This window comes from Mycobacterium hippophais, assembly GCF_027529605.1.
Lineage (GTDB): Bacteria > Actinomycetota > Actinomycetes > Mycobacteriales > Mycobacteriaceae > Mycobacterium > Mycobacterium arseniciresistens.
The window spans coordinates 57,672-115,342 of the sequence record NZ_JAPZPY010000016.1; the positions used below are offsets into that span (position 1 = coordinate 57,672).

Genomic DNA, 57,671 nt, shown 5'->3' on the forward strand with positions numbered 1-57,671 from the left:
GGTTATGCGGGGCGATGACCGGCAGGATTTCAGCAGCGCCGCTCTGAGTCTCGCCGATGCGAAAGCGTGGATCCGTCATGGACTCGAACATGCCTTCTTCCCTGACGATTCCGACTCATCTCCGGGCTGTCGCCCACTGCTGGTGTGGCTTGTCGGTCACCTCCCCGACGGCGGTGAAGCCTATCGCCGTCCATCCTGGGATTGGCAGGAGGCCGAAGCAGTGATCGACGAGTTCTTCGCGTCGACGGTGGGAAGGCGGTTCGCCGGCTCCGGCTACCGGGAGGTGCTGGATGCAGTTCTGGAAACGGGGACCGGGGATCCGCTGCGCTGGAGTGCGGCGCGGATCCGGCATGCGCTGGCCGGTGCATCGTATGACGACGACGGCATTCCGCTCGAGGTTCAGATCAACGCGCCGGAATTGTTGAGGGCGTACGTGCCGTTCGCCCACGCACGGAGCGGGATTCGCGAGGAGCTGACCGACGAAGCTCTTGCGGCGATCGACAACTTGGCTCCGGCTTATCACGAAGAGTTGATCGACTCGGCGAGAGACCATGGCGACCTCTTCGGCGAGGAAGTCGTGGCGCAGTGACGTCGGGCCACTTAGAGGCGCGAGCCGTGAGTGCTACACAAGTGCTACGATCGTAGCATGAGCGAAGTGGCCTCCCGGGAACTGCGCAACGAGACGGCGGGGTTGCTCCGCCGCGTTCAGGCGGGCGAGGACATCACCGTGACGGTCAATGGCCGGCCCGTCGCCCGCCTCGTCCCCTTCGAGCCCGCGCGGCGACGCTGGCTCAGCAGAGAAGAGTTCGTCAGCCGGATGCGTCGTGCACAGGCTGACCCCGGCCTGCGCGACGACCTCGCCGCCCTCGCCGGGGAAACCACCGACGACCTCGAGCCGCTACGGTGACCGCGGCCGGTGTGCTCGACACGTCGGTGTTCATCGCCCACGAAAGCGGTCGGTCGCTCGATGCTTCGCGCATTCCGGACGAAGTCGCGACGACCGTGATCACCGTGGCCGAACTCAACACCGGAGTCCTCGCTGCCGCAGACGCCGACACCCGAGCGCAGCGATTGACAACGCTCGACGCCGTCTCCGACCTGGCTGCGTTGCCCGTTGACGAAGATGCTGCGCGAATGTGGGCACGAATGCGTGTCCATCTCGCCGAGGCCGGTCGTCGCGTGCGCATCAACGATCTGTGGATCGCGGCCATTGCGGCATCGCGCGGCCTCGCCGTCGTCACCCAGGACGGGGACTTCGACGCACTCGACGGTGTCGCCGGGCTGACCGTCATCCGCGTGTGAATTCCCGCCTTCACGAAAGCGCCTTGGGCCCAACTCACTTCCTGTCGCGCACCGCCAGATAGTGCTCGGACACCGCTGGGCCGTCGAGGTAGCGCTCGACGGCCTCCTCGATCAGCCGGTCCTGGCCGGTGAGGCGGACATAGTGCTGATGCATGTGCTCGCCCCACGACCGCACGACGAACGACTCTACGAACGTCGACTCGTGCTCCACGCTCCGGAAGAGGCGCCACTCCGCCGCCCCGGTGCGCTGACGTGACCGACCCAGCACGGCCATCGCGGACAGGAAGCCCTCCTCGTCCGATGCCGCGACGCGATACGCGGTCAACACCAGGACCGGCCCGTCCAACGGTTCGGGCTCGAAGGTCAGCGTCGGTTCGGGCCAGTGCGCGGACGGCGTCAGGTCGAGATTGCCGGTGCCGGCGTGCAGCGGCCACCACAACGACGACAGTCCGCACACCACCAGCAGCGCGGCGCTCACCAGCAGGCTGATCGAACTGGTGGTGGTCCCCGCGAGCACTCCCCACACCACCGAACCCAACGCCTGCCCACCCATGAAGATCAGCTGATACACCGACAATCCGCGGGCCCGTACCCATGCGGGCAGGTTCAACTGCATCGACGCATTGAGAGTCGACAGCGACAGCAGCCATGACGCGCCACCGACAACCAGGGCCAGGAACACGACCGTGAAGTTCGGCACCAGCGCCAGCACCGCGGTGGCCACCGCGAAGCCCGCCGCACCGAGCGTCAGCATGGTGTTCTGGCCGAACCGCGCCCGCAGCCGGGACAGCATGAACGCGCCGAGCACCGCACCCGCGCCGAGCGCCCCCAGCAGCAACCCGTACCCCGCCGACGACAACCCCAGCCGGTCGCTCGCGATCACCGGCAGCAGACCCCAGATGGCGCTGCCCGGTGCGATGAAGAGCGCCGCCCGTAACAGGATTCGCCGCACGATGGGGGAGCTGCGGATGAACCGTCCGCCCGCGCTCAGCGCGGCCAGCGCCCGCTCGGGGGGATAGCCGTTGTCGACGGCGGGGCGGCGCCACGCGATGAGGACGAACACGATGCCCACGAACGAGACGGCGTTCAGCGCGAACACCAGGGTCGGTCCGGACAACGACACCAGCACCCCGGCGATCGCAGGTCCGATCGCCCGGGCACCGTTGATGCTCATGCTGCCCAACGCGGCCGCGGCCGGAATCTGCTCGGCGGGAACAAGATCAGGCTGGATCGCCTGCCACGCCGGCGCGGTCAAGGCCTGCCCGCAGCCGATGACGAACAAGAGCGTCAGCAGCACCGCCGGCGTTGTCAACCCGAAACCGGTCAGCGTGGCGAGCAGGCCCACTCCCGCGGCCATCGCCCCCTGGGTGGCGATGAGGAGCCGGCGCCGGTCGATCAGATCGGCGAGGACACCCGACGGCAGCGCCAGCAGCATCACCGGCAGCGTCGTGGCGGTCTGTACCAGCGGGACCAGGACGGCCGCCCGCGGATCGCCCACGAGCATCCACTGCGCGCCCACCGTCTGCATCCAGGTGCCGAGATTGGAGACGAGCTGCGCGATCCACAGCGCGCGGTAGACCGGCGAGCGCAGCGGAGCCCACGTCGACGTCGCCGCTGTGCTCACCGATGTCATCCCGCCCCCTGTCTGGACCTCTGGTCACTGTAGGGGTGGGTGCCCGCTCCCGCGTGGTTCAGTCGGCAAGCTTCAGAACAGCGAGAGCTGGCGGGTGTCCTCGTCGCCGAACTTCTGCGGCACCGGCCGTTGGCGCACCTTCACCGGCCACCAGAACCACCGCCCGAGCAACGCGGCGATCGACGGCGTCATGAACGACCGCACGATGAGCGTGTCGAACAGCAGTCCCAGGGCGATCGTCGTACCGATCTGCCCCAGCACCAGCAGATCGCTGAAGATGAACGACGCCATCGTGAACGCGAACACCAGGCCGGCCGCCGTCACCACCGAGCCGCTGCCCGCCATCGACCGGATAATGCCTGTGTTGATGCCGGCGTGGATCTCCTCCTTGAACCGCGACACCAGCAGCAGGTTGTAGTCCGACCCCACCGCCAGCAGCAGGATCACCGCCAATGGCAGAATCACCCAGTACATCTGGATGCCGAGGATGTGTTGCCACACCAGCACCGACACCCCGAACGACGCCCCCAGTGACAGCGCCACCGTGCCGACGATCACCAGCGCTGCGACGATGCTGCGGGTGATGAACATCATGATCAGTAGGATCAGGGTCAGCGACGCGATGCCGGCGATGATCAGGTCGTAGTGCGCCATCTCCTGGATGTCCTGGTACGTGGACGCCGTCCCGCCGATGTAGATGCTCGACCCCGCCAACGGTGTGCCCTTGACCGCCGCCTTTGCGGCGTCGCGCATCTCGTTGATGTGCGAGATGCCCTCGGGTGTCGCCGGATCGCCCTCGTGCGTCACGATCATTCGCGCCGCCTTGCCGTCCGGTGACAGGAACAGCTTCAGCCCGCGGATGAATTCCGAGTTGCTGAACACCTCCGGCGGCAGATAGAAGGAATCGTCGGTCTTCGACGCGTCGTACGCCTTGCCCAGCGCCGTCGAGTTTTCCAGCGCCTTCTGCGTCTGATCGTAGATCCCTGACGTCGTCGCGTAATTCGTCATCGTCAGGTCGCGATTGGTCTCCTGCACCGCGATCTGCGGCGGTATCAACGCCAGCAGCTTCGGCTGCAGCTCATCGAGCTTGGCGATACTCCCCGACACGCTGGCGAGTTGATCGGTCAGCTCGCCGATGCCGTCCAGCGCGTCGAACAGCGACCGGAACGCCCAGCAGATCGGGATGTCGTAGCAGTGCGGTTCCCAGTAGAAGTAGTTGCGGATGGGCCGGAAGAAGTCGTCGAAGTTGGCGATCTTGTCCCGCAGCTCCGCGGCGATCGCCACCGTGTTCTGAAACGCCTCACTCTGCTCGTGGGTGATCTCGCCGGATTGCTGCTGCAGCGCATACTGCTGCCGCAGTGTGTCGATCGACGTGTTGATCTCGCTGACCTGCTTGAGCAGATCCTGCGCCCTGGCCTTTTGATACGGCAGGTTGTTGATCTGCGCGGCGCTGTTGGCGCTGATCTGGAACGGGATCGACGTGTGGTCCAGCGGTGTGCCCAGCGGCCGCGTGATCGACTGCACCTGCGCGATGCCCTCCGTGTGGAACACGGCCTTGGCCACCCGTTCCAGCAGGATCATGTCCGTCGGATTGCGCAGGTCGTGATCGGTCTCGATCATCAGCAGTTCGGGATTGAGCCGTGCCTTCGAGAAGTGCCGCTCCGCCGCCGCATACCCGACGTTGGACGGGGCGTCGTCGGGCATGTACGGGCTCACGTCGTAGCTGACCTTGTACCCGCCCAGCGCCCCGAGTCCGACGAGCGCCAGCGCCATCGTCGCGATCAGGATCGGCCCCGGCCACCGCACGATCGCGGTGCCGATCCGCCGCCAACCATGTTTGGCCGTCTTGCGTTTGGGGTCGAGCAGGCCGAAGCGGCTGCCGATCACCAGCACGGCGGGCGCCAGCGTCAGCGAGGCCGCCAGCGCCACGAGCACGCCGATGGCCGCCGGGATGCCGAGGCTCTGGAAGTAGGGCAAACGGGTGAAGTGCAGGCACGCAACGGCGCCCGCGATGGTCAGCCCCGAGCCGAGGACGACGTGCGCGGTCCCGCGGTACGCGTCGATGTAGGCGGCCGCGCGGTCCATGCCCTCGTTGCGCCGCTCCTGATAGCGGCCGAGCCAGAAGATCATGTAGTCCGTGCCGGCGGCGATCACCAGCAATGTGAGGATGTTCGTCGAATACGTCGACAGGCCGATGAATCCGGAATCGGCCAGGAACGCGACGATTCCGCGGGCCGCCGACATCATGATGAGCACCGTGACGAGGGCGAGGATCATCGTCACCGGTGAGCGGTAGACGATCAGCAGCATCACCGCGATCACGCCGACGGTCAGCAGCGTGACGAGCACCGTGCTCTCATTACCGACCTCGAACTGGTCGGCGATCTGCGCCGCCGAGCCTGCGACATAGGCGTTGATGCCTGGTGGCGCAGGCGTATTGGCGATGATCTGCCGCAGCGCGTCGACCGACTCCAGCGACAGCGCCTCGCCCTGATTGCCGGCGAGGAACACCTGGACGTAGGCGGCCTTACCGTCCGGGCTCTGCGAACCCGCGGCGGTCAGCGGGTCGCCCCAGAAGTCCTGGACATGCTGGACGTGCGTGGTGTCGTCCTCGAACCGCTTGACGAGTTCGTCGTAGTAGGTGTGCGCTTCGGCACCGAGGGGTTGTTCGCCTTCGAGCACCACCATCGCGGCGCTGTCAGAGTCGAACTCGTCGAACTTCTCGCCGATCCGCTGAAAGGCTTGCAGCGACGGTGAATCGGGTGAGCTCAACGCCACGTTCTGTGCTTCGCCGACGACCTCGAGCTGTGGCACCAGCACGTTCGTCAGCGCGGCGATCGCCACCCACGCGAGTACGATCGGCAGGGCCAGCCGGCGGATCCACGTGGCGACGCGGTCGGTCTTCGCCGGGCGCTCGGCGAGGTGCTGGCTCATCCGGACTTGTCCAGGCAGAAGGTGTAGGCGTTCAACTGGGTGACCGTTCTCTCGTCCTTGACGACGTCGTCGATCGTGATCCGGCAGCCGAGGGAATCGCTGTCACCCTGGGCGGAGACGTTGACGAAGACCGCGGGCTGGGTGGTGGTGGTGTCGTACGTCCACGGCAGCGTCGCGCCGTCGACCCGGTGCGGCTGGGCGTCGATGTCGGTGTAGGTGATGGTCGCGACGGTGCCCGGTGGTCCGAACACCTCCATGAGGACGCGCTTGGGGTTGAACGGGACGATCTCGTTCGCTGCGCCGCTGGGGGTGGACGTCACGTCCTTGGATCCGAAGATGCCGTTCAGCCGGTACACCGCGAAGCCTGCTATGGCGATGACGACGATCGCCACCAGGATCATCCACTGCCGCAGAAGGCGGCCACCGAGTGAAACCCGCTGCATACGTGACCCTTTCGACGGGCGGCGGCACGTTGGCAGGGCTCGGCGACCGGCGACCCGCCGGCTCGAGTCATATCAACTTCGTTGACAGTACGGTACGGGACCGTACTGCTCAACCCTTCGCTCGCGTCAAGATCATCGATTGTTGTGACGGGTGAGGCTGGGGATGAGCACGTTGTCCACGAGGTCGGTGACGGTGCGACGGGACGGGGCTCGGCCGTTCAGGAGGGTGCGGAAGATGAGGTAGCCCGGCAGCACGTCCCAGAGGTCCTCGGTGACGGCGGTCGAGGCGATCTCGCCGCGGTCGACGGCCCGGGCGAGAACGTGCGACATGAGCGCTTTGCGCTGGTCGAGGAACTGCTCCTGCATCGTGGCGGCGAGATCGGAGCTGCGGGAGACCTCCACGAGCACCGCACGGATGGTGCCCGCGTGGGTGCCGACGTGCTGGCGGATCGTCTCACCCAGCTTGAGCAGGTCGCCGCGCAACGTCCCGGTGTCCGGGTCGACGCCGACGTGCCGGGTGCCCTCCACGAAGGCGGCCAGCACGAGTTCGGCCTTCGTCGGCCACCGCTTGTAGAGCGTTGCCTTGCTCGCGCGTGCGGTCGTGGCGACCGCGTCCAAGGACAGCCGGTCGTAGCCGTGCTCCTGGAGCAACTCCAGGGTGACCGCCAGCAGCTCGCACTCCCGCGGCGACCACGGGGAGTCCACGTCTTCGAGGCTTCGGGTCACGCGGCTCCAATCGGCATGTGCGGACGAGTATCCGGCATTGTGCTCCACAGCGGACAAGATCGCACCAGTGTGGCCATCGGCGATGCCGGCGGGCCGATGCGTGAACCGAGCGCGTGCACTTGATGCCGATCTGGCGGCCGGCCCAGCACGAGCTCACTAGTCATCCGCTCTCGTCAACATATGTTGACGAGAGCGGGGAAGGCCGACGTCTCCGCAATTCAGGTGTTCGTCGGCCGGATCGGAATCCACAGCTCTTCTTCGGAGTCCGGACTGTCGGGTATGTACCGTTCACCCATGACGGCCAGGTGCGGACGGTCGTCAACGGTGTGGCCGGACTTCGGAATCCAGTCGCCGAAAATGTACCGATACGTCCCAGGGCCATCGGCAGCGGGACCTCGGTGCAGGAAGACCGCGTAGCGGCCGGCGGGCGAAAGCAACTGGTCCATGCCCGGCGGAGCTCCGACATCGTCGCTCACCGCGACCGCCGCCCACTTGACGAACGATGTGGCGGGGTCGAAGACGTCGAAGAAGCGCGGTGGATATTGCTCGATCGAATAGAGCTCGTCCCCATGACATGCGCGATCTCGCGGCGTCGGGGCATGAACGACCGCCACAGCGAGACCGTGACGTCGGTGTCGAACGACATCGTCGCGCTCACCCCGACGTAGGTCATCGGTGCGGCGTCTTCGAACCGCGGCTCGAGGCGCACTCCACTCCCATCTGGGCGCACGACAAGTAGGGGGCGCGGGGAAAAACGCCGAAAAAGAGAGACCGAAAGCCGCAACCTCTGTGGTCTCTCGGGATGACCGCACACGTGCGGGATCCGCGCCATCCTCAAGCTAGCCGCACGCCGCGACGTCCCGCAAGGTCACCGCGCATTGCGCAGAGCCACCAGCGACACCAGACCCAGCTCGCGGTACAGCAACTCCGGCGGAAGCTGCCGGAAGCCGCGGACGCCCGGGATGCCCGTCGCGGCCTGCGCGATCTTGCGGGCGATCCGGTAGTCGACGTCCTTGAGCGAGCCCCGGTCGGTGACCGCGTCGAGCAGCGCGGACAACCCGGCCACCGCGAACGGGCTCGTCGTGTCCAGCATGACGTTGGTGGCCGCGACGAGGTGGCGGGCCCGCTCACGCGCCGTCATCTGCGCCAGCGTCGGCGCCGCAGCATCGATCCGCGCCGCGATGCGAGCGACGAAGCGGCGCAACCGATGCGGGCCCAGCGTGACCGTGCCGGCTGACGTCACCGACATGCCGAGGCAGTCGATCCGGTCCCGGCCGCTATACGCCGGGTCGACCGGGCACGGACGGCCGTTCGCGCTCAGCGCTGTGCGGATCTCCTTGCTCAGCTTCCGCTTCACTCCCAAGTCCGCGACCAGCGTGTCGATGCGGGCGTCCGCCTCCTGGATCACCGCCAGGTCGGGATGGGCGATCATGAAGTCGTCGTTGTAGCGGGCGTAGAACACGCCGTCGAGGTCGCTGAGCGCCCGGTCCATCGGCACGACGGCGAGGTTCCCCAGGAGGGGAACCAGGGGAGTGCCCATCGCGACTCCGTTCAGGCGGGTGAATTCTGAGCCGTCCTCGTCGCGCACCACCGGACGCACCAGCGTGGTGATCAGATCCCAGGCGGCAGCGCCGATCTCACCGCCGGCGCTGCCCAGCGACGCCACCTCCCGCAACGTGTGCCACAGCGCGGCGTCCGGACCGACCGGCAGGTTGTCGCCGTACTTCTCGAAGTCGGACTGCAGCACGTACAGCGGCCCACCCCTCGGTCCGACCCGCTCGCGGTGAGCACGGATGAACGCGGCGAACGCCCGCATCGCCCCGACGTTCGTCAGGCCCGGCAGGTAGGACCAGACACCCGGCAGCCCGTAGCAACGGGCGTTGTTCGACAACACCTTGAACAGCGCCGAACCGACGACGTGGTCGACAAAGCCCGCCAGGTGGGCGGTGCGGCGCTTGCCGCCGGTTTCGAGGAACCACAGGTCGACGGGCTGGGGCCGGTAGGTTCCGTCGGCGATGCTGGTGGCGATGGCCCGGGACAGCTTCTTGCGGTCTGTCGCCGCGTCGAAATAGCTGACGTTAGAGCACACCTCGTTGAAGCCGAGGCCCTGTTCGTTGCGCTTGGCGTAGATGCGCAGGATCGTGGACTCGTACGTCGCGGGGTCGACCAGGCAGCGGTCGATGTCGACGGGTTCAAGCGCCATGGCCGGCGCCGTCCCACTGGCCGAGTCGCCACGCCCGCAGTGTCCGCAGCCAGCGCTGGAACGGCGCCGGCTCGGGGTCCGGCGGCAGCAGGAAGATCATCCGCACCTTGTTCTCGTGGAAGATCGGCGACAGCCAGCGGCCCGCCACCGACACCACCAACGCGTCGTCGTCGAGGCTCTTCATGGCCGACGGCAGGATCGCCGGGACCAGGTCCTCGTCGAGCGTCCGCATGACCCGGGCGCCCGCGCGGGTGTCCAGATCGGCGACCGTCCCGTCGGGGAAGATGTCGAGGAACTCCGGCCCGAGGTGGTCTGGGCTCTGCGGTGCTCGCGGCACTCCCGCAATGGGTTTGATCCACTGGGCGGTGACGATGCGGTCGAGCGCGTCACTGCCGTCAGCCGCCGGGTCCTGCCAGTACCGGCCCCTGTTCGCGGCGCCGCCTGTGACGGTCTGCACCTCGAGGTGGGGTTGCCGGTCCGGGTCGATCGCCGACTCGCGCTGGTAGAAGACCAGAGACGTCGCCGAGTAGAACGCGAGACATCCACTGCCCGTCAATGTGTTTCGCATCGTATCGACGGCGGCTGATCGCTGCCGCTGCGGGATCCACTCCGGAACGGTGATGGTTCCGGCGCGCACGGGTTCCGACTCGCCAGCCAGTGCGCGGATCCAGTCGCCGAGCGGCAACTGAGTGGCCGGCGGCGGGGTGCGGTCCTCGAGGTGTTGGACGTTGATGTGCACGATCAGCAGGACGATCATCGCCGCGGTCAACTCGAGGAGGTCCGAAGCGGGATTCACGTCGATCCACACGAGCGCGAACAGCAGGCCGGAGAACACGATGGTCAGGTTGAGTGCGTGGAACCGGCCCTCGGCGAATAGCCGGATCTGATAGGTGCCGATGAAGCTGCGCACGATGAAGAGCGGCAGCAGCGCCAGTAGGAACCCGAACGGGATGCCGGGCAGCACGAACAGCCCCAGCAGCACGGCCAGCCCCCAGAAGTACAGCGTGACCACCGGCGTGATGAGCAGGAGCCGGTGGAAGAAGAACAACCGGTACTCCCGCAGCGCCGGAATGCGCCGCAGCCGAACGAAATCGAAGTAGAACACGGCCGTGGCCTCGTAGGCGCCGCGCAACAGCGGGAGCACCAGGTAGAAGAACTGGAAGGCGTCGATGTCGCGCCACGCCTCGAACCCGGCGGTCAGATCGAACGAGCGCGTGCTGGTGCCGTAGATCCCGGCGATCGCGAGGACGGCGATGGCGTCCAGCCGCAGGCCGAGCCCCGCCAGCGTGGTGTCCACACCCTGCCGGAACGGGATCGAGGGCAGGCGGGCACGCAACGGCCGCGCTGCCCGGTGACTCGGCGTGACGCCGTTGAGCCGGTACAGGCGCAACGTGTAGTGGACGGTGATCCAGATGGAAAGAGCGTTGGAGGCGATGATCGCGACCACCACCGCGGCGGTCGGATAGAACATCGCCCCGGCGCCGATCACCACGACTTGCACGACCGTCGGGGCGAACAGCGACCACAGCGGCCGCCAGATCCGCCGGGTGGCGAACATGCCGGAGTGCAGCACCCGCACCGGCATTCGCAGCGCGAGCTCGATGACGACCAGGAACGCGTAGAGCATTCCCATCGGGTCGCCGTCGGAGGGCAGCAGCGACAGCACCACCACCGCGCCGGCGACGGCCACGGTGGTCGCCGCGATCACCGACAGCACCAGCCAGCTGCCGATCTCGCGTTCGACGGCGTCGCGGTCGCGGGTCAGGGAGAACGCGCGCAGACGTTCGCGCATCACCTCCAGCAGCCCCCACCAGGCGCCGCTGACGATGAGGCTGCCGACGCGCAGGATCATCACCGTGAACGCCGCCAGCCCACCGAGGGCGGTGAGGATGATCAGGAACTCGGCGACGTGGACGACGAACGCGATGCCGTCCACCACCAGCGCGTAGCGCAGGCGGTAGCGGAAGTACTCGAACATCCTGCCGGTCAGCAGGCAGGCGTACAGCGAGACCGTGCGTTGCCTGCGGCGGCCGGTGCGGTCGAACCACCGGTCGATGTCGTTCACCCGTTGTTCCTCCACGACGGCGACACGTCCGCACACCTTTCGTCGGCGATCGCGCAACGACGAGGCGTTGCCGTGGGAGGCTGGTGCCTCGGGTGACCTGCTTTTCCCTGCCTAGAAGGGTGCGCCATGCGGCGGAGTGACGCAGCCGTATTGTCGATTTCCGCGGCGCTGGCCGCGGTCGTCGTCGCTGCGGTCACCTACAGCGTGACCGTGCTCGATCGGACGCCGAACCCGTCGGCGCTGGTGTCCGACGAGAGCGCCGCGAGTTGGCTGGTGCTCACCTGGGCGCCCAGCTTCTGCACCGTCGAACCGCGGAACGAGGCGTGCGAGTCCGGCGAGGTCGGCACGGTGGGCCGGACGCTGGTGCTGCACGGCCTGTGGCCGCAGCCGCGCGACCGCCAGTACTGCGGATTGCCAGGGCAGTTGCGGGACAGGGAGTCCGAGCTGCCGCCCGTGCAGTTGTCGGACGAGACGCGGGACCGGCTGCGGTCGACGACGGTCGACACGGCGTCACTGGTGCACCACGAGTGGTACACCCACGGCACGTGTGCGGGGGTCTCGCCGGACGCCTACTTCGGCGATGCGACGACGCTGACCGACGAGGCGCGCGAGGCCCTCGACCCGGTGTTGCGCGACCCGCCGGGCGGGCGGCTGACGCTGGCCGCCGTCCGTGCGCGTGTCGACGACACCTTCGGCGCGGGGACAGGCGAGCGGGTCGGGCTGGGCTGCCGGAACGCGGCCGGGGCGGGAGCCGTCGTCGTCGAGGTGCGGCTGTCGCTGCCGCCGGTGGTCGCGCTGCGGGACTCCGACGGAGCCGTGTCCTTGGCGGAGTCGCTGCGCGAGGGTCCGCCGATGCCGGCGCAGTGCAGGCACGGCAGCGTGCCGTAGACGGCGTCCGTCAACGAATGTTGACGCGCGCAGGACGTTTGTGTCCCGAGAATTGTTCAGCGACCGGTGGCCTCGGGCGTGGGTGCCGGCGCCGGCCGACGGCGGGTGAGTGCGACACCGGCCAACGCCAGCGCGCCGCCGACGAGTGCCAGCGCCGTGGGAATCTCCCGAAGGAACACCCACGAGACGGCGATGGCCACCGCCGGGACCGCCAGCGTTGTCGCGGCCATCGCCCCGGCGTTCGTGCGGCTCAGGGCGAAGGCCCACGTCGTGAATGCCACCGCGGTCGGCCCGATGCCGAGGTACACCGCACCCGCGACGGCGCCCGCGGAGGCCGCCCGCATCTCGTCGATCGCCTGGGGGGCGAAGGGAAGTGTCGCCACCATGCCCACGACACATCCGAGCCAGGTCGCGGTCATCGCGTCGACCGTGCGCAGCGTGACCTTCTGCAGCAGCACACCCGCGGCGTACAGCACCGCCGCGAGTAGGCCGAGAACCACGCCCAGCCAGTCGTTCTCGGCGCCTCCCGAACTCGACACCGCGATCAGCGCGACACCGAGGAACGCGATGACGATGCCCGCGATCAGTTGCCGCGGGAACCCCTCGCCGAGGAACAGTCCCGCGAGGACCGCGACGATGACGGGGGCGAAGTTGACCAGCAGGGCGGCGGTTCCGGCGTCGAGATGCTGTTCCGCCCAGTTCAATACCACTATGTACCCGGCGAACCACAGCAGCCCGTAGCCGGCGATCAGCGCCAGCGCCCGGCCGCGGGGAATCGACACCCGGCGGTACGCGAGCGCGATGCCGACCAGCAGGACGGCGCCGACGACGAGGCGCACGAACGCGAGCGGCCCCGGCGACAACTCAGTGCCGACCGCCCGGATGACGACGAACGCAGATCCCCACAGCAGGACGGTGATGACGGCGGCAGCGATCGCGAGCCGGTCGGCGGTGTCGGGGCGCACGGCCAACTCCACCACGGGCGGCGACGACGCGACAAACGGTTTATGCGCACTGGTATGCGCCAAGCGCGCCGTGCCACCATCGAGGTATGGCCGACGACGACATGCAGTCCGAGCGCGAGTTCAACCGACAGAACATCGAGGAGTTCCGCAACAACGGTGGCAAGGTGGGCGGCCAGTTCGAGGGCTTTCCGCTCATCATCATGACCTCGACCGGCGCCAAGTCCGGCACCGAGCGGGAAAGCCTGATCGCCTACTTCGACATCGACGACAAGCTCTACGTCGTCGGCTCCGCCGCCGGCCGCGACGCCAGCCCGGGTTGGGTGTTCAACCTGCGCGCGAACCCCGCCGTCACCGTCGAGATCGGCGACAACCCGCGCAGGCCTTACACCGCCCACGAGCTGGCGCGGGACGAGCGCGACCGTGTCTTCGAGATCGTCAAGGAGCGCGCGCCGGGCTTCGCCGAGTACGAGAAGCGCACCGACCGCGTCATCCCGATCTTCGAACTCGCACCCGTCGCCTAGCGGCCGCCCGCCCTACGTTGACTTTGCTTCCAGAGCGCCCGCCACTCGCACTTCGGCGCCCTCAGTGCAAAGTCAACGCACCGGGGCGCTAACTGACGCCGATGAACGGACTGATCGCGTCGCGTGCGAACTGGAAGACATTGGCCTGCGGGCTGCCGTCCGGGTAGCTCACCGTGGCGAGCACGTTGCCGCCGGCGTCGATGAAGTTCGTGTCCGCACGATCCTGATGCGTCGACGACGTCACCAAGATGATCCCCGTCGCTCCGGCGTTCTTGGCCAAGGGCACGGAGAACCGGGCGTTCTGCACCGTGCTGTTCGCCCGGTCCTCGACGATGATCCGGTTCGGCGGCAGTCCGAGCGTCGTCAGCATCTGCCGCATCTGCGCGGCTTCGGTCACGCCGTTGCGCGGATTGCCGCCCGTGACGATCACCGGCGACTGCGGAAAGAACTGCGCCACCGTCAAACCCGTCAACACCCGGCGCCGCAGGATCGTGCGCATCGACCCGTCCGGGTTCAGCCCGTATCCGAGGATGACGATCGCCGGCTTCCTGAAGTCCTTCGTCGCCGCTGCCGGCTGGGCCTGCGCGACGGGCGCCGACACGTCACCCATCACCGCGGCAGCCGCCAGTGCGACCGCCCCCAAGGCGGCCTTCCACCCGTTCCGCACCCGACCTCCCCGACACGCCGACTCAATGATCTTGATCAGTTACTGATGTTGTGATCGTGTCTCGAGGGGCTGCTGTTACACAGGAATGAGACCGGCGCCACAATCGTTGGCACCGGCATGGCGAAGATGACGAGCGACGAACGCGAGACCTACCTGTCCGAACTGCACGTGGGAGTGATCGGCGTCGAGCGGCCCGACCGCGCTCCATTGGTCGTTCCGATCTGGTACTGGTACGAGCCGGGCGGCGAAGTCGTGCTCTGGACCGAGGCGGACTCCATCAAGCTCAAGCTCATTCGTGACGCCGGCCGGTTCGCCATCACCGCGCAGGACGAGCAGCCGCCCTACCGTTACGTCACCGCCGAGGGCGACGTCACCGGCATCGAGCCCGCCACCGACGAGGCCGTCCGCAAGATCGCCATCCGCTACCTCGGCGACGAGGAGGGCAACCAGTTCACCGACCAGAACCTCACCGACACATCGGTACTGATCCGGATGCGGCCGACGCGCTGGCTCAGCACGGACTACACCAAGGAGGGGTGAGCGTCAGCCCTGCCTGATGACGTTCGAGTCGGTGACGTGGCCGATCTCCGGCGACCCCGACTTATAGATGATCGTGTTGTCGAAGCCCGACGCGCTGATCTGAGCCGACGAGTCGACCGTGATCTCGTTGTTGACGCCCGACGCGGACACCACCGCGCACTCGCCCGTGATCGTCACGACGTTCGCCACGCCGCTGATGTTGACGATGCCGTCGTCGCAGTTGACCGTCGTGACGGTCTGAATGCCGGACACGTTCACCGACTCGCCCGGCCCCGCCTCGAGCGTCTCGCTGGTTCCCGGCAACCCCGGTAGCCCGCTCGGTATGCCGGGGATCCCGCTCGGCAGCACTGGCATCGACGGGATCTGCGGCACCTGCGGCTCGTCGAGCAGCCCGCCGCCACCGGCCACCGTCGGGTTGCCGGACATCGGGCCGTCGGCGGGTCGCATCGCGAAGTAGATGAGCGCGCCGGCGCCGGCGATCAGCAGCATCACCACGACCGCCGCGAAGACGGCCCACCCTGCCTTCGAACTCGAATGCGACACCGTCGGCGCCATCGAATACGGCGTCGGGTAGCCGGGCGGCGGAGGCGGGGGTGGGTAGTGCTGCTGGGTGGTGTACGGCTGGGTGGTGTACGGCTGGGTCGTGTACGGGTCGGTTGGGTACGGCGTCGAGTACGACTGTGTGCCCAGTTCGGAGTTCTGCGCGCGGTCGGCCAACGGACGCTCGAGGTCCCGAATCCGGGCTTCCGGGTCGTCGTTCGGGTCCATAACCGCAGATGTTCCCACATCTAGATCAACGGCGGGGCTGAAGCGCTTGGCGGACTGTTCATTCCGGCGGCAACATCGTTAGATGATCTAGTTGTGATCCGGATCACGAACACGTTTAATTGTGTTCGCCACCACAACGGAAAGGCCGCTGATGGACGCCCTGAACCACGGGTCACTCTCCTCGCGCTCAGTTGCTGCGCATGACCGTGCCCCGCTGGATCCGCGCTGGGTGTTCGGCTTCGTTCTGGCGATCATCGGCGTCGTCGCTGCGATCTCCGGCGTTGTGGTCGCCGTCATGATGGGCCAGACCACCGTCGCCATCATCATCGGCATCGTCGCCGGCGCGTTCTTCGCCCGCATCGCTGTTTAGCCACGTTCGCCTGCGCGGCGGGCGACTCTGCGTAGCATCGGCGCGGTGGACACCGCGCACCTGCACATCGACAAGCAGACACCCGAGGCCTACAAGGCGCTGATCGGTGTCGCGACCAGCGTGACCTCCGTAGCCAAGGACGCCGGCATGTCGCGTGGCCTCATCGAACTCATCAACGTGCGGGTGTCGCAGATCAACGGCTGCCCGTCGTGCCTCGAGGTGCACGTCCGCCGCGCGAGCGGCGCCGGCGTGAGCGTCAAACAACTTGCGACACTGTCGGTCTGGCGTGACACCGAGCTGTTCGACGACCGCGAGCGGGCCGCGCTCCGCCTCGCCGAGATCACCACCACACTGCCGGACCACGACACCGCCGAGCGCGAATACGCCCGCGCGCGCGAGGTTCTCGACGACGACGAACTCTCCGCCGTCATCTGGGTCGCCACCGCCATGAACGCGTTCAACCGGGTGTCGATCCTCAGCCGTCACCCCGTCAAGCCCGACTAGGGCGCGCCGACCGGCCGGCGCCCGGGAGGAATACCGGACGGCTCCTGTCGTTGCAGATATCAGCGACGACACGGCCAGTCGTCGGCTGCGCGACCCGCAGACGCGAAAGGACGGTCCCGGTGACCCCGCTGACGGCAATGGAGCTAGGCGTGTGGACGGACTTCCGGCCGGAACCCGGCGACCGGGAAGGCCGGCGACGATACGGCGAGGCGGTCGCCGAAGCTCGGCTCGCTGATCAGCTGGGCTTCAGTTCGTTCGCCACCACTGAACAGCACGGCGTCGACGACGGCTATCTGCCCGCACAACTGCCGGTGCTCGCCGCACTCGGCGTGGCGACCGAGCGGATCCGGTTGATGACGAATGCGCTGCTACTCCCCCTACATCCGTGGCGCCACGTCGTCGAGCAGTCGATCGTCGCCGATCTGCTCAGCGGTGGACGCCTGTCGCTCGGGGTGGCCGCCGGTGGCTACTCGCGCGAGTTCGACCTGTTCGGCGTGGACTTCGGCAGCCGTGGCGACATGATGGAGCGCGGGCTGCGATTCCTGCGTCAGGGGTTCGCCGAGGGGACGCTGCCCGACGGGCCGGGCGGGGCCGACGTGCCCGTGTTGCCGCGGCCGGTGCAGGAGCGGATTCCGGTGTACCTGGGCGGCGGCGCGCGGCGGGTCTTCGACCGGGCCGCACGGTTGGCCGACGGCGTCATCCCGGTGGACTTCTTCGACCCCGATCACGCATTCGCGGAGCTGTGGTCGGACCGGTTGGCGCCGGCGATGCAGCAGCACGGCCGCACCCTCGGCGACTTCCGATTCACGATCAATGTGCCGCTTTGGGCGTCCGAGGATCCCGAGCGTGACTGGGAGACGTTCTACCGCAGCGCGATCGAGTATCAGTACCGCCAGTACGAGAACTGGGCGGGCGACCCGTCGAAAGTCGGTGTCAAAGCAGACTCGGAAACGCCGTGGCGCCGGGAGTCGATGCTCGTCGACACCCCCGAGAACATTGCACGCCGCCTCCGCGAGATACGCGCCTCGGCTCCCTTCCATGAGGTGGTGTTCTGGTACCGGATACCGCGCATTGGGCACGACCGCGCCATGCGACACCTGGAGTTGGTGGCGCGGGAGGTGCTGCCCCGGATTCGCGAGGCGGAACTCAGCCCGGCGCCCCCACCACGAAGCTGATCGTCGTCGCCGTGCTGCCGCCGAAGTTCAACGTGCCGAACGTTCGGGCGCCCTCGACCTGATATTCGCCGGCCGTCCCGCTCACCTGCCTGGCGGCGTCCACCAGCATCCGCACTCCCGTCGCGCCGACCGGATGGCCGCCACCGATCAGGCCGCCCCCCGGATTGATCGGCAACCGCCCGCCGAGCGCGATGTCGCCGTTCTCGATCGCCTTCCACGACTCGCCCGGGCCCGTCAGCCCGATGTGGTCGATCGCCATGTACTCACTCGGCGTGAAGCAGTCGTGCACCTCGAAGCCGTCGACGTTGTCGAGACTCACCTGCGCCCGGCCGAACGCATCCTGCACCGTCGCGTGTACATGGGGCATCACATACGGCGACTCCGGATCCCGGCCCAGCTTCTGCGCCAGTCCCAACCCGACCGTGCGGTGACCCCAGCCCCTGATCCGCGCCAGTGGCCGTACCGCCGGGTTCGCCCGCAGATAGGTGTCGGTCACCAGCACCACGCCAGCGCCGCCGTCGGTCAACTGCGTGCAGTCCGATCGCCGTAGCCGTCCCTCCACCCGAGGATTCGCCTCGTCGTCGTCACCGTCCACCGTCAGGTCCGGTAGCGACCACGCCCGCGTCTGTGCATTCGGATTGCGCTTGGCGGCAGCGAAGTTCGTCGAAGCGATCGCATGAAGGTGTGCATGGTCGAGGCCCCACCGCCGGTCGTACTCGTCGGCCACCCGCGAGAACACGTACGCCCACATGTTGTCCGCGTCGACCTTCTCGTGCCCCGTCCACGCCGCCGCCCCCAGGAACTCCGCGCCGACCCGGCCGGGCACCGTCTTCTCCAGCTCCAACCCCACGACGAGCGCCACCTCGTGAAAGCCTGCCCGCAACTCCGCGACCGCGCCGAGCACCGCCGCGCTGCCCGACGCGCACGCCGCCTCGTGCCGCGACGCAGGCACACCCCACAACTCGTCGTTCACCGTCGCCGGCATCGCCCCGAGATGCCCCTGCGCGCTGAACATCTCGCCGAAGGCGTTGCCGACGTGCACCGTCCCGGCGTCGCGACCACTCAGGCCCGACGATGCCAGCGTCCCGTCGACCACCTCCCGTGCGAGGTCGGCGTAGTCCCGGCCCTCGCGCGTGAGGTTGCGGGCGAAATCGCTCTGGTACGCCCCGGCGATCCAGATGTCCTCAGCCATGCCCCTATGGTTCAGTTGACAGAGTGACTCTGTCAACCATAGTTTGAACTCATGCGGGTCGAACTGCTCAACACCCACGCGTCGACGCTGCCCGCGGATGACGCCCACCGCTACCGCACCGGGCCGTGGCGCCCTCAGCTCAACGAGTGGCGCGCCGACGACCTCGACGTCGTCCAGGGCGAGATCCCCGAAGATCTCGACGGTGTCTACCTGCGCAACACCGAGAACCCGCTGCACCCGCCGATCGAGAACTACCACCCCTTCGACGGCGACGGCATGATCCACCTCGTCGAGTTCCACAACGGAACTGCCAACTACCGCAACAGGTTCGTCCGTACCGACGGCTTCCTCGCCGAACAGGACGCCGGCGAATCGCTGTGGGCCGGCTTCCTCGAGATGCCGGGATCGGCCAAGCGGGACGACGGCTGGGGCGCCCGCACCCGGATGAAGGATGCCTCGAGCACCGACATCGTGGTGCACCGCGGCATGGCGCTGTCGAGCTTCTACATGTGCGGCGACCTCTACCGCGTCGACCCGTTCACCGCCGACACCGCGGGCAAGGAGGACTGGGTCCCCGAGTGGGGCGTCTCGGCGCACCCGAAGGTCGACCCCGTCACCGGCGAACTGCTGTTCTTCAGCTACAGCAAGGAGGAGCCGTACCTGCGCTACGGCGCCGTCGACAAGGACGGCAACCTGCTGCACACCACCGACGTCCCGCTGCCCGGCCCGCGCATGCCGCACGACATGGCCTACACCGAGAACTACGTGATCCTCAACGACTTCCCGCTGTTCTGGTCGCCCGAACTGCTCAAGCACGACGTGCACGCCCCGGCATGGCACCCCGACCTGCCGTCGCGGTTCGCCGTCGTCCCGCGCCGCGGCGACCAGTCGAAGGTCATGTGGTTCGAGACCGACCCCACCTACGTGCTGCACTTCACCAACGCCTACGAGGACGGCGACGAGATCGTCCTCGACGGCTTCTTCCAGGGCAACCCGTCGCCGTCCACCAAGGGTGCGAAGTCACTGGAGGACGCCGCCTACCGATACCTCGCGCTCGACGCCTTCGAGTCCCAGCTGCACCGGTGGCGGTTCAACCTGACGACCGGCACGGCCACCGAGGAGCGCCTCGGTGACCACCTCACCGAATTCGGGATGATCAACGGCGACTACCAGACCCGCGACTACCGCTACGTCTACGCCGCCACCGGCAAGCCCGGCTGGTTCCTCTTCGACGGCCTGGTCAAACACGACCTGCGGGCCGGCACCGAGGAGCGGATCACGTTCGGCGACGGCGTGTTCGGCAGCGAGACCGCGATGGCGCCGCGGGTCGGCTCCACCGGCGAGGACGACGGCTACCTGGTCACCCTCACCATGGACATGAACGACGACGCCTCCTACTGCGTGGTCTACGACGCCGCCCGCATCGGCGACGGCCCGGTCTGCAAGCTGCGGCTGCCCGAACGCGTCTGCAGCGGCACGCACTCCACCTGGGTGGCCGGCGCCGAGCTGCGGCAGTGGCACACCATGCGATGAGCTCGCCCTTCGAGCTGCAGGCCGGCGACACCAACGCCATCGGACGGGCACTCGCCCTGCTCGGCGACGAGTGGACCCTGCTGCTGGTACGCGAATCACTGCTAGGTGCAACTCGATTCAGCGACTTCGCGGTACTGCCGATCTCCAACGCCGTGCTCACGGGCCGGCTGCAGGCCATGGTCCGCGACGGGCTGCTGCAGCGCGAGATCTACCAGCAGCAGCCGCTGCGCGCGGGATACGTCGCCACGCCGGAGGGCCGCGCGCTGTGGCCGATGCTCGTCGCCATCTGGCAGTGGGAACGCACATGGTCCGACCACCGCACCGACGCGCTGCCCGACATGCACCACCGCGACTGCGGCCACGATTTCTCACCTGTCCTGCACTGTGCGCACTGCGGTGAGACCGTCGAGTCGCAGGACATCACCGGGCAGTGGGGGCCGAGCGGCGGCTGGCAGCGCTCGGTGCCGCGGGCGGCCACCCGGCGGCGCACAGGCAGCGACCCCGCCGGCCTGTTCCCCGACACGATGGCCATCGTCGGCAACCGGTGGTCCTCGGCGGTGATCGGCGCCGCGTTCCTCGGCACCCGACGGTTCAGCGACTTCCAGAACCGACTCGAGGCGCCCGGTGCGCTGATCGCCGACCGGCTGCGGGCGTTCTGCGACATCGGCGTGCTGCAGGCCGCCGCGCATCCGAAGCGCGCCGACTGGTCGGAGTACCACCTGACGCCGAAGGGGCGGGCGTTCTTCCCCGTCGTCGCGACGGCGATCCACTGGGCGCAGGCCCACTACTCCTCACCCGAGGGTCCGGCGCTGCTGATGACCCACGACGGCCACGACTTCACACCGCAGCTCGCGTGCGACCAGTGCTCGGCGGTGCTGACGGGCGACGGCATCGAGGTGCATCCGGTCGACGGTGACGCCGTCGACCTCGGCTCCGCCTGAGGACGGGCTTCGGGGGAGGCAGGTTCAGATGGGATCGAAGGCGCCGACCCGCCAAACCCCGTCGATGCGTTGCAGTCCCACGCGTACAGCACTCGCCGCCTTCTTCGGCGGCTCGGTGCCTGCAGTCGTCGTCTGATTGACGTAGACGAGCACAGACGCGGCCGAGTCGCCGAGGGCGACGACGCCACCTCGCACGACAGTGGCGGTGGTGGTCACCTGCTTCTGCCGGGCGGCCGGAATGACGGTCCTATTCATGAAATCGACGTAATAGTCCAGAAATTCACCGGTGAGCAGCGTCTCGGCGGTCGACGCATTCTGTTCGACGGTTTCCGGCGTGTAACTCAGGATCTTGACGGTGGCGTTCGTCGCGGCCTCGACGACTTCCTGGCGCGCCGCCACGTGGTCTGCCGGTGACGTCACGGCGCGGTTCTTGACCGTCATCTGCCAGCCACCGAGCAAGACCGCAGAAATCGTCCCTGCGAGCAGAACGCTGACGAGTGTCCACCACAGTGGTCCGGGTCTGGTCGAGGGCGTCACGAAACGAACTCGACTCGTGAGATCTTGAATTCTTCAGCCTGCTTCACCACCGTCATGTCGAGCCGCCAACCTCGCGGCTCCTGATCCTGCCCCGCATTGTTCGTGACCGTCGAGTTGGCAGCCACCAGAACCGTGGCTTCCGGGGGCTCGAAGGAGTCGAGTGCGGCTTCGGAAACGGTCGCCTTGGTGGTGACGCCGGCCTCGCGGGCAGTCTGCGTGAACTCGCCCCGCCGTTGGAGGAAGTCGTCCCGGAACTGGCCGGTGGACCCGTCGATGATGCGTTGAACGTCGTCGTCTGCCGTCGTCGCGGTCAGACTCATGAGGTCGACGGTGAAGGACTTCGCCGCCTCGACGTATGGCTGCCATTCTGGCTCGCCTGCGCTGGGGCTCTCCCGGGTGAACTGCAGGCCGGCGAATGCTGCCGCACCCGCCAACAGGATGGCCAGAAGCAGGGGGACGGCCACTCGTGCTCGTTGTGGACGCCGCGTCGGCGGTTGACCGTTGGCCTGGGGGTAACTTGTCCATCCGGCCTGCGCCAGCTCAGTCGGTGCAGTCGAGAATGACTGGGGGTAGGGCCATGCCGTGGTGGGGGTCGCCTGCGTCGAGGCGGCGGGATCGATCGGCCGCGCCGCCGCCGATTCCGGCGGGTCGTAGGGGAGCGCCGCGGTGAACGCCCTGGCGAAGTCGGAACATGTCGGGAACCGGTCGGCGGGTTGCTTGGCCAACGCTCTTCCCAGAACGGCATCGAGAGCGGCGAGGTGAGGGTGTGTTGTCCCTAGGGTCGGTGGCGGCGCGCTCAGGTGCCGACTGATGACGGCGGCCTGGTTCGCCCCGGGAAACAGGCGGGCACCGGTGAGGAGCTCGTACGCCGAGGCTGCCAGCGCGTACTGATCTGCCCGGCCGTCGACGTTCTCGCCCATCAGCTGCTCCGGGGCAGCGTAGGCCACTGTGCCCACGGTCATGTTGGTGTCCGTCAAACCGCTGATCTCGTGCAGCGGCCGGGCAATGCCGAAATCGGCGAGCAGGATGCGACGCTCACCGATGTCGTCCAATTGGGACACCATGATGTTGGCTGGTTTGACGTCCCGATGCAGCATCCCTCGTTTGTGCGCATAGTCCAGTGCGCTCGCGATAGCTGACACGATCGCGTCCACCGCCGGTGCCGGCAAGCCATGCGGATAGCGCTCGGTCAGCAGGCGAGCCGCATCGGTGCCATCGACGAAGTCCATGGTGATCCACAGCTGACCGTCGAATTCACCGCGATCGTGAATACCGACGATGTGCGGATGCCAAAGGCTCGCAGCCAGATCCGCCTCGCGGTTGAACCGCTCGCGGAAGGTCGAATCCGCCAAGAGTCCGGCGGGCAGCACCTTCATCGCATCTCGGCTGGGCAACCGCGGGTGGTCCACGAGGTAGACCACACCCATGCCACCGGCGCCGAGCGCACTGACGACCTTGTACCCGGCGAACACGTCCCCCGCGGACATCCCCATCACGGAATAGTAGCCAGAAGCGCAGAGTGTCCATCAGAGACTGTGCTCACCAACAAAGTGCTCCAGCCCGGGATGAATCCGCGGGCGGCCATCCGTTCTGGCGGTCGAGAAGGACGCCACAGCGGAAGGAACGCCATCATGAAGATCGTCGTCATCGGAGGAACCGGCCTCATCGGCCGCAAGGTCGTGCAGGACCTGACCGAACACGGCCACGACGCCATCTCCGCATCGCCGAGCAGCGGCGTGAACACCGTGACCGGAGAGGGCCTCGCCGACGTCTTCACCGGCGCCGACGTCGTCGTCGACGTCTCCAACTCACCGACCCTCGACGACGCGGCGATGGACTTCTTCACCGCCGCGACCACCAACGTGCTCGCCGCCGAGGCCGCGGCCGGCGTCAAGCACCACGTGGCGCTCTCGGTGGTGGGCACCGACCGGCTGGCCCCGCAGAGCGGCTACTTCAAGGCCAAGCTCGCCCAGGAGAAGCTCATCGCCTCCGGCGCAACGCCTTACACGATCGTGCATGCCACCCAGTTCTTCGAGTTCGTCGGCACCATCGCCGACTCGGCCACCGAGGGTGACACGGTCCGGCTGCCGAACGCTAAGTGGCAGCCGATGGCGTCGGCCGATGTCGCCGAGGCCGTCGCGATCGCCGCCGTGGGTGAGCCGCAGAACCGCATCGTCGAGATCGGCGGCCCGGAGCGCTTCGGCCTCGACGAGCTCGTCCGCACCGCGCTGGCCGCCAAGGGTGACCCGCGCACGGTCGTCACCGACCCGGCGGCACGCTACTGGGGTGTCGACATCGACGACGACACCCTGGTGCCCGGCGACGGCGCGACCCTGTTCGACACCCGCTTCGCCGACTGGGTCCGCGAGACGGTCGCCTCCCGGTAGCCGTCAGTCGGCGACGTCGAACGCCGCGATCACCTTGGTCGGGGTGATCCGGACGACGAGCTCACCGGGGACGCCGTTGCGGGCTCCGTACTGCGGACCGAGTTCCTCGCCCATGTAGCGCGTCGCGATCCGCGTCGCGATGTCGAGGATGTCGGGATCGTCGTCGGTGAGCGCCGCGATCCCCTGGACCTGGACGAAGGAGAACGGCGGCCGCTCGTCGTCGACGACCAGCACCACCCGCGGATCTCGTTGCAGCGCACGGCCCTTCGCGGTGTTCTTCCCGGTGTTGATCACCAGCTGCCCGCCTTCGACGAGGAACCAGACGGGTGCGATCAGGGGCCTGCCGTCGGCCGCGACATAGCCGAGCTTGCCGGTGCGGGTGCCCTCTGACAGGAACGCAACGACCTCGTCGCTCAACGAATCGGATGCCATCTTGCCATGATGCCCGAGATCTGCGAGTCACGTCAGCCCCGCGCAGGGGGCTGACGCCGACCTGGGATAGGCGTACGGTTATCCGCGAAACGAAACCAGCGATGGCGCGGATGGCAAACACAGGTCGGGGTCAGGGACTGCGCGGGCGTGGCGACGAATGTGAGCAGCTTCGTCGCCTGCTGTCGAGCGCGCGGTCGGGCAGCGGTCAGGTGTTGGTGCTGCGTGGCGAGGCCGGTGGCGGCAAGACCGCACTGCTGGAGTACCTGATCGCTCAGGCCCGCGGCTTCAGCGTCACGCATGTCGCGGGCGTGGAGTCCGACATGGAACTCGCGTTCGCCGGCCTCCAGCAACTCTGCTCCCCGTTGATGACGCACGTCGACGGGCTGCCCGAACCCCAGCGTGACGCGCTCGCCGTGGCGTTCGGCCGCGGTGTCGGGCCGGTCCCCGACCGCTTCCTCGTCGGCCTCGCGGTGCTGAGCCTGCTGGCGGCGGCCGCCGAACAGCAACCGCTGCTGTGCGTCATCGACGACGCGCAGTGGCTCGACCAGGTGTCGACACAGGTGCTCGGATTCGTCGCACGACGGCTGCTCGCCGAGCCGGTGGCCCTGGTGTTCGCTGCACGAGACCACGGCGCCGAGGTGCTGCACGGACTACCCGAACTCGAGGTCGGCGGCCTCTCTGACAGCGACGCCCGCGAACTGCTCGACAGTGTGGTCCTCGGGCGCATCGACGAGCGGGTGCGCGACCGCATCATCGCCGAGACCCGGGGCATCCCGCTGGCCGTGCTCGAGGTGCCGCGTAACGTCTCCGTGGCCGAACTCATCGGTGGCTTCGAGACATCGACCACGCGCCCGTCCGCGGGTCACGTGGAGGAGAGCTTCGTTCGCCGCATCGCGTCGCTTCCTCGCGACACCCGACTGCTGGTGCTCGCCGCGGCCGCGGAACCGGTGGGCGACGCCGGTTTGCTCTTACGCGCCGCGGCCGCCCTGGACATTCCGGTCGACGCACTGGCGCCCGCCGAGGCGGCCGGGGTCATCGAGTTCGGTCCGCGCATCCGGTTCCACCATCCGCTGGTGCGGTCGGCCGCCTACCGCGCGGCGGACCTGGCCGACCGCAGGGCGGTACACCGCGCGCTGGCCGAAGTCACCGACCCGCAGCTGGACCCGGACCGGCGGGCGTGGCACGCGGCGAACGCCGCCCTGAGTCCCGACGACGAAGTCGCCGCGGAACTCGAGGCGTCCGCAGGCCGGGCGCAGAGCCGCGGCGGGATCGCCGCCGCGGCGACCTTCCTCGAGCGCGCCGTCGCCCTCAGTGCCGACCCGCGGCTGCGCGGTGCCAGGGCGCTCGTCGCCGCCAGGGCGAAGTGTGACGCGGCGGCTTACGAAGCGGCATACGAGTTGCTCGCGATCGCCGAACTCAGCCCGCTGAGCGAACTGCAGCGTGCCGAAATGGCCCGGCTGCGCGCCCAGATGGAGTTCACCCGCGGCCGTGGCGGCGAGCCCGGGGCGCCGCAGGTCTCGGCGGCGGCCGCTGACCTGATCGATGCTGCGCGGCGATTGCAGACGATCGACGACGAGTCGGCACGGGAGGCGCACCTCGAGGCTTTGGCGGCGGCGATGTACGCGTCGCAATGCGCGCCGCCGGGCGCACTGGTCGCGGCCGCCGAGTCGGCCCGGCATGCGATCGACAACGCGGCCGATCCACACCGCCCCACCGACCTCCTGCTCAGCGGCATGGCCGACCTGATCACCGGCGGCCTGACCGACGGGGCCGACCGACTGCGCACCGCACTCGAATCATGGTGCACCCATGCGCAGCGCAACGACGGCGAGGCGCTGCGGTGGTTGTCGCTGGCGTTCCCGATCGTCCAGGAATCCGCGACGGGCGAATTGTGGGACGACGAGATCATGCATCGCCTCGCGACGGCGATGGTCCGCAATGCGCGCGACGCCGGCGCGCTCGCCACGCTCCCGTCCGCACTCGCGTTCCGCGCCGGAGTGCACGTGCTGGCCGGTGAGTTCGACGACGCGGCAACCTTGTTGGAAGAAGCCGATGCCATCTCGGCCGCGACGAATCACAAACCGGTGAAATACCACCGGCTGCATCTGTCGGCGTGGCGTGGGAATCCCGACGAGACCGCGGCGCTGATCGACGTCGCCACCGACATGGCCTCCGCCAAGGGGGAGGGCCGGTTGCTCGGCCTCACCGGATACACCACGGCCATCCTCCACAACGGCCTCGGCCAGTACGAGGAGGCGTTCGCCGGCGCCCGCCGAACCTGCGCGAGCAACGATCTCGGCTTCTCCGGCTGGTGTCTGGTCGAGATGACCGAGGCCGCCGCGCACCTTGGCGAACGCGATGCCGCCGAGGATGCGGTGGCTCGGCTCGAGCGCCGCGCCGCCGACAGCGGCACCGACTGGGGCCTCGGCGCGCTGGCCGGCGCCCAGGCGCTGCTCGCCGACAACGAGGAAGCCGACGCGCTGTTCACCGAGGCCATCAAACGCCTCGAGCGCACGCGGGTGGTGACCCAGCTCGCGCGCACCCAGCTGCGGTACGGCGAATGGTTGCGCCGCAGCCACCACACAACCGAGGCGCGAAAGCACCTCGGCCGTGCGCACGAGACGTTCAGCCGGATGGGGGCGCAGGCGTTCGCGGAGCGCGCCCGCCGCGAACTGGTGGCCGCCGGAGAGAAGGTCCGCAGGCAACCGATGCGATCGGGCGATGAGCTCACGTCCCAGGAATCGCAGATCGCCCGCCTCGCCGCCGACGGTCTCACCAACCAGGAGATCGGCGCGCAGCTGTTCCTCAGCACCCACACCGTCGAATGGCACCTGCGCAAGGTGTTCGTCAAGCTCGGCATCAGCTCGCGCAGACAGCTGCGCACGTTGACGTGAGACTCGACCGGGGTGACGACCACGAACTTTCCGGGGTCCCCATGACCGCCGCTGCGACCACGCTTGACCCATGGACGTCTACGAGGCAGTGACCACCCGCCGCGCGGTCCGCGGATTCACCGACCGCCCGGTGCCGAGAGAGACCCTGGAGAAGGTGTTGTCGGCGGCGGCGTGGGCCCCGTCGGGATCGAACATCCAGCCGTGGCACATCTACGTGCTGACGGGTGACCCGCTGGCCCGGCTCAAGAAGATCGCGGTGGAGCGGGTCGCCGCAGGAGACCCGTGGGACGAGCGCGAATACGTCATGTACCCGCCCGACATGAGGTCCCCTTATGCCGACCGGCGCGCGGCGTTCGGCAAGGAGCGCTACGCCGCGCTGGGCATCGAGCGCGACGACTGGGAGGCCCGCATCCGCGCCGCGATCGGTAACTGGGACTGCTTCGGCGCCCCGGCTGCGCTGTTCTGCTACATCGACCGCGGCCTCGGGGTGGCCCAGTGGTCGGACCTCGGCATGTACCTGCAGAGCGTGATGCTGCTGCTGCGCGCCGAGGGGCTGCCCGCAGATGGCGTGGTCGCAGGTGCGTGAGACGGTCGCCGACGCCACCTCACCGCCCGAGCACCTGATGCTGTTCTGCGGTATGTCGATCGGCTACGAGGACATCACCAAGGCGCTTCCCCGCACCGGCCGCGCGCCGCTCGCCGAGACCGTCACCTTCATCACCGACTGACGGCCGACCGGATCCTGCCGGTAGGGTCGTCGCCACGGTGGAGGCGATGGCAGGCAGAGGCCGAGGACAACGGTTGCGCGGACGCTCCGGCGAATCGGAGGCGCTGCGCGCACTGCTCGCGTCGGCCCGGTCCGGCAGCGGCCAGGCCCTGGTGCTGCGCGGCGAGGCCGGCGTGGGCAAGACGGCCCTGCTCGAACAGCTCGCCGAGGGCGCCGCCGGATTCCACATCGCCCGCGTCGGCGGCGTGGAATCCGACATGGAACTCGCCTTCGCAGGCCTTCAGCAACTGTGCGCGCCGCTGCTCGGGCAGCTCGACTCGCTGCCCGAACCTCAGCGCGAGGCACTCAACGTCGCCTTCGGCCGCGGTGCGGGCCCGACCCCCGACCGGTTCCTCGTCGGGCTCGCGGTGTTGAGCCTGATGGCCGCCGCCGCCGAGGACCAGCCCCTGCTGTGCATCGTCGACGACGCCCAGTGGCTCGACGAGGTGTCGGTGCAGACGCTGGCGTTCGTCGCCCGCCGGCTGCTCGCCGAGCCGGTCGCCATCGTGTGCGCGGCGCGCGACGAGGGCGCCGAGGCGCTGGCCGGCCTGCCCGCGCTGGCGGTCGGCGGCCTGTCCGACAGCGACGCCCGCGAGCTGCTCGACTCCGTGATGGTGGGCCGCATCGACCCGCGGGTGCGCGACCGCGTGGTCGCCGAGACCCGGGGCAACCCGCTGGCCCTGCTGGAGATGCCGCGCAACAACCCGGCGTCCGAACTCGGCGGCGGCTACTTCGCCGTCGGCGCCGGCCGGTCGGCGGGCCAGATCGAAGAGGGCTTCATCCGCCGCATCGAGGCGCTGCCGCCCGACACCCGCAGGCTGCTGCTGCTCGCGGCCGCCGAACCCGTCGGCGACGCCGCCGTGTTCCTCGGTGCCGCAAACCAACTCGGGATACCGATCGGCGCGCTCGGCCCCGCCGAGGCCGAAGAGCTGATCGAGTTCGCCGGCCGCATCCGGTTCCGCCACCCTCTGGTGCGCTCGGCCGTCTACCGTGCGGCCGACCTCTCCGAACGCCGCGCCGTGCATCAGGCGCTGGCCGACGCCACCGACCCGGCGCTCGACCCCGACCGCCGGGCCTGGCACGCCGCCACCGCGGCCACCGGACCCGACGACGCCGTCGCCGCCGAACTCGAAGCCTCGGCCGATCGTGCCCAGAGCCGCGGCGGCATCGCGGCCGCGGCGAAGTTCCTCGAGCGCGCCGCCGCGCTGACCGCGGACCCCGCGCACCGCAGCGCCAGAGCGCTGGCCGCCGCCCGCGCCAAACGCGACGCCGCGGCGCCGGCCGCCGCACATGAACTGCTGTCCATCGCCGAAGTCGGACCACTGACCGATCTGCAGCAAGCCCAGGTCACCCGGCTGCGCGCGCAGATGGAGTTCGTCCGCGCCCGCGGCGGCGACACCCGCGCCAAGCGGCTCGCCGACACCGCGCCCGCGCTGCTCGACGCCGCCAAGCAGCTGATGGGTGTCGACGACTTCTCCTCGCGTGAAAGCTATCTCGAGGCCATCGCCGCGATCATCTTCGCCGGGCGACTCGGTGACCCCGGTGCGCTCACCGATGCCGCCGCGGCCGCCCGCACCGCGATCGGTGACGCCGAGGACTTCCCGCGAGCAGTCGACTACCTCCTGCGGGGGTGGGCGATCCGCATCACCGACGGTGTGCGGGCGGGCAGCCCGGCGCTGCGGGCGGGGCTGGACCACATGCGCGCCCAGGCCCGGTCCAACGACGTGCACGTGCTGCGCTGGCTGGTGCCCGCGTTTCCCGTGCTGCAGGAGTCCGCGGCACTCGAACTGTGGGACGAGGCGCTGCTCGACGAACTGTCCACCGCCGCGGTGCGTCGCGCGCGCGAGGCCGGTGCGCTGGCCGGGCTGCCGCAGACGCTCGGATACCGGGCCGGCTTCCATCTGCTGACCGGCGAATTCAACACGGCCGCAACGCTCATCGAAGAGGCGCAGTCGATCATCAGGTCGACCGGCTACTACTCGCCGATCACGCACCAGTCCATGCTGCTCGCCGCGTCGCGGGGGGTGGCGGCCGATGCCGTCGAGATGTTCGAGGCCACCACCGCCGAAGCCGGTGCCCGCGGCGAAGGCCGGCTGCTCGGCGTCGTCGGCCACGCCGCCGCCGTGCTGTACAACGGGCTGGGCCGCTACGAGGAGGCGTACGTCGCCGTCAGCGACGCGGCCGCGCGCGAGGACCTCGGAATCCACGGTTGGGCGCTGTTCGAACTGGTCGAGGCGGCCGTGCACACCGGTGAGCGGGCGGCCGCGGTCAGGGCGCTGGCCGCACTGCAGGAGCGCACCCTTGCCGCGGGGACCGACTGGGGTCTCGGGGTGCTGGCCAGCACGCGGGCCCTGTTGCACGACTCCGCGGACGAGCACACCGTCGACGCCCTGCACACCGAAGCCGTCGAGCGGCTCACACGCACGAAGGTCGTCGTCCACGTGGCGCGGGCCCAGCTGCGCTACGGGGAATGGTTGCGCCGCATCAACCGTCGCATCGACGCGCGCAGACAGCTCAACGCCGCGCACGACCTGTTCAGCCGGATGGGCGCCCAGGCGTTCGCCGAGCGGTCCCGCCGCGAACTCCTGGCCACCGGTGAAAAGGTGCGCAAACAGCCGATGGCCTCCGGTGACCGGCTGACCGCGCAGGAGGCGCAGATCGCCAAGCTGGCCGGTGAGGGCCTGACCAACCAGGAGATCGGCGCGCAGCTGTTCATCAGCACCCACACCGTCGAGTGGCACCTGCGCAAGGTGTTCGTCAAGCTCGGCGTCACCTCGCGCCGGCAGCTGCGCACGGTCTCGTGGGCCGTCTGACCCCTGGCCCCGGGGTGTCCACCACGGACCACTGACTACGGACCACGGGTTTCCAAGGGTCCCCCCGGGCCCCCCAGCCGCGAGTCTGAGTAGGACATCGACATCCCACTCACTCGGAGGTTCACCGTGAAGGTCGTAGCAACCGGCACCACCGCGACGGCCCGGCCCGACGCCGAGCTCGCCGCCCACTTCGCCCGCGGCGTCGAGCCGCTTCTCGACGTCCTGCTGCGCGGCGCACGGAGGTTGACGCGCAACGACGCCGACGCCGAGGACCTGCTGCAGGACACCCTGCTGCACGGCTTCGCGGGATTCCACAACTTCCGGCCCGGTACCAACCTGCGGGCGTGGCTGTTCCGGATCCAGTACAACCGCTGGGTGAGCACGTACCGCAGCAAGCAGTCGCGGGTCACCGAGACCGCGTTCGACGAGATCCACGACTGGGACCTGGCCGCCAGCGCGTCCCACGAATCGGCCGGCCTGTGGTCGGCCGAGGACGAGGTGCTGAACCGCCTGCCGGACAACGACATCAGGGCCGCTCTGCAGAGCCTGCCGGAGGGCTTCCGCGCCGCGGTCTACTACGCCGACATCGAGGGTTACACCTACGCCGAGACCGCCGCGCTGATGGACGTCCCGATCGGGACCGTCATGTCGCGGATCTACCGGGGCCGCGAGCGGTTGCGTGTCGCACTGGCCCACCGCGCCAAGCGCGTCGACGCCGCAGCCGACCACCAAGCCGCCTGAGGAAACGAGGAGACCGATGCCGCAGAACAAGGACTACGACGACGCCTGGCACACCGCCCTGACGGTGCTGCAGGAGGTGCAGCCGCCGGTCATTCCGGCCGGCGCCCATGCGATGACGGTGCACATCGAATATCCGCCGGCCAACCGCGGCACCCCGCCGCACCGGCACCCCGGCGGCCCCGCCTTCGGGTACGTGCTGGAGGGCGAGATGCTCTTCGAGTTGGAGGGCGAGGCGCCCCGTGTCGTGCGGGCGGGCGAGGCCTTCTGGGAGCCCGGCGGTGACGTCATCCACTACCAGGACGGCAACAACCGCGACGACGTGAAAGTCCAGTTCACTGTCACCATGCTGTGCGTGCCCGGGCAGCCGATGCTCGAGATGGTGGGCGAGGAGGAACTGGCGCGGCGCCGGCATCTGCGCGTGGCGCCCACGCCGGGACAGCGCTAACCACCGAACGCCACAGGCACCGTGCCGGGCCCGGTGACTCCCGCCATCGTCGGCCACGGCGCCGGCCCCGTCCGACGCAGATCGGGCATGCGCTGCGCCATCAAGGTCAGCGCCCGGGTGAGCTCGAGGCGGGCGAGGTGTGAGCCGAGGCAGTAGTGTGCACCGCTGCCGAAATTCAGAACGCCGACCGACTTCTCGCGCGTGATGTCGAAGCGCTCGGGATCGGGGAACGCCGCGGGGTCGCGATTCGCCGCCGCGACGTTCGCGAAGACGATCGTGCCCGCGGGAATCGACACCCCGCCAAACGCGACGGCTTCGGTCGTGATCCGCGGCGCGTTGAAGCCGATGGGCTGGTACCGCATCACCTCCTCGACCGCCGCAGGCACGAGTGCGGGGTGTTCGCCGAGCATCGCCCACTGGTCGGGATGGTCGCAGAACACCGAGACGGCGGCGGCGAGCTGGTTGCGGGTGGTGTCGATGCCCGCGCCGAGGAGCGCGACCGCGAGGGACAGCAGCTCCTCATGGCTGAGTTCTTCGCCGCCGTCCTCCGCGCGGATGAGGTCCGAGATCAGGTCGTCGGTCAGTGCCCGGCGCCGCCGGGCGATCATGTCGTCGAGGTAGGCGTCGAGCGCCTGCCATGCCCGGATGATGCGATCCGCGTTGGCGGCGAGGTCGAACGTGAAGATCATGCTGATGTCGGCCACCCAGCCGGAGAACAGCTGCCAGTCGCTGCGCGGTGCGCCCAGCAATGCGCAGATGACCGGGATCGGGAACTGTTCGGCGACGTCACTCACGATGTCGCACCGCCCCGCGGACACATGCGCGTCGACGAGGTCGGTGATGACGTCGACGACCAACGTCTCCAGCCGCGCGGTGGCGCGAGGCGTGAACGCCTTGGCCACCAGTCGGCGCAGCCGGAGATGCCGCTCGCCGTCGATCGCCAGGATCAACGACGTGATCCGTTGCCACAGCGGCCCTTCGGTGACCCCCTGCAACTCGGTCAGCGGACGATGGGCGACCGCGAACCGTGGGTCCCGCAGCACGGCCCGCACCAGTTCGTAGGTGAGCACTTCCGGCCCCAGCGCACCCATGGCGATCGGTGCGCGCAGGCGCGCTTCGGCGATCGCGCGATGGGCCTCCTGCGGGTCGTGGACGTGCAGGTAGTCCAGGACCGGAAGGTCGGCGTCGAAGACGCCGGTCCCAGCCGCGGTGTCAATGGTCCTCGAAATGGTCATGGTGATCCTCCCTGTGGTGTGACTCGAGAATCGCCGTGCGCCGGGAGCCGACCATCGGTCGAACCGCGTATCCGTGTGGGTGAGGGGGTCGTAGATGCGCCCCGCACGGGCGCGCGAGTACGCGGTTGTGCCGACGTTTTCTCCGCGCCGACGCGCCAGGCTGGCTAGCATGATCGACATTGCAACCCCGCTGAACTGGGGGGATCTGGGCGTGGGTGGACTGGTACCAACCGGGACGGTGACGCTGCTGCTTGCCGACGTCGAGGGATCGACCAGGCTGTGGCAGAGCCGGCCCGATGCGATGACGGCGGCGTTCGAGCGCCTCGACCGGGTGCTGGCGCGCGTGGTGGACGCGCATCGCGGGGTGCGGCCGGTCGAGCAGGGCGAGGGTGACAGCTTCGTGGTGGCGTTCGGCCGGGCCAGCGATGCGGTGGCCTGCGCGTTGGAGCTGCAGCGCGCGGAGCTCGATCCGATCCGGTTACGCATCGGGATCCACACCGGCGAGGTGCAGCTACGCGACGAGGCCAACTACATCGGCCCGACGATCAACCGCACCGCGCGCCTGCGCGACCTCGCCCACGGCGGGCAGACCGTGATGTCCAGCACCACGGCCGATCTCGTCGCCGACCGGCTACCCACCGACACGTGGCTGACCGACCTCGGCAGCCATCCCGTTCGCGATCTGCCGCGGCCCGAACACGTCACGCAGCTGTGCCACCCCGAGACGCGCAACGAGTTCCCGCCCCTGCGTACCGCGAAACCGGCTCGGGCCCACAATCTTCCGGCGCAACTCACGAACTTCGTGGGACGCCGCGCAGAAATGACGGAGTTGCGCCGCAGCCTCGGCGCGCATCGGCTGGTCACGCTGACCGGTGCCGGCGGGTCGGGCAAGACACGGCTCGCCGTGGAGGTTGCGGCCTCCGTCGTCCCCGACTTCGGGGACGGCGCACGGTACGTGGACCTCGCTCCGATCACCGATGCGGATGCGGTCGCGGCCACCGTCGCGCAGGCTCTCGAGCTCCCCGAACACCCGGGCCGGTCGCCCATGGACACGGTGCTGCGGTTCGTCGCCGACCGGCGGCTGCTCCTGGTCCTCGACAACTGCGAACACCTGCTGGACGGGTGCGCCGATTTGACCACCGCGCTGTTGAGCGGGTGCCCGGAGTTGACGATCCTGGCGACCAGCCGGGAGCCGATCGGCATCGCAGGCGAGGTCACGTGGCGCGTCCCGTCGCTCGGCTTGGACGACGAGGCCGTCGACCTGTTCTGCGACCGGGCTCAGCGGGCACGCCCGGACTTTCGTGTCGCCGGTGACGACGCCGCGACGGCACGGGAGATCTGCCGCAGGCTCGACGGCATGCCGTTGGCGATCGAGCTCGCCGCGGCCCGGGTCCGCGCACTGTCGCTCACTCAGATCCTCGACAGCCTGCACGATCGGTTCCGGCTGCTGACAGGAGGTGCGCGCACCGCGGTGCGCCGCCAGCAGACGCTGCGCGCATCCGTCGACTGGTCGTACGCCCTGCTCACGGAGCCCGAGCGGGTGCTGTTCCGCCGGCTCGGCGTCTTCATGGGCGGGTTCGACCTCGCAGCCGCCCAGGGGGTCGGCGCCGGCAGTACGGTCGAGCAGTACCAGGTGATGGATCAGCTGGGCCTGCTGGTCGACAAGTCGCTCGTCGTCGCCGACGACGCCTCCGGGGCGATGCGGTACCGGATGCTGGAGACGGTGCGCCAGTACGCACTGGAGCGACTCGGCGAGTCCGGAGAGGCGGACGCCGTCCGGGACCGACACCGCGACCACTACACCCAGACGGCCGCGGGCCTCGCGTCGTCGCCGCGCAGCGAGGACAACCAGCAGACGATCGACCTGGCCGACGCCGACATCGACAACCTGCGGGCCGCCTTCACGTGGAGCCGCGAGCGCAACGAGATCGAAGACGCATTGCGGCTGGCGTCCGCGCTGCAGTCGTTCTGGTTGGCCCGCGGGCGTTTTCGGGAGGGCTGGGAGTGGTTCGACGCCGTGTTGAGCGACCAGCCCGGCGAAGACGTGTCTTCCGCGGTGTGGGCGTGTGCGGCGGCCGACCAGGGGGTGCTCTCACTCTGGGCCGTACACCCGGTCAACATGGCGAGGGCGCGATCGGCGTTGGCCACCGCCCGGAGGCTGGAGGACCCCGCGTTGATCGTGGGGGCGCTCAACGCATCCGCCTCACTCACTCTGCCCGAGCCGGAGACATCGAAAGCCTTCATGGACGAGGCGGCCGTCGTGGCGCAGGCCTCGAAGGACCCGCGGCTGCTCTGCAGGGTCAGGCTGATCCAGGCCATCGCGGGCTCCTTCTCGGGCGACCCGATGAGCGCGCGCGGCCCGGCCGAGGAGGGGCGCGACCTCGCCGATCAGCTCGGCGACCGGTTCATGTCCTGGAACATCCGGACCTGGCTCGGCCTCACCCTGTACATGCTGGGCGACCTCGACGAGGCGGAGCGCGTGCTTCGCCCGTCGGCGCAGCAGGGCGCCGCGACCGGCGAGCGCTTCATGACCACCTTGGCCAACATCGGTCTCGCCCAAACACTCTCGTCGAAAGGGCAGTTGGCGGCCGCGCGGGCCTGCGGCGAGACGGCCCTCGTGAACTCGACGGCGATGGGCGGGTGGGCGGAGGACACCACGCACGTGGTCCTGGCGGTGACCGCGTTGGCCGAGGGGGACGGGCCCGCCGCCAAGAAGGCGTGCGAGACGAGCTGGCAGCACACCGTGCCGCAAAGGGTGGTGTTCATCCGGAGCATCAACCCGATGGCCGAGGCATTGCTGGCCTGCGGCGAGGTGGTCGCGGCGCGACAGTGGGCCGACGACACCGTCGCGATCGTGTTGGGCTGGCACAAGATGTCGGCCCTGCAAGCACGCGCCCGCGTCGCGATCGCGCAGGGCGAGACGGAGCAGGCCGCGCGGGATGCGTACGAGGCGTTGGCGATCTGCGCGCGCACCCACGGATATCTCTGGGTGGCTGAGATCGTCGAGTGTCTGGCGATCCTCATGGTCGGCAACGGCGAGCACCAGATCGCCTCGCGCCTGCTGGGGACCGCGGATGCGATGCGATCACGCATCGGCAGCGTGCGATTCAAGATCCACCAGGTGAGCTACGACGAGGCGGCTCGCGAGGCGCGGACGGCCATGGGCGCAAACGAGTTCGAGGCCGCCTACGCCGAGGGGGCGGGCCTGTCCACCGAGGAGGCGATCGGCTACGCCCAGCGCGGACGCGGCGAACGACGGCGACCGTCGAGCGGGTGGGAATCGCTGACACCCGCCGAACTCGACGTCATCCGACTGGTCAGTGACGGCCTGTCCAACAGGGAGATCGCGACGCGCCTGTTCATCTCGCCGCGCACCGTGCAGACACACCTCACACACGTCTACACCAAGCTGGGCTTGGCCTCCCGGGTGCAACTGGTCCAGGAGGCGGCGAGGCACGCGTGAGCCTGGCCGACCGCTAGATCATCTCCTTACGCGTCAGCCACCGCAGGATCGGCCAGCCCAGGAACACCGGCAGCCAGCACGTCAGCACCCGGTAGAGCAGCACCGACGGCACCGCCACCGCGGCGGGCACGCCGAAGGCGGCCAGGCCGCCGATCAGGGCCGCCTCCACCGCGCCGACACCGCCGGGGGTCGGCGCCGCCGACGCCAGCGTGCCGCCCACCATCGTCACCACTGTGACCGTGACCAACGACACGTCGCCACCGAACGCCGAGATGCTGGCCCACAACGCGAACGCCGCACCGAGTGTCGTTGCCGCACAACCCAGGACGATCAGTGCCAGGCGCCACGGCTCCCGCGCCAGCGCTGCCAGGTCACCGAGCAGCTCCTGCAGCCGCGGCCGCACCGCCGTCGCCAGCCAGCGCCGCAGCTTAGGGACGAACAGGAACGTCCCGAGCAGGCCGAGCGCGACCCCGCCGACCAGGTACAGCAGCGTCGCCGACGGCACGAACTTCGACAGGTCGGCCGACGCGCCTGCCACCGCGCTGAACAGGATGAGCAGCGAGACATGCGTGATCACCTGTACCGACTGCTGCAGCGCCACCGCGGTCGTCGCGCGCAACGCCCCCAGCCCGCCCTTCTGCAGGAACCGCGTCGACAGCGCAAGCCCGCCGACTCCGGCAGGAGTCGTCGTCGCGGCGAAGGTGTTGGCCACCTGCATGACTGTCAGGTACCGGAACCTGATCAACCCGTCCGAACAGGCCCACAGGGCCGCCGCCGCCCCGAGGTACTTGAGCGCCGACACCGCCAGCCCGAGCAGCGCCCACCACCAGTTCGCGGTGCGCAGCTCGGCGGCGAACGTCGGCACCGTCGCGAGGAACGGGTACGCGACGTAGACCAGCGCGCCGAGCAGCACCAGCTGGATGATCTGCCTGCGGGTGAACCGGGTGATGTTCTCCGCCTGGATCTTGTCGGCCCCGGTCTGGCGCATCACCTCCTCGCGCGCGGACTCGATGATCGCCTTGCCGTCGGCCACTGCAGTCCGGATGCGCTGTGGGACAGCGGATCTGGTCAATCGGCCGGACGCGGTCAGCACCTCTTCCCTGCCGAATGCCTCGATCGCCGCCTCGACTGCGGATTTCGGGTCGTAGACGCCGGCGGTCGTCGTCAACAGCTGGGCGATGTCGGACTGCAGCTGGGCGTCGGTGGCGCCGTACTCCGCGTAACCGAACCCGCCGAACAGCACCGTGCCCTCGTCGACGGTGATCTCGCTCGCCCTCAGGTCGCCGTGTGCGATCTGGTGCTCGTGCAAGACCCGCAGCGCGCCCCACACCTTCGACAGCGGGGTGTCGGCGTCGAGTGGGAGGCCGCGCACCGGCGAATGCGTGTACAGCGTCCAGCCGCGCTCGAGCGTGGCGATCGCCACCGTGGCGGTGTTGGCGACGCCGAGGTCTCCGATCGCGATCGCCATCAGCGCGCGGTGTTCGACCGTGCGGTGCATCGACGCGTGCAGGGGAGCGGTCTCGCTCGACCGCAGCCGCAGCTTGCGCCAGATCTGGCGCAACGCGCCGCCGCTGCGCTGATTGGGCCCGTACATCTCCACGGTCAGCCGGGCGCCGGACTCGGCGGTCGCCGTCAGCAGCAGCGGCCCCCGGCCCGCCGGGCGGGTGACCGTCAGCGCGGTCACCACGAACCCGCGCCGCGCCATCCTGCGCAGCGCGCTGTCCAGCGGCACCTCCAGCGCCGGTGTGCCGACCACGAGCACCACCAGCGCGCCGACGAACCAGCCCGCCGCCAGCCCGAGCACCGACCGGGCAGGCACGACGGCCGAGACCACCAGGTGGATCGGCACGAACGCCAGCAGCAGCGTCCACCACCAGCGCCGCCATTTCGCAGGCAGCCAGGGCCCCGACACCGTGAGCACCGCCGCCAGCATCGCGATCCAGCGCGGATCGTCGAGGAACTGCGAGAGCTGGGTGTCGAGCCGGTCGTTGAGATCGAAATGCCATTGCGGAGCGGCGATCCCGTTGCCGGTGATGGACAGCGCCAGGCCCGCGATGAACGCCGCGGCGGCGTAGGCGCCGAGCAGCCGCCACTGCCTGCCGACCAGCAGCCCGAACAGGATCATGAACGGCAAGGCCAGGATCGCCAGGCCATAGACCAGGTAGACCAGATTCGACTGGGTGGGCGTCAGGAAGCTGACGATCTCCGAGATCGACCGTTCGAGCGCGTCCCACTCGTAGCGGGTGATCAGCGAACTGGTCACCACCACGGCCAGCACCACAGTCGCGATGGCCAGGCGCAGGATGTCGTTCGTCCGTCGGGTCAGCGGCTGGAGAAGGCTCCCCGATACGGTGATTTCCCGCCCGTCGACCCGCATGATGCACCGATCTTCTCAGATCGACCGGCGGCGATCGTGACGCACGGCCCCGATGTGCTCGTCAAATACCCCGACGTAGAGGAGGCTGGACAGATGACCGCGTCTCCACTACACCCGGGGGCCTCCCGCACCCGGCAATCGTCGGCCTGACGTGGCCGTACATGAGCAGCTGCGCGCCGCGGTCGACGGCAGGCGCGGGACGGCGGCGGCGAACAACCTCTGCGAAGCGTGCGTGGCGGTGCTCGACATCGACGCCGCGGCCATCTCCCTGATCTTCAGCGGCGCCAGCAGCGCGACGATGGGCAGCAGCAGTGACCTGGCCCGGCAGTACGACGACCTGCAGTTCACCTTCGGAGAGGGGCCCTGCCTGGACTCGATCGCCCGCCGGGCCCCGGTCCTGGCGTCCGACCTGGCGCACCCCGAGGAGGTGCGGTGGCCCGCCTACGCACCGGCGCTGCTGTCCCGACGCATCCGGGGCGTGTTCGCGATGCCCGTCGTCATCGCCGGTGAATACGTCGGGGCACTCGACCTGTTTCGTCAACGACCAGGCCCGCTGCAGGCGGAGGAACTCTCCGGCGCCTTCGTCGCCGCCGAGGTCGCCGGCATCCCGCTGCTCGACCTGCTGGACGGGGACCTGCAAGCCGCTGCCAACGACCCCGGTAGCGACGCCTGGACCGAACTCAACGCGCTGTCTCGGGCCGAAGTCAGCCAGGCCACCGGCATGCTCGTGGCGCAGCTCGACGTGGACCCCACCGAGGCGCTGGTGCGGCTGAGAGCGCATGCCTACGCCACCGGCCGCAGCGCCACCGACGTGGCGCGCGACATCCTCGACCGCCGCCTGCGGCTGGACGCCGACTGACATGCCGGCGACCACGATCGCGACAAAGGAGGCCACGTGACCGACACGCCTCGCGAGACCCGCGTCCTGGAGGCGGTGGTCAAACTCGTGGACAGCCTGCTCGACGACTTCGACGTGGTCGACCTGCTCACCGAGCTCACCGAGCAGTGCGCCCAGCTGCTCGATGTGACCGCCGCCGGAATCCTGCTCGCCGACCCCCTGGACCAACTGCGATTGGTGGCCGCGACGTCCGAGCAGGCCCGCGAGCTCGAGCTGTTCCAGCTTCAGGCCGACGAAGGACCGTGCGTCGACTGCTACGCAACGGGTCAGCCCGTCTCGATTGCCGATCTCCAGACTGAGAGCGCCCGCTGGCCGCACTTCGTGCCCGCGGCGGTGGACGCCGGCTTCGTCGCGGTGCACGCGGTCCCGATGCGGGCCGCCGGTATCGTGCTCGGGGCGCTCGGACTGTTCGGCACCCACCGCGGCGAACTGAACGAGGCCGACCGGCTGGTCGGACAGACCCTCGCGCACGTCGCCTGCGTGGCGATCCTGCAGGAACATCCGGCCAACCCGTCGACGGTGTTCGGCAGGCTACGGGCCGCGCTGAGCAGCCGGGTCGTCGTCGAGCAGGCCAAGGGGTTCCTGCGTGAGACCCTCGACGTGTCCATGGACGAGGCGTTCACCCTGCTGCGGTCCTACGCGCGGGCCCACAACGAGCACCTCACCGACATCGCGCGGCGACTGGTGACCCAGCGCGCCGAGCGCCCGGCGCTGCTGTCGGGCATCGCCGCACTGCGCGTGCACCCGCCGGGCTGATCAGCTGCGAATCCTGGCCCGGGCTCGCCGGGCGGCCTCCTCGACCAGCCGTTCGGCGACGTCCCGCAGCTTGGCGTTCTCCGTCTGACTGATCTTTATCAACCGGTCGAAGGACTCCTCCGCGGTGCTGCCGGTACGGCTGCGCAGGATGCCGATCGCCTGGTCGATGACCGCGCGGCTCTCCAGCGCCCGGCGCAGTTGATCGGTGCGCTTCTGCGCTCTTGCCAGCAGCCTCGCGTTGTACACCGACACCGCCGCGGGCCCGGCGAACTGCGCACCCAACGTCACGGCATGCTCAGCGAACGCGTCGCGCTCGAACGCATAACCGTTGATGGCGCCGATCACCTCGTCACCGACGATCAGCGGCAGCGACAACGCCGAATGCACGCCCATCCGGGCGACGTGCCCGCCGAAGTGCGGCCAGCGCGGGTCGCAGCCCAGCGACCCGCTGACCACCGGGCAACGCGACCGCATGCTGGTGATGCACGGCCCCTCGCCGGTGGTCTCGTACTGCACGCTGTCGATCTGCCGGACGAAGTCTGCGGTGACGGACCAGCTCTCGATGCGCGGGGTGTCGCCGACCTTCTCGACCACGGTCAGGCCTGCGCCCTGCATGCCGGGAATCGCGTGCACGGCGAACTCGGCGACCTGCTGCATCAGCTCGTTCACCGGCTTCGCGCCGGCCACGATGCCCGCCACGCCGCTGAGCCCGGCGTACAGATCGGCCTCGTGCTCGTCCAGTTCGGCGCGCGACAGCTCGGGCTCGGGTGGGACCGCCCGGCCTGGCTGGCATTCGTAATCGCGCATCTGGCTGATGAATCTACCGAATGCCGACAACCGGTGTGGGGAGGTGGGTCAGGTGACCAGGGTGAGCGCGTGTGCCCGCCGCAGCTTGCCCGACGGCGTCTTCGGGATCGTGCCCGGTTCGAGCACCACGACGTTGCGGGGCCGCGCGTTCACCTCGGCGACGACCTCGTGCGCCACCTGGCGTTCGATGCGGCGCACCTCGTCGTGGTCCTGATAGCTCTTGGACTCCACGGCGACGGCGAACGTCTCCCTGGACCGTCCGGCCTCCAGCCGCACCGCCACCGCACAACCGGGCCGCACGCCGTCGACCCGCGCCGCGGCGCGCTCGATGTCGGTGGGATAGATGTTGCGGCCGGCCATGATGATGACGTCCTTGATCCGCCCGCAGACCACGACCTCGCCGGTCTCGGTCAGATAGCCGAGGTCACCGGTGTCGTACCAGCCCCGCTCGTCCTGCGCGGCGATGAAGCCGCCCACCGTCATGTAGCCCCTGGTCACCGGCGTGCCGCGGGTCTCGATGACGCCGACGGCCCTGGGCCGCATCTCCGCCCCGTCCTCGTCGACGACGCGCACCTCGAGGCCCTTGAGCGGCTTGCCGAGGGACACCAGCCGGCGGGTGTGGCCCTTGTTCGACGGCACCGCGCGGTGCAGGACGGACAGCAGATCGGCGTCGACCTCGTCGACCACCATGCCGCCGCCGCACTCGGAGAACGACACCGCCACCGTGGTCTCGGCCATGCCGTAGGCCGGGATGATCGCTTCGCGGCGCAGCCCGAAGGGCGCGCCGGCATCGCAGAGGTCCTCAACGTCGGCCGGATCGACCTGCTCGGCCCCGGACAGTGCCCAGCGCAGCGACGACAGGTCGAAGTCACCCGGCTTGGCCTGGCTCCGTAGCCGCTTGGCGAACAGGTTGTAGGCGAAGTTCGGGGCGGCCGTCATGGTGCCCTTGTACTTGTCGATGAGCTTGGCCCACAGCAGCGTGTCGCGCAGGAAGTCGATCGGCGTGACCTTGACCAGTTCCGCGCCGAAGTACATCGGAACGGTCAGGTAGCCGGTCATGCCCATGTCGTGGAAGCACGGCAGCCAGCTCACGATCACGTCGGTGTCGATGTCGAAGTCGCAGCCGACGATCATCGCCTCGGCGTTGGCCACGATGTTGGCGTGCGTGATCAGCACCGCCTTGGGCGATCCCGTCGAGCCCGACGTCAGCTGCATGAGCGCCACATCGTCGTCGTCGGTGTCGATCGGGTCGATCGGGTCGCTCTTCAGCAGGTTCTCGATGGTGAGCACCGTGATCCCGATGCCTTCCAGCACCGGCGCGGCGGCCATGAACGGATCGGATACCACCACGGCCTTGGCCTCGATCATCTCGATGACCGCGGTGGTCTCCTCGGCCCAGCGCACCAGGTCGGTCCGCGGGGTGGGCTGATGCAGCATGGTCACGCTGGCGCCGCGCATCCAGGCGCCCTGCGCGGTCGGCGCGATCTCCACCGGGGCGCCTGCCAGCACCGCGACGGCGTCGCCGTGGCCGATACCGGCCGCGGCCAGACCACCGGCCACCTGACGGGCGCGTTGATGCACCTCAGCCCAGGTCTGCCGGATCGGCGCGTGCGGCTCGCCGGTGTTGAGCCCCTTCAGGCTCCACTGGGCGTTGCGGTACATGGTCTCGGTGAATCTGCTCACGTGAGTCCCTCCGGTAGGTGCGCCGCAGGCGGCATCGGTGACATCCCGCCATGAGCAGGGCGAAGGCGCCCGTTCGGCTCAGGTGGGTGAATTGTGGGTGGTGACGGAAACTCGTCGGCGGGTGAACCCTTCGCGCTCACCTCGGTGGGTCCGTCGCCCCGGGAGAGGCACGGTGCTATGCGTGTCAGACGGTCTGACTGTACGGAGCCAAGCGCCATCGAACGAGCACCCTCGCGTGACGTCGTGATAACGATTGAACCCCCTGGCACGAGACTCCCCAGCCCCTCGGGCACCGTAATACGGCCGCGGTCACGTCGTGAGGACCCCCGCGGCGGGGAGCATTTCTCTCGCTCGCCACCGTGACGTTCCGCTTGGCTGGGTTGTCAACCGCGTCCGACGGTACAGCGCGACCCCCCGGAATGGAATTCGAACCGCGGATGAGGTGTTTGCTCGGCTCGCTCCGGATCCGGCTCAGCCGTGCAGGCGCTGCCGCAAACCAGATGCCCGCACCACCCGCCTGCCGATCGCGGCGCGGACCGCACGCTCGGATCCCACCACCCGAACGCGCTGCCTGGCCCGCGTCACCGCCGTGTAGAACAGCTCCCGCGTCAGCAGCCGCGACTCCTCCGGCGGCAGCAGCACGGTGATCTCCTCGGCCTGGCTGCCCTGGCTCTTGTGGATGGTCATCGCGTGCATCGTGTCGACCTCGGACAGCCGGCTCGCCGCGAACGTCTGCGATCCGACGGCCACGCTGAGCCCGTCGCCGTCGGCGATGGCCACGCCGGTGTCGCCGTTGTACAGGCCGAGGCCGTAGTCGTTGGCCGTCACCAGCACGGGCCGCCCGGCGTACCAGTCCGTCCAGATGGCTTCACCCGTCGCGTCGGTCAGCCACCGCTGCACCTGGCGGTTCCAGTGCTGCACGCCGTACGGGCCGCGCCGGTGCGCACACAGCAGCCGGTGCTCGTCGAGCGTCTGCAGTGCGACCGCCGCATTGCCGAGGATCGCCGCCTCGCGCAGTCGAAGTGCCTGCGGCAGGAGCACTGTGCGAAGGCGCTCGCCCGGATCGTCGGTGTCGAGCCAGGCGATGTGCTCACCGCCGGCGCGCAGCACCTCGACCACCCGGTCGGCGTCGCCGTCGCGGATCGCGGTGGCCAGCCCGCCGATCGTCTCGCCGAACCGCCACGACGTGACCAGCGTCGCGATCCGCGCGTCGCCGCGACCGCCCAGCCCGTCGACCAGGTCGGCGAGCACGGCGCCCGCCTCCACGGACGCCAGTTGGTCGGGGTCGCCGACCAGAAGCAGGCGGCTGTCCGGCCGCACCGCCTCCAGCAGCCGGGCCATCAGCGTCAGCGACACCATCGACGTCTCGTCGACGACGATGACGTCGTGCGGCAGCCGGTTCTCCCGGTGGTGACGGAACCGCGACGAGTTGTCCGGCCGCGACCGCAGCAGCCGGTGCAGCGTGGACGCCGAGAGTTTCGGCAGCCGGTCGCGGTCGGCCTGGTCGAGCCTGCCGACCTCGAGGAGCACCGCCTCCAGCAGCCGCGCGGCGGCCTTGCCGGTCGGCGCGGCCAGCGCGATCCGCAGCGGGGGCCTGCCCGCCAGGGCCGCCTGCTCGGCCAGCAGCGCCAGCAGGCGCGCGACCGTCGTCGTCTTGCCGGTGCCCGGCCCGCCGGTGAGGACGGTCAACGGCTGCGTCAGCGCGACGTGCGCGGCGCGGCGCTGCTCCTCGGAATCGGGGAACAGCCGGGTCAGGTCGGGCAGCGGCGCGGTGTCCGACGGCGCCAGCAGTGCCAGCACGTCGTCGCGGACCTGCTGCTCCTCGCGCCAGTACCGGTCCAGGTACAGCAGGTCGGCGGCGGCGTCGGAGTGCAGGCGCAGCACCGGAGGGTCGGCGACCAACGGGCTCGCGCGCACCGCCGCCAGCCAGGCGCCGGGCGAAGGCCACGGCAGGTCGGGCAGGCCGATCTGGGCGGGCACCGACCGCAGGTCCACGCACACCGACCCGCCGCGCAGTGCCCGCACCGCGAACGCCACGGCCAGCGCCACCGACTCGTCGGGCTCCTTGCCGAGCACGGTGAGGCGCCGCGCCACATGGACGTCGGCGGCCTCGAACACCCCCGCATCGGTGAACTCGCCGAGCGTGCCCGAGGCGGCGACCGTCATACCGGAGCGCCACCGTTCTTCAACCGGACCATGCGCGCGGTCGAGCTCTCGTCGAGCTCCACGAGATCCGAACGCGACCGCAGGAAGTCACTGAACGACTTGAAGCCGAGCGACTTCTCACTGAACGACGGGTCCATCCGCTTCATCTGCGCCTTGACCGCCGAGTTGTGCAGCCAGTCGACGTCGTCCTTCTCCAGGCCGATCTGCAGCGCCCTGGTCAGCAGTGCGGTGGAGCGGGTCTGGGGATCGGGCTCGTCGCCGTCACCGGAATTGTCGGCCTTGCGGGTGCTCCTGCGGCGCTTCGGCGCGGCGGCCTCGGCGGGTTCGGGGTCGGGCTCGAACACCGGCACGCCGGGCAGCGCGTCGTAGGTGACGAACTCGTCGCACGCCGCGGCCAGGGAGCGGGCCGACGAGCCGGCCACGCCGATGCCGACGACGTAGCGGCCGAGGCGCTTGCAGCGTTGCGCGAGCGCGATGTAGTCCGAGTCGCCGCCGACGATGACCACGTGGGTGAGGTCCGGCAGCCGGAACATGTCCTCGACCGCGTCGACGGCGAGGCGGATGTCGGCGCCGTTCTTGCCGTAGGCAGCGGCGGGGAACAGCTGCACCAGGTCGACGGCGCGGCCCACTAGTTGATCGCGGTAGTTGGCGTTGACGTCCGACGACCAGTCCGCATAGGCGCGGGTGAGCACCAGCGTGCCGAACGACGACGCGAAGTCGATGACCGCGCCGACGTCCACCTTGGCCCGCTGCAGCTTGTCCGCGAACTCGCCGGCGTCCTTGGTCTTGTCGCGCTGATAGGAGTTGCGGCCGTTGACCTGGTCGTAGCGCGAGATGACGATGTTGTCGAAGTCGAGGTAGACCGCGACGCGCGGGTTGGCCGGTTCCGTCATCCGATCAGTGTGGGCCATCGACGGCACGTCCAGCCGCGATCCCCGCAACTGTGGCGGCGCGTCACACCGAGGCGACGGCCGTCCCGGGGTGCTCGTCGCAGATCTGCAGCACCCTCGTCACCATCGGGTTGGCCAGCAGCGTCCACTCGATGCCCGCTTCGGCGCACCAGCCGTCGATCGCGGCGATCGCGTTGATGCCGGCGGTGCTGAAGAACTCGAGGCCGCGCAGATCGAGGACCAGGCGGCGACAGTCGGCGGTGCGCCGCCACACGTAATCGGCGAACTGGTCGTGGTTCGAGGCGTCCAGGTCACCGGCGACGGCGATCCGGACCGCCTCGGGGTTGAGCTCCTCGGTGGTCATCGACAGGCGTCCGACCGCTGGTTCGACAGCGGAGAACCGGGCGATGGGCTCGGCGATCGACGAGGTGATGACGGTCGCCGAGAATGTTCGGTGCCGGATGGGTGCGGTGGAAGCGGTGATGGGAAATCAACTCCGAAAGTCGCTGCGCAGTTCTGCGTAGGTGTGTAACGGCTTGGCGTCGGACGCACATCGCACACGGAACTTTCAGGCTCCGGATTCTGCGACGGATTGCGGCTGGGATTTCAACCTGCGTTGAGCTTACCTCGAACATGCGTCCGATTCGGCGGTCAGTGTGTTTTCCCGCTTAATTCGTCGGTTTCGTCAATACAAAACGAGTGTCGTGTTATGAGCCCAGCAGATCGGACACCGCGAGGGTCAGCGCTGTGGGCGGCTGCCAGCTGAACACGCCCGCCGGATGCCCGCCCTCGGTCGGGGTGCCGGCGCCGCACATGCCCCGCAGGAACAGGTACAGCACGCCACCGAGGTGACGCTGGGGGTCGTACCCGGGCTGCCGCCAGCGCAGGAGGCGATGCAACACAACGCAGTACAGCAGCGCCTGCAGCGGATAGTCCGAGTGCAGCATCGCCTCGGCCATCCTGGCCCTCGTGTAGTCGGCGGAGGTGAGCGGCCGGTCGGGTTCGCCGAGCCAGTTCGTCTTGTAGTCGACCACCAGGTAGCGGTGCCCCCCGCCGTCGGGGATGCGCAGCACCGCGTCCACCGATCCGGTCAGATAGCCCTTGAGCGGCTGCACGGCCAGCGCGCCGGTGGACAGACGGTCGGCGTAGGAGGCGAGCACGTCGTCGGCCGGGACGTGTGCGGCGAACAGCGCACCGACGTCGGCCAGCGTGATCGCGGGGGCGTCGCCACGGACGTCGCCGCCGGCGAGCGGGAACTCGAAGTCCAGTTCCCGCAACCGGTCCCGAAGACCGATCTGACGAAGTGTGGAGCCGGCGGCCAGCGGGCCCAGCGGCGTGTCGTGCAGCGGCAGCAGCGCGGCCGCAAGCTCGCCGGGCGCCACGTCGACCGGCCACCACATCGAGTGCTCGCGGACCTGCTGCTCCAGTTCGGTGGCCAGGTCGGCTGCGAAGGGATCAGCGGTCTCGAGCACCGCGTGCACCAGCGTGCCGAACTTCGCGCCCATCGGCAGATCGGCCATCGGCGAGGCGACCGCGGGCACCGGTGGGCCTGCCGGGCCGGGATCGTGCACCGGGACGTCGGCCACCTCGTCGTCGAGCTCGACGACCTCCGGTTCGCTGGACACCCCGGTGGTGTTCTCGGCGGACCGCAGCAGACCGGAGTACGACGTCCGCCGCCACAGGGTGTCGATGTGGCGGTGGAAGTGGCGGACACTGAGATTCGTTGGCGCATCGGGTCGTCCGACTTCCGCAGCCGGGGCGATGGCCGACTCCTCGAGCACCGGGCCGCCGATGTCCGACCACGCCCGCAGTGCCGCCATCGCGTCGGCGTCGTCGACGATCGCCGGGTCGCAGCGACCGGGCACGGTGTTCTCGCCGGGCCGGCGGCCGCGCAGCAGCCGGGACAGGCCGCCGTTGGGCTCATCCCAGGACGGCGCCCACCACGCCACCACCTGCGACTGGGCCCGGGTGAGCGCGACGTAGGTGCGCCGGACGTCGTCGGAGGCCGCCTCCGCCCGCCCCAGCTTGGTCACCTCGGCGCAGTCCGGGCTCGTCTCACCGCCGATGTGCAGGCAGCGCTGCGCGCCGTCGTGGAACAGCACCGCCTCGTCGGTCCGGATGTTGCGGGTGAACGCGAACGGCAGATACACCACCGGATACTGCAGGCCCTTACTGGCGAACACGGTCATGATCTGCACCGCTGCGGCATCGCTGTCGAGCCGCCGGCCGCGTTCGCTTGCGCCGCTTCGCTCTTCGCGTTGCGTGCGAAGCCAGTCACGCAGGGCGGGCAGGCCGAAATGCTCGCGGTGGGAGGTCTCGTGCAGCAGCTGGGTGATGTGGGCCAGGTCTGTCATGCGTCGTTCGCCGTCGGTCCAGGCCAGCACCCGACGGCCCATCCCGGCGAGTTGGGCGGCCTCGAACACCGCCGCGATACCCCGCTCCCGGACATGGTCGGCCCATTCGCGGACCTTGTCGGCGACGCGGTCGGTCAAGCTGTCGCCCTGGGTCGCCAGGTCTTCGGCGGTGTAGCCGAAGAACATCGTGGTGGCCGCGGCCCGGACCAGCCCGCTGCGGTGCGGCTGGTCGAACGCCTCCAGCAGACACAGCCAGTCGTCGGCGGCGTCCGACCGGAAGACGTCGGAGTCGCCGGTGTAGACCGCGGGGATGCCCGCCGCGGTGAGCGCGTCGAAGCAGCGCCGCCCGTCCTTGTGCACCTCGACGATGACCGCGATGTCGCCGGCCTGGATCGGCCGGCCGTCGTAGGTGGCGCCGCTGGTGAGCAGGGCGCTGATGTCGGCGGCCAGATCGGCCGGGATGTGGTTGCGCAGTTGATCGATCGAAATGGTCTTGTCCTGGCGCGTCCTGATGGTGTCGCGGGACACCACCCGCAGCCGGAACGGGTGGTTGTGCGGGGCGCCCGTGAGCCGGTGTCCCGGATGGGAGGCCGTGACCGGGCGCACCACGATCTCGCTGTTGCCGAGTTCGGCATCGCGCAGGACGGCCTGCAGGGAGTCGACGAGCACCGCGTCGCTGCGCCAGTTGGTGCCCAGCGTCTGACGTTCCCCGGCGGTGGACGCGGCGTGCAGGTAGGTGGCGATGTCGCCGCCGCGGAACGCGTAGATGGCCTGCTTCGGGTCCCCGATGAGGATCAGCGTCGAGCGTCCCCCGAACGCGCGGTCGATCACCTGCCACTGCACCGGGTCGGTGTCCTGGAATTCGTCGACCATCACGATCGACCAGCGTCGGTGCATCCGGAGGCGGGCGGGGGAGTCGGCGGATTCGAGCGCGGTGGCGAGGCGGCTCAGCAGGTCGTCGTAGCCGAGGATGCCGCGCCTGCGCTTGCGCTGTTCGAGCGCCGCGCACACCGCTTTCGCGAACTCGACGCGGATCGCGGCCTCGGTGCCCGGCGGCGGATCGATCGGTCGGAGTTCGGCGCTCGGATTCGCCACCACGGCGCGGGCGAGTTCGAGTGCGTCGCCGCGGGACATCGGCGGGTCGTTGCGATCCTTCCCGAAGTGGGCGAGGTAGAGGTCGTCGACGATCTCGCTCACCAGGTCGTCGAGGCTTTCGGCCAGAGTCACACCGGCATCGGTGTCACCGGCCACCCCGAGCGATTTGAGGACGAGATGGCAGAACTGGTGTGTGGTGGCGATGGTCGCGGCGTCGAATCCGGCCAGCGCGTCCCGCAGGCGTTGCCTGCGGTCGCGGAGTTCCTCTTCGGTGCCGTCGAGCAGGTGGGAAACCAACTGGTTGTCGCCGACGGTCGACGGGTCGCCGAACGCGAAGACGGCGGCGAGGATCTGCCCGCGGACGCGCTCCCGCAGCTCCTGGCTGGCCGCCTTGCTGAACGTGATGAGCAGCATCTGATCGAGTGTCGCCACGCCCTCGGCGAGGTAGCGCGTCACCAGACCGGCGAGCGCGAACGTCTTTCCCGTTCCCGCACTGGCTTCCAGCACCGTGGTGGTGTTCGGCACGGGCAGCGGCCCCAGGAGGTCGAATGTCTTCATGAGTCGTACGACTCCGCCTGCAGCATCGGCGCCCACAGCCGGGCGGCGTAGGCGCCCAGTCGGGTGGTCTCGCCGCCGTGTTCCTCGCCGGGACGTACCGGGTCGAGCAGCACGGGGAGCTTCGAGTAGCCCCACACGCGCAGGTGTGCGGGTTCCTCGTTCTCACCGGGGAACTTGCCGCTGTTCCATTTGAAGCCCGCCTGGCGTTCGGGTTGGCTACGGGTGTGCCTGGCTTCTGCCCACGCGTAGGACGTCTTCAGGGGTAGCGGGATCGGCTCGCGCCGGCCTGCGTCGTAGATCGCCACCAGGTCTTTGACCACGTCGACCGCAGGCACATGCGGCGCCCCGAGGATCCGCTCACGCGGTGGGCCGCTGCGCTTCGGTCGGCCGATGCACACCGCCGACCACTCCCGGCCGGGGTGGCGAGCGCTCAACGCCAGCAACTGAATCCACGACGTCAGTAGATGGCGGCCGTCGAGCTTCGAGTAGGTCACCGAGACCAGCCGGTCACCGTAGACGTGCGGCACCGTGCCGGTGACCCTACGGCCGCCGCCCACGTCGATGTCGACGTCGTGCGCCTGCGGAGTCTGTCGGCGGTGCTGATGCGCCGCGATGGCCAGTCCGGCAGCCTGATCGCGGATCTCCTGAGCCTTGCGCCAGCCGAGTCGGCCCGGCGGGAGCGAACCGCGCCGCCACTCGGCCTGCTGAGCCAGTTCGGGTCGCATCCCCCGCGCCATGTCGTCGAGCATCCGCGCGCCGATCTTCCACTCCTGCAGTGCATCGATTTCGACGGGCATCGCATCGTCGATGGCGTCGACGTCCCACGGCAGCGTGAAGTCCAGGGCTCGGAAGAAGCCCTTCACCGGGTCCCGGAAGAAGCCGATCAGATCGTCGAGTGCGACGTCGTCGGGCGGCGGCGCAGGCAGCGGTGTCCCGAGCAGCGAGGGCCGTTCCGCGCGTTCGCCAGCGGCGACCCGTGCAGCGGTCAGAGCCGTCGAGTCGAAGGTGAAGGGCACGGCTGCGGGCATGTTGAGCATGCCGGGTATGACGTTGCGAATGTCGAACGGCTGCAACGGGTGTTCGGTCAGCACCCGATGGCGGGTGGTGTCCTCCGTGGTGATGTCCAGGGTGTCGAGCAACTCCATCAGCGGCACCGCGGGCGGCCGGCGCTGGCCGGAGAACTCGTTGGAGCCGGTGTAGGTGATCACGAGTTTCTCGGTCGCCGCACCGATGGCGTCGAGCAGCAATTGCCGGTCCTCGGAACGAATGTCGCGTTCACAGGTCATCGGATCGCGGGCCAGCGCGTCGTCCCCGTCGACCACGCCGAGGCGCGGGAACACCCCGTCGTCCAGTCCGATCAGGCACACCACCCGGTGTGGCACCGAACGCATCGGCACCATCGTGCAGACCGTCAGGGTGCCGGTGCGGAAGTTCGCCCGCGTCGGCCTGCCCGCGAGATGCCGGTCGAGCAGTGCCCGGACGTCGGGCAGGCGCAGCACGGTGCCACTGTGGACGTCCGCGGCGGCGAGGACGTCGGCGAATTCGCGCTCCACCTGGCTGGTCTGCCAGGCGTCGTCATCGGGCACCGCGGTGAGTCCACCGATGCCGTCGGCGAGTGCCTGCAGCCACTGGTCGAGTGGTCGGGCACCGCTGAGGGATTCGACGGTGGCGCTGAGCCGGTCGACGAAATCGGCGAGCCGGCCCGCCAACTCGACGCGATTGCTGCCGACGTCGTCGAGCGGCAGCGTGTTCTCCAGCCACGCGTGCGAATCGTCCGACATCGCGACCCCGGCCAGCACCCGGTCGATGCCGAAGCGCCACGTGTTCTGCACGAAGTCGACGCCGTAAGGCCTGCGGTGCGCCGAATCGAAGCCCCAGCGGATGTTGGCTTCGCGCACCCAGTTCCCGATGGCGTCGATGTCGTCGTCGCTGAACCCGAACCGCTGCCGCACCGGGGCGGCCTCGGCCAGGTTGAGCACCTCACTGGCGGTGGCCCGATTGCCTGCCAACGCCAGCACCTGAGCCGCCACGCCGAGCAGCGCGTTCGTCTGGACCAGGGCGCGGTCGGCGAGCCGGACCCGCAGCCGGTGGGCGGGATGGGCACCGTGGACGACGTCACCGAGGCCGAAGCCCGCGACGATCAGGGGGGCGTAGGCCTCGATGTCGGGGCACATCACGAGGATGTCGCGCGGTTCCAGCGTCGGGTCGTCCGCGAGCAAACCCAACAGCACCTCGCGCAGCACATCGATCTGCCGGGCCGGGCCGTGGCTGCTGTGCACCTGGACGGAGCGATCGTCGGGGCGCAGGCGCCGCCCGCCCGGGCGGACCGCGTTCGCGGTGATGTCGGACTGCAGCCAGCCGAGCAGGGTGTCGGGGTGGTCCGCCTCGCCGAGATGCTCGTCGGTCCGCGGGTCGACGGGCAGGCTGCGCTGGAGTTCGCGGAGGTCGCGCCCCAGCGTGGACAGCAGCGGATGGTCGACGACCCGGTGGCTGGTGTCCTCGCGGCGGGCGATGGCACCGTGCCGCCCGGCCAGTGCTGTCCACAGTTCGTCGCTGGGGTGCGGCAACCACAGGTGCAGATCGTGATGGGTGGACAGGGCGCTGAGCAGTTCGATCTCGGTGCCGGGCAGCCGGGTGTGGCCGAACAACGACAGCCTCGGCGGCAGATCGGTTGTCGATTCCTGCAGACGGGCAACGGTGTTCGCATGCCGGACGTGCGGCGGATCGGCGTCCACCCGGTCGAGCAGTGCCCGCCACAGTGCGGGCTGCCACCGCAGATCGTCCTCGACATTGTCGGTGTCGCCGTCGAGCCAGTCCACGAGCAGCTGCGGGCGTTGCCGAGCGTAGGAGGCGAACAGCCCGGCCAGGCGGCGGGCCACCGCATATCTGCGGCCCTGCCGCAGTTCCTTCTCGGCGCCGTCCTCGAAGTGCCCGAGGTGCGTCGCCAGCGTTCGGCACCACGGCTGGTCGAGTGAGCTGTCGATGGCGTCGAGCAGGGGCCAGACCATCGCGTCGGGCGCCCAGGGGTCGGAGTGGCGGGTGCCGGTGAGCTCGGCGATCAGCGAGCCCGGGTTCCGGAAGGTGACTCCGGCGCAGATGCCGTCCTGGCCGGCGCCTCGGCCGAGGACGTGGGACAGCCGCTGGCTCAGCCACCGTTCGACGCCCTTGGCCGGGACGATGACCAGTTCCTCGGCGAAGGGGTCGGACAGTGGGGTGGCCAGTAGGGCGCCGAGACCGTCGGCGAGCAGGTCGGTGCGCTCAGCGCGGTGGAGATGGAGGGCCATCGCCTGCCCACCCTAGGCGGTCGGTGTGACAGGCAGGCAGACGTTTGCCTGCCCGGTATCGGTGTCATACCTGTGGCTGACCGAAAAGAGGACGTGATGCCGGAAGAGACGACGAGACCGAAGCTGACGACGAAGTTCGACGAGGCGCTCGGCTACGCAAGCAACCTGCACCGCAGACAGGTCCGAAAGGGCGGTGACGTGCCGTACGTCGGCCATCTGTTGTCGGCCGCGGGGCTGGTGATCGAGGCCGGTGGCAGCGAGACGGAGGCCATCGCCGCGCTGCTGCACGACGCCGCCGAGGATCAGGGCGGCGAGGCGACCCTGGCCGAGATCCGCGACCGGTTCGGCGACGAGGTGGCCGACATCGTCGAGGAGTGCAGCGACACCATGGTCGAGCCGAAGCCGCCGTGGCGCCAGCGTAAAGAGGACTACATCGCCCACCTCGGCGCGGGGAAGGACGCCACCGTCCTGGTGTCCGTCGCCGACAAGCTGGAGAACGCCCGGGCCATGCTGCGCGACCTGCGCAGGCACGGCCCGGCGCTGTGGAACCGGTTCAGCACCGCCGACCCGCAGGACCACCTCTGGTACTACCGCTCGCTGCTCGAGGTGTACCGCAAGCGCAGCGACAGCTGGCTGGTCGACGAACTCGCCCGAGTCGTGCACGACCTCGGCGAGGAGATCGGCCCGCCCGTCGCGGCGACGGTCTGATCAGAGCCCGGGCAGCGGGCCGCTCAACGCCTTAGTCCGGCACAGGAGCGCGACGACCACGGTCACCACGGCGGTGACGATGAACGCGACGAAGACGTTCGCGGCGTCGGCGGTACCGCCGAGCAGTGCCGCGGCCAGCGGGCGCGAGCCGATGAATCCGACGAGCCAGAGCGCCATGATCCGGCCGCGCAACTCCTCGGGCGCGCGCTCCTGCACCACCGTGCTCAGACCCGTCATCGCGCAGCCGAACCCGACACCTGCGATGGTGAACCCGGCCAGGGCGACGGCCGTGTTCACCTCGACCGCGAGCATCGCGGTGCCTGCCGCCATCAGCCACAGGCCGAGCGAGGACACCGGTGCCGACGCGACACGGTTCTGCAGGATCGCCAGCGCGGCCATCCCGACCGCGGCGCCAACCCCGAAGGCCGCCGAGAGCAGTCCGACGAGTTGGGTGCCGCCTCCGAGTTCGGCGGCCAGCGACGGGGTGAGGGTGATCGACGGATCGGCCGCGAACCCGACCGCCGACACGGCCACCAGTGCGAGGAACAGCGGGCGGTCCCGCCACACGTACTTCACCGCCGCGCGGACCCGGTAATCGGTGCCCGCCAGCCGCTTCGGGGGTTTGGGGAAGTGCACCAAGAGCAGGGACAGGGCGAAGACGAAGTGCAGTCCGGCGCTGACCGCGAAGCCTGTCGCCGCGCCGAGGTGCGCCGCCAGGTACGCGCCGATGACCGGCCCGAAGACCCGTCCCACCGTCATCGGGAAGCTGTTCAGCGCCATCGCGGTGGACAGTTCGCCGTCGCGGATGAGCCTCGGCACGATCGACTGCATGGCGGGCCCGCCGATCACGAATCCGATGCCCACCAGCAGGGTGCCCGCCAGGATCGGCACCGCCGCCGCGTTGCCCGTCAGCCCGGGGTCCAGCGCGTACCAGAGTGCGGTCGACCCGGAGCCGAGCACACACATCACCCGCCCCCACAGGATCTGCTTGGCCGGATCGCCGAGGTCGGCCCACTTGCCGCTGGTCGGGCTCAGGATGAGCTGGGGGCCGAACTGCACCACGCCGACCAGTCCGACCATCAGTGCCGATCCGGTCGCCTGGTAGATGACGATGGCCGACACCATCCCGTGGATGTACACGGCGACGACGGCGAACATCTTGCCCCAGAACAGCGTCCCGAACGTCGGGTCGAACATCAGCCGCAGCGCGCGGCGTGGTTGCGGGGGAGCGGCGGCGGTGGCTTCGGTCGTCATCGGCGCACCCGGCCCTCGAAGTCGACCGCGAGCCGGTCGAGCAGCCCCACCAGCGCGTCGACGTCGTCGTCGGGCCAGTGCGCGATGACGTCGGTGACCAGTTCGCGCCGACGGTCGGTGACCTGCGCGAGGGCTTTGCGGCCGACGTCGGTCAGTGCCAGCGAGGAGCGCCGTTGATCTTCGGCGGCAACGGTTTTCGTCAACAGGCCGGCGGCGACGACGGATGCGACGGTGCGGCTCGCGGTGGAGTGCTCGACGGCCAGGTAGTCGGCGATGTCGCCGATCGATGCGGGCTGACCCGCGAGGTCGCGTTGTTCGACGGCGCGCAGCACCCGCAGGCTCGACACCGACACCGGGTCGGCGTCGCTGAGCAGCAGGCGGCGCCATTCCGGCCGCTGGCGAACCACGTGGATGCGCGTCAGCAGCTCGTCGAGGTGGTCGTAGCGCGACTGAGCCATTTAATATGCATAGCACATACATATTTATCGAGAGAAGCCGGGGCCCGCGCCGCAGGAAGGCTGACACGACGCCTCAATCACCGGCGCGGCCGCCGCCGCAAAAATGACGATCGCGGAACTCGATGCGTAGCAAAGCCCACCGCGTGGTACCCCGACGAGGTGCGGGCATCAGGGTTGATCGCCGTCGGAAGTGGACCGGCGGGACTGAATGCCGCCTCGGCCTTCCGCGCCCGCCATCCCCGCGTGCCCGTCACGATCCTCGCCTCCGACCCGGCGATGCCCTACGAGAAGCCGCCGCTGAGCAAGGAATTCCTCTGCGGCCGCCGCTCGGACGTCGACCTGCGGCCGGCCGACTGGTTCGCCCGCCATGACCTCGACCTCGTCTTGGGCATCACCGTCGAGTGCCTCGACGTCGACAACCGCGAAGTGGTCACCCGTGGCGGCAGGCGCTATCCGTACTGGCACTGCGTCCTGGCCTGCGGGTCGAGCCCGGTGCCGCTCGACGTGCCCGGCGCCGGGAACGCCCTGCACCTGCGATCGTTCGCCGACGCCGTGGCGCTGCGGATGGCGGCACTGAGCGCCCGGTCGGCCGTGGTGATCGGCGGCGGGCTGATCGGTTGTGAGGCGGCGGCCTGCCTGGCCAGCGACGGCATCGCCACCACACTCGTCGCCGGCGAACCCGTGCCGCTGCTGCGGCGCTTCGGCGTGGACGCCGGGGAACGTGTCGCGAAGATCCTGTCCGACAACGGTGTCCGGTTCATCGGCTCCGCCGAGGTGGCCGAGATCGACGACCGCGGCGTCACATTGGCGACCGGTGAGGCCGTCGACGGCGACGTCGTCGTCGCGGCCACCGGCGTGCGGCCCGACATCAGCCTGGCAGTCGAGGCGGGCCTACGCACCGACCGCGGCCGCATCGTCACCGACGAGCACATGCACACCTCGGCCTCGGATGTGTACGCCGCGGGCGACGTCGCGCTGGCCTACAACGTCGACGCCCGCAGGCACGTCGCCGCCGAGCACTGGCGCGACGCCGCCCGGCAGGGCATGATCGCCGGCGAGACCGCAGCCGGGTACCCCCGCTCATGGGATGACGTGCCCGAATTCTCATGCACCATAGGCACTTCCACGTTGAAGTACCGTGGCTGGGGGACCAGCTACCAGCACAGCCGGCTGGTCGACCACCGCGATGGGTTCACTGTCTGGTACGAGTCGGACGGCGAAGCGGTCGGCGTGCTCAGCCTCAACGCCGACGAGGACTATCAGCTCGCTTCCGGCCTGGTCCGGGCGCATGCACCGCTCT

Annotated in this window: 46 protein-coding genes and 1 pseudogene (2 of these 47 cut by a window edge); 22 read left to right on the forward strand and 25 right to left on the reverse strand. The window is 69.4% G+C overall.

Annotated features, from left to right (window positions below; genetic code table 11):
• The 3 genes in view from O6P37_RS25705 to O6P37_RS25715 are tightly spaced (at most 57 nt apart) and all read left to right on the forward strand, a layout consistent with a single transcriptional unit that may run on beyond the window.
• Positions 1–589, forward strand: partial view of a hypothetical protein gene (locus O6P37_RS25705; RefSeq protein WP_269896743.1) — the 3' portion only. Its footprint begins 569 nt before the window's first position; only the last 589 of its 1,158 coding nucleotides appear in the window; its start codon lies beyond the left edge, outside the window; the stop codon is at positions 587–589.
• Positions 590–646: 57 nt separating this feature from the next.
• On the forward strand, positions 647–907 hold the full coding sequence (locus O6P37_RS25710; protein ID WP_269896744.1) for a type II toxin-antitoxin system Phd/YefM family antitoxin: 261 nt from the start codon (positions 647–649) through the stop codon (positions 905–907).
• On the forward strand, positions 904–1,302 hold the full coding sequence (locus tag O6P37_RS25715) for a type II toxin-antitoxin system VapC family toxin (RefSeq protein ID WP_269896745.1): 399 nt from the start codon (positions 904–906) through the stop codon (positions 1,300–1,302). The genes O6P37_RS25710 and O6P37_RS25715 overlap by 4 nt, the downstream gene beginning before the upstream one ends.
• Positions 1,303–1,336: 34 nt before the next feature.
• Here the strand turns inward: O6P37_RS25715 and O6P37_RS25720 are convergent, their stop codons facing one another.
• The 7 genes from O6P37_RS25720 to O6P37_RS25750 form a co-directional block, all read right to left on the reverse strand.
• Entirely contained in the window at positions 1,337–2,935 is a 1,599-nt protein-coding gene (locus O6P37_RS25720) for an MFS transporter (RefSeq protein ID WP_269896746.1), read from the reverse strand.
• A 72-nt stretch (positions 2,936–3,007) separates the two neighbouring features.
• Positions 3,008–5,869: an MMPL/RND family transporter gene (locus tag O6P37_RS25725; RefSeq protein WP_269896747.1), complete on the reverse strand. Its 2,862-nt coding sequence runs from the start codon at positions 5,867–5,869 to the stop codon at positions 3,008–3,010.
• The gene (locus O6P37_RS25730; protein WP_269896748.1) at positions 5,866–6,312 is read right to left on the reverse strand and encodes an MmpS family transport accessory protein; all 447 of its coding nucleotides are present in this window, start codon (positions 6,310–6,312) and stop codon (positions 5,866–5,868) included. The genes O6P37_RS25725 and O6P37_RS25730 overlap by 4 nt, the downstream gene beginning before the upstream one ends.
• A gap of 132 nt (positions 6,313–6,444) precedes the next feature.
• Positions 6,445–7,038 (reverse strand): TetR/AcrR family transcriptional regulator, encoded by a 594-nt coding sequence (locus O6P37_RS25735; RefSeq protein WP_269896749.1) that lies wholly within the window; start codon positions 7,036–7,038, stop codon positions 6,445–6,447.
• 218 nt (positions 7,039–7,256) lie between these two features.
• Positions 7,257–7,652, reverse strand: coding sequence for a GyrI-like domain-containing protein (locus O6P37_RS25740; protein WP_269896750.1), 396 nt, complete (start codon positions 7,650–7,652; stop codon positions 7,257–7,259).
• Positions 7,653–7,906: 254 nt separating this feature from the next.
• Positions 7,907–9,241 carry an RNA-dependent RNA polymerase family protein gene (locus tag O6P37_RS25745; protein ID WP_269896751.1) on the reverse strand — a complete coding sequence of 445 codons (1,335 nt, stop codon included), beginning with the start codon at positions 9,239–9,241 and terminating at the stop codon, positions 7,907–7,909.
• Positions 9,231–11,306, reverse strand: a complete 2,076-nt coding sequence (locus O6P37_RS25750; protein WP_269896752.1) for a hypothetical protein — start codon at positions 11,304–11,306, stop codon at positions 9,231–9,233. The genes O6P37_RS25745 and O6P37_RS25750 overlap by 11 nt, the downstream gene beginning before the upstream one ends.
• 126 nt (positions 11,307–11,432) lie before the next feature.
• Between O6P37_RS25750 and O6P37_RS25755 the strand changes: the two genes are divergently transcribed.
• The gene (locus O6P37_RS25755; RefSeq protein ID WP_269896753.1) at positions 11,433–12,194 is read left to right on the forward strand and encodes a ribonuclease T2 family protein; all 762 of its coding nucleotides are present in this window, start codon (positions 11,433–11,435) and stop codon (positions 12,192–12,194) included.
• 56 nt (positions 12,195–12,250) lie between these two features.
• On the opposite strand, the gene O6P37_RS25760 is transcribed toward O6P37_RS25755, so the two are convergent.
• Positions 12,251–13,165, reverse strand: a complete 915-nt coding sequence (locus O6P37_RS25760; RefSeq protein WP_408633253.1) for a DMT family transporter — start codon at positions 13,163–13,165, stop codon at positions 12,251–12,253.
• Between the two features lie 80 nt (positions 13,166–13,245).
• Here O6P37_RS25760 and O6P37_RS25765 point away from each other — a divergent pair, with 80 nt between their 5' ends.
• A complete protein-coding gene (locus tag O6P37_RS25765; RefSeq protein ID WP_269896755.1) occupies positions 13,246–13,680 on the forward strand; it encodes a nitroreductase family deazaflavin-dependent oxidoreductase in 435 nt (144 codons plus the stop codon).
• 88 nt (positions 13,681–13,768) lie between these two features.
• On the opposite strand, the gene O6P37_RS25770 is transcribed toward O6P37_RS25765, so the two are convergent.
• Positions 13,769–14,290, reverse strand: coding sequence for a YdcF family protein (locus O6P37_RS25770; protein WP_269896815.1), 522 nt, complete (start codon positions 14,288–14,290; stop codon positions 13,769–13,771).
• Positions 14,291–14,464: 174 nt separating this feature from the next.
• Here O6P37_RS25770 and O6P37_RS25775 point away from each other — a divergent pair, with 174 nt between their 5' ends.
• Positions 14,465–14,887 carry a pyridoxamine 5'-phosphate oxidase family protein gene (locus O6P37_RS25775; protein WP_269896756.1) on the forward strand — a complete coding sequence of 141 codons (423 nt, stop codon included), beginning with the start codon at positions 14,465–14,467 and terminating at the stop codon, positions 14,885–14,887.
• 3 nt (positions 14,888–14,890) lie between these two features.
• Here O6P37_RS25775 and O6P37_RS25780 read toward each other — a convergent pair whose 3' ends face one another.
• Positions 14,891–15,655 (reverse strand): DUF3060 domain-containing protein, encoded by a 765-nt coding sequence (locus tag O6P37_RS25780; protein WP_269896757.1) that lies wholly within the window; start codon positions 15,653–15,655, stop codon positions 14,891–14,893.
• Between the two features lie 151 nt (positions 15,656–15,806).
• Between O6P37_RS25780 and O6P37_RS25785 the strand changes: the two genes are divergently transcribed.
• From O6P37_RS25785 to O6P37_RS25795, 3 genes are all read left to right on the forward strand, one after another.
• Positions 15,807–16,025 (forward strand): hypothetical protein, encoded by a 219-nt coding sequence (locus O6P37_RS25785; protein ID WP_269896758.1) that lies wholly within the window; start codon positions 15,807–15,809, stop codon positions 16,023–16,025.
• A 45-nt stretch (positions 16,026–16,070) separates the two neighbouring features.
• Positions 16,071–16,529, forward strand: a complete 459-nt coding sequence (locus tag O6P37_RS25790) for a carboxymuconolactone decarboxylase family protein (protein ID WP_269896759.1) — start codon at positions 16,071–16,073, stop codon at positions 16,527–16,529.
• Between the two features lie 119 nt (positions 16,530–16,648).
• Positions 16,649–17,704 (forward strand): LLM class flavin-dependent oxidoreductase, encoded by a 1,056-nt coding sequence (locus tag O6P37_RS25795; RefSeq protein WP_269896760.1) that lies wholly within the window; start codon positions 16,649–16,651, stop codon positions 17,702–17,704.
• Here O6P37_RS25795 and O6P37_RS25800 read toward each other — a convergent pair.
• Complete coding sequence (locus tag O6P37_RS25800; protein ID WP_269896761.1) at positions 17,676–18,896, reverse strand: acetyl-CoA acetyltransferase; 1,221 nt, start codon at positions 18,894–18,896, stop codon at positions 17,676–17,678. The genes O6P37_RS25795 and O6P37_RS25800 overlap by 29 nt on opposite strands.
• Positions 18,897–18,947: 51 nt before the next feature.
• On the opposite strand from O6P37_RS25800, the gene O6P37_RS25805 reads away from it, so the two are divergent.
• Together O6P37_RS25805 and O6P37_RS25810 are read left to right on the forward strand one after the other, a co-directional pair.
• On the forward strand, positions 18,948–20,429 hold the full coding sequence (locus tag O6P37_RS25805; protein WP_269896762.1) for a carotenoid oxygenase family protein: 1,482 nt from the start codon (positions 18,948–18,950) through the stop codon (positions 20,427–20,429).
• Entirely contained in the window at positions 20,426–21,370 is a 945-nt protein-coding gene (locus tag O6P37_RS25810) for a winged helix-turn-helix transcriptional regulator (RefSeq protein ID WP_269896763.1), read from the forward strand. Before O6P37_RS25805 ends, O6P37_RS25810 begins: the two co-directional genes overlap by 4 nt.
• Before the next feature lie 24 nt (positions 21,371–21,394).
• Here the strand turns inward: O6P37_RS25810 and O6P37_RS25815 are convergent, their stop codons facing one another.
• Both O6P37_RS25815 and O6P37_RS25820 read right to left on the reverse strand, forming a co-directional pair.
• Positions 21,395–21,811 (reverse strand): hypothetical protein, encoded by a 417-nt coding sequence (locus O6P37_RS25815; protein WP_269896764.1) that lies wholly within the window; start codon positions 21,809–21,811, stop codon positions 21,395–21,397.
• A gap of 92 nt (positions 21,812–21,903) precedes the next feature.
• Positions 21,904–23,400 (reverse strand): serine/threonine-protein kinase, encoded by a 1,497-nt coding sequence (locus O6P37_RS25820; RefSeq protein WP_269896765.1) that lies wholly within the window; start codon positions 23,398–23,400, stop codon positions 21,904–21,906.
• Positions 23,401–23,538: 138 nt separating this feature from the next.
• On the opposite strand from O6P37_RS25820, the gene O6P37_RS25825 reads away from it, so the two are divergent.
• The gene (locus O6P37_RS25825) at positions 23,539–24,294 is read left to right on the forward strand and encodes an SDR family oxidoreductase (RefSeq protein ID WP_269896766.1); all 756 of its coding nucleotides are present in this window, start codon (positions 23,539–23,541) and stop codon (positions 24,292–24,294) included.
• Between the two features lie 3 nt (positions 24,295–24,297).
• Here O6P37_RS25825 and O6P37_RS25830 read toward each other — a convergent pair whose 3' ends face one another.
• On the reverse strand, positions 24,298–24,726 hold the full coding sequence (locus O6P37_RS25830; RefSeq protein WP_269896767.1) for a PPOX class F420-dependent oxidoreductase: 429 nt from the start codon (positions 24,724–24,726) through the stop codon (positions 24,298–24,300).
• 110 nt (positions 24,727–24,836) lie between these two features.
• Here O6P37_RS25830 and O6P37_RS25835 point away from each other — a divergent pair, with 110 nt between their 5' ends.
• The 5 genes and pseudogenes from O6P37_RS25835 (at position 24,837) to O6P37_RS25855 (ending at position 32,385) form a co-directional block, all read left to right on the forward strand.
• On the forward strand, positions 24,837–27,620 hold the full coding sequence (locus O6P37_RS25835) for a helix-turn-helix transcriptional regulator (RefSeq protein WP_269896768.1): 2,784 nt from the start codon (positions 24,837–24,839) through the stop codon (positions 27,618–27,620).
• 70 nt (positions 27,621–27,690) lie between these two features.
• Positions 27,691–28,348: pseudogene (locus tag O6P37_RS25840) on the forward strand (nitroreductase).
• 46 nt (positions 28,349–28,394) lie between these two features.
• Positions 28,395–31,199 carry a helix-turn-helix transcriptional regulator gene (locus O6P37_RS25845; RefSeq protein WP_269896769.1) on the forward strand — a complete coding sequence of 935 codons (2,805 nt, stop codon included), beginning with the start codon at positions 28,395–28,397 and terminating at the stop codon, positions 31,197–31,199.
• A gap of 126 nt (positions 31,200–31,325) precedes the next feature.
• Complete coding sequence (locus O6P37_RS25850) at positions 31,326–31,940, forward strand: sigma-70 family RNA polymerase sigma factor (protein ID WP_269896770.1); 615 nt, start codon at positions 31,326–31,328, stop codon at positions 31,938–31,940.
• Between the two features lie 16 nt (positions 31,941–31,956).
• The gene (locus tag O6P37_RS25855) at positions 31,957–32,385 is read left to right on the forward strand and encodes a cupin domain-containing protein (RefSeq protein ID WP_269896771.1); all 429 of its coding nucleotides are present in this window, start codon (positions 31,957–31,959) and stop codon (positions 32,383–32,385) included.
• Here the strand turns inward: O6P37_RS25855 and O6P37_RS25860 are convergent.
• Positions 32,382–33,620 carry a cytochrome P450 gene (locus tag O6P37_RS25860; protein WP_269896772.1) on the reverse strand — a complete coding sequence of 413 codons (1,239 nt, stop codon included), beginning with the start codon at positions 33,618–33,620 and terminating at the stop codon, positions 32,382–32,384. The genes O6P37_RS25855 and O6P37_RS25860 overlap by 4 nt on opposite strands.
• A 169-nt stretch (positions 33,621–33,789) precedes the next feature.
• On the opposite strand from O6P37_RS25860, the gene O6P37_RS25865 reads away from it, so the two are divergent.
• Complete coding sequence (locus O6P37_RS25865; protein WP_269896773.1) at positions 33,790–37,083, forward strand: helix-turn-helix transcriptional regulator; 3,294 nt, start codon at positions 33,790–33,792, stop codon at positions 37,081–37,083.
• Between the two features lie 13 nt (positions 37,084–37,096).
• On the opposite strand, the gene O6P37_RS25870 is transcribed toward O6P37_RS25865, so the two are convergent.
• Positions 37,097–39,460: a flippase-like domain-containing protein gene (locus O6P37_RS25870; RefSeq protein WP_269896774.1), complete on the reverse strand. Its 2,364-nt coding sequence runs from the start codon at positions 39,458–39,460 to the stop codon at positions 37,097–37,099.
• A gap of 151 nt (positions 39,461–39,611) precedes the next feature.
• Here O6P37_RS25870 and O6P37_RS25875 point away from each other — a divergent pair, with 151 nt between their 5' ends.
• The gene (locus tag O6P37_RS25875) at positions 39,612–40,319 is read left to right on the forward strand and encodes a GAF and ANTAR domain-containing protein (protein ID WP_269896775.1); all 708 of its coding nucleotides are present in this window, start codon (positions 39,612–39,614) and stop codon (positions 40,317–40,319) included.
• Between the two features lie 36 nt (positions 40,320–40,355).
• The gene (locus O6P37_RS25880; RefSeq protein ID WP_269896776.1) at positions 40,356–41,114 is read left to right on the forward strand and encodes a GAF and ANTAR domain-containing protein; all 759 of its coding nucleotides are present in this window, start codon (positions 40,356–40,358) and stop codon (positions 41,112–41,114) included.
• Here the strand turns inward: O6P37_RS25880 and O6P37_RS25885 are convergent, their stop codons facing one another.
• From O6P37_RS25885 to recC, 7 genes are all read right to left on the reverse strand, one after another.
• Entirely contained in the window at positions 41,115–41,921 is an 807-nt protein-coding gene (locus tag O6P37_RS25885; protein WP_269896777.1) for a GAF and ANTAR domain-containing protein, read from the reverse strand.
• A gap of 48 nt (positions 41,922–41,969) precedes the next feature.
• Positions 41,970–43,604, reverse strand: a complete 1,635-nt coding sequence (locus tag O6P37_RS25890; RefSeq protein ID WP_269896778.1) for a fatty acyl-AMP ligase — start codon at positions 43,602–43,604, stop codon at positions 41,970–41,972.
• Positions 43,605–44,075: 471 nt separating this feature from the next.
• Positions 44,076–45,770, reverse strand: a complete 1,695-nt coding sequence (gene recD, locus O6P37_RS25895) for an exodeoxyribonuclease V subunit alpha (protein ID WP_269896779.1) — start codon at positions 45,768–45,770, stop codon at positions 44,076–44,078.
• Entirely contained in the window at positions 45,767–46,663 is an 897-nt protein-coding gene (locus O6P37_RS25900) for an NYN domain-containing protein (protein ID WP_264011714.1), read from the reverse strand. Before O6P37_RS25900 ends, recD begins: the two co-directional genes overlap by 4 nt.
• Before the next feature lie 61 nt (positions 46,664–46,724).
• Complete coding sequence (locus O6P37_RS25905) at positions 46,725–47,024, reverse strand: STAS domain-containing protein (RefSeq protein ID WP_269896780.1); 300 nt, start codon at positions 47,022–47,024, stop codon at positions 46,725–46,727.
• A 343-nt stretch (positions 47,025–47,367) separates the two neighbouring features.
• Entirely contained in the window at positions 47,368–50,667 is a 3,300-nt protein-coding gene (gene recB, locus O6P37_RS25910; protein WP_269896781.1) for an exodeoxyribonuclease V subunit beta, read from the reverse strand.
• The gene (gene recC / locus O6P37_RS25915; RefSeq protein WP_269896782.1) at positions 50,664–53,951 is read right to left on the reverse strand and encodes an exodeoxyribonuclease V subunit gamma; all 3,288 of its coding nucleotides are present in this window, start codon (positions 53,949–53,951) and stop codon (positions 50,664–50,666) included. The genes recB and recC overlap by 4 nt, the downstream gene beginning before the upstream one ends.
• A 96-nt stretch (positions 53,952–54,047) precedes the next feature.
• Here recC and O6P37_RS25920 point away from each other — a divergent pair, with 96 nt between their 5' ends.
• The gene (locus O6P37_RS25920; protein ID WP_269896783.1) at positions 54,048–54,659 is read left to right on the forward strand and encodes an HD domain-containing protein; all 612 of its coding nucleotides are present in this window, start codon (positions 54,048–54,050) and stop codon (positions 54,657–54,659) included.
• Here the strand turns inward: O6P37_RS25920 and O6P37_RS25925 are convergent, their stop codons facing one another.
• Positions 54,660–55,913, reverse strand: coding sequence for an MFS transporter (locus tag O6P37_RS25925; protein WP_269896784.1), 1,254 nt, complete (start codon positions 55,911–55,913; stop codon positions 54,660–54,662). It lies immediately after the preceding gene.
• Complete coding sequence (locus O6P37_RS25930; protein WP_264011703.1) at positions 55,910–56,371, reverse strand: MarR family winged helix-turn-helix transcriptional regulator; 462 nt, start codon at positions 56,369–56,371, stop codon at positions 55,910–55,912. The genes O6P37_RS25925 and O6P37_RS25930 overlap by 4 nt, the downstream gene beginning before the upstream one ends.
• 159 nt (positions 56,372–56,530) lie before the next feature.
• On the opposite strand from O6P37_RS25930, the gene O6P37_RS25935 reads away from it, so the two are divergent.
• A protein-coding gene (locus O6P37_RS25935) for an NAD(P)/FAD-dependent oxidoreductase (RefSeq protein WP_269896785.1) crosses the window boundary here: on the forward strand, positions 56,531–57,671 show its 5' portion. It continues 8 nt past the right edge of the window; the window shows 1,141 of its 1,149 coding nt (coding positions 1–1,141); it begins with the start codon at positions 56,531–56,533; its stop codon lies beyond the right edge, outside the window.

Coding starts and splice junctions, on each gene's coding strand:
- O6P37_RS25710 (WP_269896744.1), top strand. CDS start 647: ATGAGCGAAGTGGCCTCCCGGGAACTGCGCAACGAGACGGCGGGGTTG.
- O6P37_RS25720 (WP_269896746.1), bottom strand. CDS start 2,935: ATGACATCGGTGAGCACAGCGGCGACGTCGACGTGGGCTCCGCTGCGC.
- O6P37_RS25725 (WP_269896747.1), bottom strand. CDS start 5,869: ATGAGCCAGCACCTCGCCGAGCGCCCGGCGAAGACCGACCGCGTCGCC.
- O6P37_RS25730 (WP_269896748.1), bottom strand. CDS start 6,312: ATGCAGCGGGTTTCACTCGGTGGCCGCCTTCTGCGGCAGTGGATGATC.
- O6P37_RS25745 (WP_269896751.1), bottom strand. CDS start 9,241: ATGGCGCTTGAACCCGTCGACATCGACCGCTGCCTGGTCGACCCCGCG.
- O6P37_RS25755 (WP_269896753.1), top strand. CDS start 11,433: ATGCGGCGGAGTGACGCAGCCGTATTGTCGATTTCCGCGGCGCTGGCC.
- O6P37_RS25765 (WP_269896755.1), top strand. CDS start 13,246: ATGGCCGACGACGACATGCAGTCCGAGCGCGAGTTCAACCGACAGAAC.
- O6P37_RS25770 (WP_269896815.1), bottom strand. CDS start 14,290: ATGGGTGACGTGTCGGCGCCCGTCGCGCAGGCCCAGCCGGCAGCGGCG.
- O6P37_RS25775 (WP_269896756.1), top strand. CDS start 14,465: ATGGCGAAGATGACGAGCGACGAACGCGAGACCTACCTGTCCGAACTG.
- O6P37_RS25780 (WP_269896757.1), bottom strand. CDS start 15,655: ATGGACCCGAACGACGACCCGGAAGCCCGGATTCGGGACCTCGAGCGT.
- O6P37_RS25785 (WP_269896758.1), top strand. CDS start 15,807: ATGGACGCCCTGAACCACGGGTCACTCTCCTCGCGCTCAGTTGCTGCG.
- O6P37_RS25800 (WP_269896761.1), bottom strand. CDS start 18,896: ATGGCTGAGGACATCTGGATCGCCGGGGCGTACCAGAGCGATTTCGCC.
- O6P37_RS25805 (WP_269896762.1), top strand. CDS start 18,948: ATGCGGGTCGAACTGCTCAACACCCACGCGTCGACGCTGCCCGCGGAT.
- O6P37_RS25810 (WP_269896763.1), top strand. CDS start 20,426: ATGAGCTCGCCCTTCGAGCTGCAGGCCGGCGACACCAACGCCATCGGA.
- O6P37_RS25815 (WP_269896764.1), bottom strand. CDS start 21,811: ATGACGGTCAAGAACCGCGCCGTGACGTCACCGGCAGACCACGTGGCG.
- O6P37_RS25820 (WP_269896765.1), bottom strand. CDS start 23,400: ATGGGGATGTCCGCGGGGGACGTGTTCGCCGGGTACAAGGTCGTCAGT.
- O6P37_RS25825 (WP_269896766.1), top strand. CDS start 23,539: ATGAAGATCGTCGTCATCGGAGGAACCGGCCTCATCGGCCGCAAGGTC.
- O6P37_RS25830 (WP_269896767.1), bottom strand. CDS start 24,726: ATGGCATCCGATTCGTTGAGCGACGAGGTCGTTGCGTTCCTGTCAGAG.
- O6P37_RS25835 (WP_269896768.1), top strand. CDS start 24,837: ATGGCAAACACAGGTCGGGGTCAGGGACTGCGCGGGCGTGGCGACGAA.
- O6P37_RS25845 (WP_269896769.1), top strand. CDS start 28,395: ATGGCAGGCAGAGGCCGAGGACAACGGTTGCGCGGACGCTCCGGCGAA.
- O6P37_RS25855 (WP_269896771.1), top strand. CDS start 31,957: ATGCCGCAGAACAAGGACTACGACGACGCCTGGCACACCGCCCTGACG.
- O6P37_RS25860 (WP_269896772.1), bottom strand. CDS start 33,620: ATGACCATTTCGAGGACCATTGACACCGCGGCTGGGACCGGCGTCTTC.
- O6P37_RS25865 (WP_269896773.1), top strand. CDS start 33,790: ATGATCGACATTGCAACCCCGCTGAACTGGGGGGATCTGGGCGTGGGT.
- O6P37_RS25870 (WP_269896774.1), bottom strand. CDS start 39,460: ATGCGGGTCGACGGGCGGGAAATCACCGTATCGGGGAGCCTTCTCCAG.
- O6P37_RS25885 (WP_269896777.1), bottom strand. CDS start 41,921: ATGCGCGATTACGAATGCCAGCCAGGCCGGGCGGTCCCACCCGAGCCC.
- recD (WP_269896779.1), bottom strand. CDS start 45,770: ATGACGGTCGCCGCCTCGGGCACGCTCGGCGAGTTCACCGATGCGGGG.
- O6P37_RS25900 (WP_264011714.1), bottom strand. CDS start 46,663: ATGACGGAACCGGCCAACCCGCGCGTCGCGGTCTACCTCGACTTCGAC.
- O6P37_RS25905 (WP_269896780.1), bottom strand. CDS start 47,024: ATGACCACCGAGGAGCTCAACCCCGAGGCGGTCCGGATCGCCGTCGCC.
- recB (WP_269896781.1), bottom strand. CDS start 50,667: ATGAAGACATTCGACCTCCTGGGGCCGCTGCCCGTGCCGAACACCACC.
- recC (WP_269896782.1), bottom strand. CDS start 53,951: ATGGCCCTCCATCTCCACCGCGCTGAGCGCACCGACCTGCTCGCCGAC.
- O6P37_RS25920 (WP_269896783.1), top strand. CDS start 54,048: ATGCCGGAAGAGACGACGAGACCGAAGCTGACGACGAAGTTCGACGAG.
- O6P37_RS25925 (WP_269896784.1), bottom strand. CDS start 55,913: ATGACGACCGAAGCCACCGCCGCCGCTCCCCCGCAACCACGCCGCGCG.
- O6P37_RS25930 (WP_264011703.1), bottom strand. CDS start 56,371: ATGGCTCAGTCGCGCTACGACCACCTCGACGAGCTGCTGACGCGCATC.